Genomic DNA, 57671 nt, shown 5'->3' on the forward strand with positions numbered 1-57671 from the left:
GCGCTTCTGCTATTTTTGCAACGCGCATATTTACGAGTTCCCGATCGTTCAAGTTGACTTCAGCAGGACTTCCAGCGCCTTCAATCACAATTCGATCATAATGATTGGCAAGCTCTTTATAAGCTTCCGTGATAACGTTCAAACCTTCATTAAAAAATTCTTGCCGATACTGAAAAGCAAACATATTACGTAGCGGTTTTCCGTGAACAACAATTTGAGATTCATGATCACGAGTTGGTTTAATTAAAATAGGGTTCATATTGGTTGTTGCTTCTACTCCAGCAGCTTCTGCTTGAATTCCTTGCGCTCTGCCAATTTCTTTTCCATCCATTGTAATGTATGAATTAAGCGCCATATTTTGCGATTTAAACGGTGCAGTTTGATAGCCGTCTTCTTTAAAAATACGGCAAAATGCTGTAGCAATCATGCTTTTTCCAGCGTCTGAGTGCGTTCCTTGAATCATAAGCGGTTTTCCTTTTTTCACTTTTTTCACTCCCTACCACATAAAAAAACCTTAACTGTAAAAGTCAAGGTTTGGTCATGCGCTCATTAACACATTGTCTTGACTTATTTCTCCCACCGAAAAATAAGGGGTTTTTAAAAGCAGGTCTCCTGGCTTATGCTTCATTTTACTTCTGCACCCTTCCTAGTTTGACTAGTGGGTCTTTGCAGGTTCATCCACATTTACAGTAGCGGGGGCTGCACCGGATTTTCACCGATTTCCCTATTATCCTCCTTAGAGGCACTTTTAAAATCATTTATTCTTTATTGTAACGAATTTTATAACCATTCACAATAACGATTTTCTTCTATTATTATATATTACTGTGTTTATACTTATTTGGATCTCGTATGCTATAATAACAATTATTTTCCAAACATCTTATGAAATAGCTAGGAAGGTGCTCACAGTTGCAGAAAAAAATCATTTATATCTTTATTAGTTTGCTTATTCTTTACATAGCAATCATATCTTTTTGTATGTATCAAACCGCTCATCAGCCTGTTCCACAAAACGCAGATTATGTGCTCGTTTTAGGTTCTAAAGTAGACGGAGATCAAATGTCTCCCAGTTTAAAAGAACGAGCAAAAACGGCTTTATTTTATTTAAAGACTCATAAACAGACAAAAGTTATCGTAACGGGCGGAAAAGGATCCGATGAAGAAATTTCTGAAGCAGAAGCAGCCTACCGTTTTCTACGGAAAGAAGGAATTGAAAAGGACCGAATTATAAAGGAGGACCAGTCAACGTCTACTTTTGAGAATTTCACTTTCACTAAAAAGAAAGTTGATATTCAACACAAAAAAGTCGTGCTTGTTAGCAGTGATTTTCATTTATTTCGCGCCTCTATTATTGCCAAACGTCAAGGCTTTGACGTTTATCCTTTAGGCGCAAAGACACCAAATTCAATTAAACTTCAAGCCTACTTTCGTGAGTATGCTGCTATATTAAAAACATGGCTGTTTGATAAATAAATAGAGTAAGTACCTCTACAAATAAAAAACACGGCATGAATTCATGCCGTGTTTTTTATTAATCATCTGTATCGATAACTGCTTTTGGTAAACCTGTGTATTTCGCCCAGTAGAAAATACCGAGTGAAACAAGAGCAATTAAAATTAAGTCAAGCGGGTTGCTTAGCACACCTTGTCCTCCACCAAATGAACCTAGATAAGAGATAACAAGCATAATAATATAATAAGTAACTAGCCACCATGCAGATTTAAGCTGCTGTGCAAATTTTACAACGTCAGTTGGTACATATTTCTTAAATGCTACGTAGATAATAACCATTAGAAGCTGTGATCCTAGCAGCCAAGAAATTGTCGTCCATCCTGACCAATATACGATGTATGAACAGAAAATAAATGAAACAGGAGCAATAACGCTCATGCCTTTTAATTTAAAAGGTTTTTTAAGGTCTTTTGCATTTACTCTGAATGCAGCAGCTGAAATTGGCGCAATCGCATAAGACAGAATAAGTGCCACTGAACATACGTTTACTAGCGCTTCCCAAGAAGGAAATGGCAGTGTCCAGAATACGGACATTCCAAATGATAACCATAGTGACGCACGTGGAATTCCTGTTTTCTTATCTACTTTTGAGAAACGTTTAAATAATGTTCCATTACGAGACCAAGCATAAACTAAACGAGAAGTTGTATTCATGAAGATGTTCCCGTTACCGCCTGGTGATAAAATAGCATCAAAAATAACAAGCGTTACTAACCAGCCAAGGCCTAAAATAAGTGCAATATCTTTAAATGGTAAAGAGAATTGCTCTTGAATTGTTCCCCATCCTCCTGATAGCATATCAGCCGGGATGTTACCAATGAACAATACTTGCAGTGCTGTGTAAATAATCGCTGAAAGTACAATACAGATAATGAGCGCGATTGGAATATTACGCTGCGGGTTTTTAACTTCACTGGCTACAGAAACAATAGGGTGAAGTCCTAGATAAGCAAACATAACGCCACCTGTTGAAATGGCTGCTTGAATACCATTAAAACCAAACGGAGTAAAATCGCCAGTTGTAAAGTTAGCTGATTTAAAGTGATAAGCTAACACGACGATAATTGTAAGAGGAACCGCATATTTGAACACAGATATAATGACATTTGACTTAGCAAATGCTTTTACACTTACGTAGTTAATGATAAAAAATAGCGTTAATAACGCGAACTGAAATAACCAGCCGATTGTAGTAGGCGATTCAGAACCATGTTTAGTTAGACCAGGAAGCCAAAACGCAACATACTGACGTACAGCCGTTACCTCGATGGCAATCAAACTTGTGTAAGCAATAATGGTAATGAATGAAATTAAGTAACCCACTAAATGACCATGTGAGTAAACCGGATAACGGATAATTCCACCGGTACGCGGCAGCGCTGCTCCAAGTTCAGCATACACTAAACCGATAAGTAAAATAATGACTCCGCCAATCAGCCACGAAAAACTTCCGGCTGGACCAGCCTTTGACGCTACGTTACTAACCGCAAATAACCAGGCGGAACCAAAAATAGCTCCCATCCCAATTAACGTTAGGTCAAGTAACGATATTGATTTTTTAAACTTTCCTTGATTTCCTTGATCAGACATAATATCCTCCTTTAAAATTTCCACTCCACATATCTACGCCCTTGCGTCCGATATGGGATTCTTTACATCATCCTCCTCTTACTAAGACCTCACAAGTGGATATGTTAACAAATATTCTCTAAAAAACCAAGTTAAAAACTTTATTTTTTTACAAAACATCATTGAATTGCTTATGTATAGCGCATAAATTCCACAGAAGATTTGAGGACTACTCCCCTTATTTAACCGCATTTTTCTTAGGTTAAACATAAAAGAATATTCAAACTATTTTTCGCAAAAAAAGGGCTGAGACATAACAAAATCAACTGCTAGAAGCAGCTACATACGCAACACCTAGGCTTGCCATACCAATAAAAAAATCCGAACGATTCATCGTTCGGATTTTGCTTTAATTAAAATAATGTTGCCCGTGCCTTTTTTTGCTTATTTAAATACTTTTACACGTTCACTTAGCGGTTGAAATTCTTTTTCTCCCGCTGGCGCCACAGGATTACCAAATGGCATTTGAGCAATCAGCTTCCATGAACTTGGAATATTCCAAGCTGCTTTTACTTCATCGTCAATCAATGGATTGTAATGCTGTAAAGTTGCTCCTAGGCCTTCGAGCTCAAGAGCTGTCCAGATCACATGCTGCAGCATGCCTGATGATTGGTTAGACCAAACCGGGAAATTTTCGCTGTAAGATGCGAACTGCTTTTGCAGCCCTTCAACTACTTCTTGATCTTCAAAGAAAAGAACTGTTCCATAGCCGCTTCCGAATAAGTTCATTTTTTGATCCGTATCTGAAAAATTTTCAGCTGGAACAATTTTACGAAGCGTTTCTCTCGTAATATCCCATACTTTATCATGCTGTTCGCCAAATAAAACGACTACGCGTGCGCTTTGGGAATTAAATGCTGAAGGAGTATGTTTCACCGCAAAGTTAATAATTTCTTCAATTTTTTCTTCTGATATTTTTACATTTTTATCAATTGCATAAATAGAACGTCGGTTTTTAATTGCTTCATAAAAATCTTTTCCAACCTGTTGTTGATCACTTGATTTATCAAATAATTTATCTAAAAAACCCATTTTCCACACTCCTAATAGTTTGTTTTTTTAAGCTTAAATTGCATGTTTATACCCTTCCCCCTGATAAAAGGAGATAAACAAGATATAATGAATTCTTATATCTCTAATTCGAGATATTAAACCAAAAAAATATTAATTGAAATTTAATTACTTTATGTAACTTACTTTACAATGATTATTTTGTTCTGTCAAGCGAAAATTATTATCTTTTTCTTTTCTTGATTATATGAAAAAAGACTGCTAAATACGGCAGTCTTTTTTCGTAGATGCTTAATGTTCATAAATCATCTTTCGCGTCATTCCCCCGTCTACTACGAGGTTAGCTCCTGTTACAAAATCATTTTCGACGTTTGTTAAGTACATACACGCTCTTGAGATATCGGCTGGCGTTCCTACCCGATTAGACGGATGCTGCGTATGATCGATTTCACGAAGGCCATCGTAGTCAGATGTCTCAATCCATCCTGGAGAAATAGCATTTACCGTGATGTTGTCATCACCAAGCGAAATGGCAAGTGCATGAGTTAAAGCAACGATTCCTCCTTTTGTAGCAGCATAGGCTTCTGTATCTGGTTCAGACATTGAAGCTCTTGTAGAAGCTAAGTTTACAATGGAGCCTCCGCTTTCGTTTTTCCTCATCACTTTAGCTGCTTCGCGAGAACATAGAAACACGCTGCGCAGGTTCGTATTGATAATGTCATCCCATTCATCAATGGTTAGCTCATACGGTGATTTCCAGCGGGAAACGCCTGCATTATTAATCAAAATATGTATCGTTCCATACGTACTGAGCGTTTTTTCAACGAGATGTAAAATGTCGCTTTCTTTTCGGACGTCTGTTTTTACAAAAATGGCTTCTCCGCCTTGTCTTTGAATAGCTTCTGCGTGACGCTCGCCTTCGGTTTCGTCCACATCTGCCAATACCACTTTTGCTCCTTGTTTTGCGTATGCGCGTGATACATCTTTTCCTATTCCATTCGCAGCTCCGGTAACAACAACAACTAAATCTTTAAATGACATATCATCTCCTCCTTATACGCTTTATTCACTTTTTTCTTCGTCTTTAAACAAGTGATCCGTGACGAAAAGAGCAAACGTTTCAGCCGTTAACTTGCATCCAGAAGCTTTTGGGTGACCTCCTCCTCCAAGGTGCCCAACAATTTCGGCTAAGTTGATTTCGTCTTTTACTGCACGGAAGCCAATCTTTTGGCGTCCCATGTCCACCATAACGGAAAAGTCGATATCTTCGTTTTCTAGACACAGTGCATTTCCTAGCTCAGACTGATATGTATCTGCAAATACAATGCCTACGTTGTACGCTGTTTTAGCAATTTCAACACTTTCTTTTATGATTTGTTTTTGCTTGTCGTAAATATATTTTTCAATCTTTTTTTCTTCTGCTTCTAGTAAAATTTCGTGTTTGTCCGTAAACGTAAATTCTTGATTTTCAGTATGGTACGATTCACGAAGCGTTTCTAGAATGGTCTCTTTAAATTCTTCATGCGGGATTAGATAATATAGGTGATTGAGGCGCTTTGCTTTCACATTATTTTCATGAAACCAGTCCCACGTATCAAATAAGCGCACAAGTTCTACATATTCATCAAGCAACTCCGTTTTTTGAAGCATGTTGTTGCGCACTAAGTAGTCGTAGAAAAGAGATGTAGCTGCTGTCTTTTTACCGTTTTCGTCTTCTGCAATAACATGAACCCAATCGTATTTCTCAGCTAGTGGAAGAGCAGAGATATGATGGTCAATAAGAGTGATTTTCTGGCCTTTTTTTACCAGTTCATTTAATTTTTCCGCTACTTCATCGTTTACGCTAATATCCGTTATGTATAAAGCTGTGTCTCCATCGTTTTCTTCTTCAATAAAATGCGTCACTGTGTCATTGATGCGGCCAATGCTTACCGTGCTGTAATCAAAGTTGTTGTCGCCAAACGCTAACCGACCCAACAGTGCTGGACTTACCCCGTCTAAATCGTTATGTGAAATTAATTTTATTTTTGTCATCAATCAAAACTCCTTTATTTTCAGTCGCCTTAGTATATGTACCGGCTTGTATATTATAGCAATTTCAACATAAAAATGCTGTTATTTACTTTGAAGAGAAGGAATATCTTCGCAATAAACAAAAGTGAAGTAAACGTTTAGACTTACCTGTATCAAAAGAGAGTGAGACATAACTACATCGATTCAATCAACAGCTAGAAGCAACTACACACATGAAACCTACGCTCACCAATACCAATAAAAAAATCCGAACGAATGTGATTCTCCATCAAGAATCTCGACTCATCGTTCGGATTTTCTTTTAACCAACCTACTTTTGTTTCAGCCTATTTCCACTTACTCTAAATTGCTGTGCTGTTTAAACGCCTGTTCATGATCCGTTTGGTTCAAATTCCCGTATTCTAAGCAAATCGTATCAAACACAACATGAGCACATTGATCAAACAATGAACCAAGCGGCTGAATAGAAGCGGCTTCATTTTCGCTTCGGTATTTGGTTGCAGCGGGAATGTGCATCAGCTCATCAGTATGAGCAGTTAATGGTGATTCTGTACTAGCTGAAATGCCGATAACTGAACATCCTACTTCTTTGGCTTTTTTAGCTACGCTCACCACTTGCTGTGTTTTTCCTGAACCAGATACAGCCACCAATAAGTCACCCGCTGCAATCGAAGGAGTAATGGTCTCTCCTACAACGTATACTGTCGCACCTAAATGCATCAGTCTCATCGCAAATGATTTGCCCATTAACCCAGAGCGACCTTCGCCTATAACAAAAATTCGTTTCGCTTGGTAAAGTGAAAACGCTACTTCTTCTATTTGCGGTTCTTTTATGTGATTCATTACGGCTGTAATTTCATGTAAAATCGTTTGTGTTTTTGTCATTATACGTTCCCCCTGCTCATAAATAAGTCTTGAAATTCAGCAGATGCCTTTGCCACATCCGCACTTTTTGTAATCGCTGATCCAATAATCGCGACGTCCGCTTTCATTTGAAGTAATGATGCTGATGAGGCTGGATTAATTCCTCCTGCTACTGCTATTTGCGCATCTGAATGAAAATACTGCCGCAAATTTATTTGACTCAGCGATTTTCCTTCTTTTTCTTGCTCGTCTTTGCTGATATGATGGCAAAAAATAGCGCTTCTATAAATACTTACTTGCTTTTGCGAGCTGCTTGAAGTGTTTAATAAATCAATCATCATTTTTTTATTCCATTTTTCGCTTACATTTGCACACGTCTCTATCGTGGGTAAAGGTGATACGCCCATTACTGTTGCTATATCTGCTCCTGCTTGATAGCACATGGTAAACTCATACTCTGCGTTATCAATCGTTTTGATATCTGCTACAATCGTCTTGTGCGGAAATGCCTGTTTGATTTTATAAATGCTTTCAATTCCATACTCTTTTATAAGAGATGTACCTACTTCAATCCAATCAACAGAGGGTTCTGCCAGCTTGGCAAGGATAATAGCTTCTTCAATTGTGACGCGATCTAATGCTAATTGTATCTTCATCTTTCTTCTCCTCACTTTCTAATAAACCGGTTTAGTAACAACGTAAAAAAAACGAATATTTTGATGAGCTAAAAAGAGCACGCCATAGGCGCTCTTTTTAACTTAATACGACAACGTTGTTTCTCGAATAATTAATTCACATTCATACTGGTACTCTTCATAAGCTATCTTTTCTTTCAAAATTTGTTTAATAAGTAAATCTGCTGCTTTTGTTCCCATGTCAAAAGCAGGCTGCGAAATCGTCGTAACGGCAGGCGTTGCTACATCTGCGTAAGGAATATTATCATAAACAATTAAAGATAAATCATTGGGGATATTAAATCCGTGTTGCTTAATAAATTTCTGCACTTCAATGAACACTAAATCGTTTCCAGCCAGCAGCGCTGTCGGCGGATTATCGGCTGCAAATAGCTTATCCAGCGCTTTTTGCATGTCCGCTTTTTTGCAGTTAATAATCATGGATTCATTTACAGACATATTGGCTGATATTAACGCTTCTTTGTACCCTTCTACACGTTCAATCCGGGGTGTAATAGTTAAGGGTTCTGTAATAATCGCTATATGCTTATGTCCAAGCTCGAGCAGATGCAAAATAGCCTGTTTTGTGGCTTCTTGGTTGTTCGCCACTACGGATGGAATTTTTCCTTTTACATCATGAATTTTACGGTCCATAATAACAACCGGATATTCTTCTTTGATCATCTGCTCATAAAGAGAAGTATTGGCACCCGTTGGAAATAAAATAAGGCCATCTACTTGCTTTGCTTTTAACATATTAATATATTTCTTTTCTTTATCAGGGTCATCATCTGCGTTGCAAATGATGGCATGTATATCTTGCGAATGGCAATAGTCTTCAATGGCACGAATGACTTCCGTAGAAAATCTGTGCATAATATTGGCAACAATAATCCCAATCATCGACGTTCGCTTTTGTTTTAAGCTCCGTGCTAGATAGTTGGGCTGATAGCCCAGTGTATCAATCGCTTCTTTAATTTTCTTTCGTGTTTCTTCGCCCATATATTCATACCGCTTGTTAATGTATTGTGATACGGTGCTTTTGGAGACATTTGCTGCTTTTGCAACGTCCAGCATAGTAACTTTTTGCATCATGATCCGTCCTTTTCATTCAATCCCTAAAATTATGCTACTCCTAGTGTAAACGAAAAAAACGAAAAAGGAAAAGCCTTCTTGCTAGCAGAAGGCTTTATTTATTAAGCGTACGCAAGCCTAGCTTCTTGAATTTCATGAGTAAAACGTTTCGCTTCTCTTGTTACTTGAAGTAAGTATTCAGGAGTTGGAAGCTGCTTGCCATCTACTAATGTGCTTCCTGCTCCAATAGCAGCTGCTCCAGCTTTAATATAAGCTCCCGCATTTTCAGCCGTAACGCCGCCCGTTGGCATTAATGGAATGTGAGGAAGCGGTCCTGCTATATTTCTAAAATAAGCGGGACCTACTACGCTTGCCGGGAAGACTTTAATCATATCTGCGCCGCATTCATACGCTGTTAGTATTTCAGTAGGTGTAAAAGCGCCCGGAACGCTAATGACTCCGTATCTTTTAGCCGTTTTAATTGTTCGTTCGTTCACCGTAGGGGAAAAAATAAATGACGCTCCTGCCATAATGGCAATTCGTGCTGTTTCTTCGTCTAGAACAGTTCCTGCTCCAATAAACATTGAATCGTCAAATTCATTTTTCAATTCTTTAATAACCTCTACGGCAGCAGGGTTTTCCATTGTGATTTCTAGATTTGTTACTCCGCCTTCTTTTAACGCGTAGGCAAGCGGAATAATTCGCTCAGCGCTTGCTCCTCGAATGACCGCTACAATACCGCTACTTGTAATTTTCTCAATATGCATCTCAATTCTCCTTTTCTATCATTACATTAAGCCGTTGTTTCAACTGGCTTCACACTCTGAACTTCTCTTGGCTTTTTCGTTGCGACAATGGTTAAAACTGCCGCAAGGAATAATGATCCAGCCATAAAGATATAGGAAGCGCCAAACCCTCCTGTTGATCCATTTAAAAATCCTACAATATAAGAACCGGCAAATGAACCAAGTGCCCCCATGCTATTGATTAAAGCCATCGCTCCTCCGGCAACATTACGCGGTAAAATTTCAGGAATAATCGCAAAGAACGGTCCGTACGGAGCATACATCGTTCCTCCGGCGATAACGAGTAAAGTAAAAGAAAGCCAGAAGTTGCTTGTGCCAACTAAATAAGATCCGTAAAAGGCAAGAGCTCCTACTAATAAGAACGGCCATACAAATGCGCTTCGTTTTAAAAACTTATCTGATAGATATGAAACCGTTAACATTAGTACGACTGCTAATACGTAAGGAACGGACGCTAACCACCCTGTCTTCACTATACTCATGTTAGGCGCTGCTTTAATAATAGACGGCAGCCACATAACAAATCCGTAGACGCCAATACTCCATAAAGCATATTGAATGCTTAATAAAATGACAGTACGATTTTTGAAAGCTTCTTTATAGCCTTTAACAGGTTTGATTCCTTCTTGTTCTTTTTGCAGCGCATCGTGTAAATCTGCTTTTTCTTTTTTCGACAGCCAGCCTGCATCTTTTGGCTCGTCGTTTACTAGTTTCCACCATAAAAACGCCCAAATAACAGCTGGAAAACCTTCTAAAATAAACATCCATCTCCAGCCAAATGATTCTAGTAAATATCCAGAAACAATTGACATCCAAAGAACGGTTGCCGGGTTTCCTAAAATTAAGAACGTGTTGGCTCTAGAACGTTCTGCTTTTGTAAACCAGTGGCTTAAAAAAACGAGCATAGCGGGCATGACGGCACTTTCCACTACTCCTAAAGCAAATCGAATAACAAACAAAAATCCGACGTGGCTTACCATACCCGTAGCTGTAGCAAGTGCTCCCCATAAAATCAGAGACCAAAAAATCAGCTTTTTGGCGCTTTTATTTTCAGCATAGTGAGCGCCTGGAATTTGGAAAAAGAAATAACCTAAGAAAAAGAGCGATCCTAATAAAGACGAAATACCTGGCGTAATATGAAGATCTTCTGCCAGCCCTGCCGCTGCTCCAAACCCGTAGTTTGCACGGTCTAAATATGCAAGGCTATACGTAATAAATACGATAGGAATTAACCGAAGCCATCTTTTTTTTGCTAGCTGCTGTTTCATTATCACTTCACTCCTTGTTTTTGGAATTCCATATATTTTTGCAACTGCTGTTCAGTTGGATATCCGTCGTTATCTCCAGGACTTTGTACAGCTAATGACCCAATAGCATTTGCTCTCATGACAGATTGAGTAAGAGAATCATGTTGAAGAAGTCCGCTTAACAGCCCTACTGCAAAGCCGTCTCCTGCACCGACTGTATCCACTATTTGTTTCACTTTAATTCCTTCAACCATTCCTTGCTCTCTTGCTGTCTTAAAGAAGGCTCCTTGTTCACCCAGTTTAATAACGACAAGTTCTACGCCTGCATCTAAATAGTAAGAAGCGATGTCTTCTGGGTTTTCGTAGCCGGTTAAGATTTTTCCTTCTTCAATACCCGGAAGAACGTAGTTTGCTTGTTTAGCAGCTTCGTTGATTGTAAAAATCATTTCTTCCTTCGATGTCCAAAGAGTCGGTCGCAGGTTCGGGTCAAAGGAAACCGTTCTGCCAGCTGCTTTCATCGAGGTAAGCGCGTGTAGAGCAAATTCACGCATGCTTGCTGACACAGCAAGCGGTATTCCTGTCATATGCATGTGTTTTGCCGCTAAAAAATAGTTTCGATTAAAATCGCTTGGGTGCAAGTGACTGGCTGCTGAATTTTTTCGGAAGTAACAAACTTCCGGATCTCCCACTTCCACTTTTGATTTAATTTGAAAACCTGTTGAATGTTCGCTATCTACTAGTACACAATCGGTGTTGACCGACTCCTCTTGTAGCCGTTTCATAATAAACGTACCGAAAGGATCATTGCCTACTTTGCTCACCCACCCTGCGCGCAGACCGAGACGAGCGAGACCAATTGCTACATTTGTTTCTGCTCCGGCTAGCTCTTTTGTATAATGCTTAATCTCATACAGCGGTCCTGGTTGTTCTGCCATGAACATCGCCATTGCTTCTCCGAAGGTAATAACGTCTAATGAATTCATTGCACTTCCTCCTGTTCTGCTGCTTGCACCAATGAAATGAAGCGGGGGATTTGTTCCGGTTCATCGATTGGAAACTCTAAAGCTTTAAAAATCGAATGAGAAAACCCTTTCAAAATATCTTTCCACATTTCATTTGAATCGTTTGATATAGAGGTTGTTACTAGCTTTCCGCTATTTTTTATTACGTGTTTAATATGAATATAGCCTACAAAGGACCTTAGCTTTTTGATTGCTTCCTGGGGTCGTTCCTGTACATAAAGCCAGTTACCAATATCAAACGTCATGGAAACAGGAATTTCGTAAGCGTTATCAAAAAATGCGTGCAAAGATGCTATGTTGCCTCCGTGACTGGTTTGATCGTTTTCTACAAATAGACGTAAAGCTGGAAATGCTTCTAATAGCTGCTGTAAATCTGCCATAGGCGATTGGGGCTGATAAAAACCAAGAGAAACTTTTACCCACTGAGCGCCAAGTGATACGGCTTCTTCAAGAATAGCTTTTAATTCTTGTGTGTTTAACTCTCCATTTTCTCTCCACAGTTCAATTGGAGCCGAATATACTGTAAAAAGCGGATATTTTTTTAATTCTTCGGCAATAAGCTCAATCTCTTGATCTACTTTTTTCATTAACTCTCTTCGAATTTCCACTCCATGTACTTGCTGCTCATGTATTTTCCCAATCATGGTGTGCTGAAAGCCTGTTGTTTCGAATGCATTTAACGGGATAATAATACTATTCATAAATCGACCTACCTTTCTTATTATACTAACTAACCACTTACTAAACCGGTTTAGTAAATCGATTTATCTAAATTATAAGACTATTGAAAGCGCTTTTCAAGCTTTTTTTATAAATTATAAAAAAAAGAAACAACACAGCTTTATGCCGTGTTGTTTCTTAGTGATCATCTGTGCTTTTTACTAGATTGCGATCTTGCTGGTAAATATCATAAATCAAAAAGCTAAAGCCATAGTACAAGACCATGATGACAACTGACTTCGTCATGATAAATAAAGCGCCTAGCCCGATACCAACTAACAGCGTCTGGACACTCAAACGGTCACGCTGAAAAGCTAGCTGTGATAGGAAATAACCAATACCAATTAAAATAGCCAACACCCATGTGTTTTCAATGGCTAATACATAGTGACTATATAAATAAAAGCTAGGAAAATAGACGGTGCTTTCTACGAAGCTGGAAATACCGCTGTATGCAAGCCACCACTTTTGCTCTCTTTCTGTTTTAGGAACGGTTGCCTCAATTGACGTGGGCATCTCCTGTTCCACAAAAACCGTTTCTCCATGATCTTTCATCCATTGAAGCATAATGGAAAGAATAATAAAGCCTGCAAAGATTAAAAGCAGCAAATATTCAATCCATGCTGGATACGGAGCCGTCCGGTGAATCGTATCCAGATATACTCCCTGCAATCCTAACATAGAAATTGGAACCCTATGGTATACCATCACCGCAATATAAAATAGTAAAATTAGCACATAAAAAAAGAACTGTTCTTTGTAGTAGCGAATTTTTTTGCCTTCTGAAGTAATTCGCTTAACAGTCACGCTCTCCAAGTACGGACGAATAATGCTTATGATAATAATAAGACACGTAAATACAATCATATAGTTATGTAATCACCTTTTCAACTTCATTATGTAACATTTTTTCCATCCGCGAGAACAGGTGGTTAACAGCCTCTGTCCTTTCTTATAGTACCAAAAAACTAAACTTTTTGACAATCCTGATTTATCAATTAGGAAGATGAAATAAGCGTAGCTACATTGATGCCGCTAATTGTGACCATAGGAGACCCCCCGCCTGGGTGAGTCGTTCCTCCTACAAAATATAAGTTTTTAACATCTTTTGAGACGTTGCTTGGACGAAGAAAACTATCCATTTTCCGGTTTGAACTCACGCCGTACAAAGCACCTTTAAATGCACCGAACGTTTGTTCAATTTCATATGGAGTAACAATTCGTTCATGTACAAGCGAGGGCTCAATATCTAAACCAAACTGAGAAAGCTTGCGATAGACAACTTTTCTGTAAGCTTTCATTTTTTCTTGATTCTCTTCTTTTACAGCAGGGGCATTCACTAAAATAAATAAATTATCACCCGGAGCTACCGTGTTATCGGTATACGAAGAATTACAAACGTAAATGGTAGGGTCGGTTGGAAGCGTTTTTTGCTGAAATAGTTCATAGAATTCCTGCTTGTAATCCTGAGAAAAGTACACTTGATGATGAATCAGCTGAGAAAAGCGCTTCTTAACTGCTGCCATAATCACATAAGCTGATATGGAAGGCTCAAATTCAGCTGTTTTTTTGTTTTTAAAATGAGGTCTATCCTGCTCTTTTACGAGTGCCGGATAGGCTTTTAGCAAGTCCCCGTTTACAATAACAATATCCGCGTCTATCTTTTCTTCTCCATTCACTTCCACTCCGACAGCCCGTTTATTTTTTATGATTATTTCAGTAACGCTGCAGCTTGTATACAGTTTTCCTCCGGCTTTTTGGAACACATGCCCCAGCCCTTTTGCAATTCTAGTATTTCCTCCTTTTACATAGTACACCCCATCATTCATTTCTAAGTGTCCAATCAGTGAAAACGTAGCGGGTGATGTATAAGGTGAAGATCCGATATAGGTTGCATATCGATTAAATGCATTTCGAATGTTTTCGTTTCGAAAAAAACGCTGATGAAACGTATCTACTGTTTCAAACGGCCTTACTTGCAGCAATGCTTTTAATAATGAAGGGTTTGTGTAATCTTTCCACGATGAAAATGTCCGGTAGAAAAATTGGCTTTTTGCAATGTCGTATATTCTTTTTACTTCTTTTAAATAGGCAGGGTATTGCTCCGCAGCAAAGGGATCGAGAAGTTCAAGCTGCTGAATCATTTTTCTTTCGTCTATAGACATGGAAAATTGTGAGCCGTCGGTGAAAAAATTATTCGTATGATGGGTTAGTTTGACAAGAGGCATATAGTCTTCTGGACGTTCACCCGCTTGCTCAAATAACCACTGAAAAACTTCGGGCATTGTAATGGTATTAGGCCCAAAATCAAAAGAATACTCTCCTAGCTGCACAGGCATCATTTTTCCGCCTACATGCTCGTTTTTTTCCACAATTGTGACATCGAACCCTTTTGTTTGAAGAAGAACTCCTGCAGCTAATCCGCCCAATCCTGCCCCGACTATTAGTACTTTTTTCATTGATAATGCCTTCCTTTCCATTCATATCCCTGCTTTTTTCGTTCACGCTTCATGGAATGATTCATCAGCAGCATCAGCACAATTGCCGACGCGGGCATCGTACAAAACAAAAGCCCTTTTTGCTGAGCCGACCGGTCAATTAAAAACCGCTGAAAAAGCATAATGCAAAAAGGAAGAATCCAAAGCATGTTGCCTGTGAATACTCCTGCTATAAAAAAAGGAAGCGGCAGCACATAGTAACAGGCAAAAAAAACGCTTAGTACCCAAACTGCTTTAGCGGAGCGGCCCAGACCTACAAAGATGTTTTTAGCAAAACCGTTCCATACTTCTTCTGTTGTTTCATACATATAACAGCTAACATGAGAGGTAATATTAGCTAAAATGACGCGATGTTTCTTTTGCTTAAAAAGCTGGGCTAGGTGTACATCTTCTACTAGTGAAGATTTGACGGCTTCATGTCCTCCTACGGCCTCGTAAGCTTCTTTTTTTATAAACATAAAAGCACCGTGAGCCGCTGAAGCTTTGCTCATCTTGTTACGATTAGCTACGACAACCGGTAAATAACTAAAAACAACCACATGCTGAAGAGGAACGACCAATGCTTCTAACCACGTTTTTACGGGAAAACGAGGGAAACCTGTTAAAAGAGCGGCTTTTGTCGCTTGTGCTGTGGCTAAAGTATGTTCTAGCGTACGTTCTTTTAGTTCTACATCTGCATCTACAAACAATAAATAGTCTCCATTTGCAGCTTGCGACAGCTGGTGACAGGCATGAACTTTTCCGACCCAGCCCTCTCTCAGCGCTTTTCCGTCTATGATGGTAAACCTCGGATCAGCGTGAATTGCTTTCAACAGCTGTGTTCGTGTTTGATCTGTGGACTGATCGTCTAGTATGACACATTCTAGATTGCTGTACGTTAATCCTTTAATAGAGGAAATGATTCGCTTTACATTTCGTTCTTCATTTCGCATTGGAATCAAAATAGAAATGAGAGGCTGAGGTGTTTTGGAATCCGGCTCGTATCTTTTTAATTTAGGCATTGCTTGAATATTTACAATGGTTAGAAGCAGCATAAAAATAAATAAAAGCATATAGTAAATCATTATTTCACCTTCGCTTTCCACCACGTTAACCATTCACTAAGCGTCTTTTTTCCTTTTAATAAAACCGTAAATTCCTCATCGTTTTCTTGGATTATTTTCTGTTTTTGATGATCGAGCTGAGCAGTGACTGCACCGCCTAGCGTGTTGGTTATCTCTTCTCTTGCCTTAGCTGAGTCGTAAAAAACAGCTTGCCCTACCCAGATAAAAAGCTCCGGTCGCTGATCATGGCGAAACGTATAATAATACGTAATGGGAATAACTTCAATGTCAGAATGCTTCTTTAGAAGAAAAGCAGGTCCTTCAGAAAAAGTTAACGGTCTTTTTTCAAGATGCTCTTCTTTTCCTTGAGGAAAAATAAGCACCGCTTTTTTCTCTTCTAACAGCTTACTGGCAAACCTTAACGATTCCACCGTATGCTTCGGAGACGCTGCATTTACTGAAAAAGCTCCGATTCGTTGAAAAAAAGGAAAATCCTTCATTCCTTGTTCGGACATCATAGCATATAGATCTGTTTTTAATACCGCGTTATTTAAATAAAATGTCACTAAACCGTCCCACCAGCTGGAATGATTAGCAATTAATAAAATTTTTTTATCTTTTGGGAGCCCTTCTATATGTAAATGAATACGATAAAATTGCTTTTTAAGCTGATATGTGACAAACAATTGAAAAAATCGCTCAAATATTGAGTTTTTCTTCGGGTAAATCATAGGCGAGTCTCCTTTTTATACACAATATAAAGGATAAGAAAAGGAATCATTGTCAGCCATACGACAAGCCACAGGCCATTTACTAATGCTACAATTACAAACATCATGACGACTGCACTATACAAAAACACCATTCTTCTTTCCCATACCGGCTCTTCTTCTTTAGAAACCTTAGCTAAAAAGAAATATACGACCAGCTGAATGAAGAAAGACAATAAAAACCAGCCGGAGAAATTTGATAAAGGAATATTATAATAAAAGCTGTCCCCTTCCCACACCCAATATTGTTTAACAACATAGGCAACGGGATCAATAGCCAAATCCATAATAACAGCAAAAAGCGAACTAATGACTGCATAGGCAATTCCACGGACAATAAACGGCAGTTCCATACGTTTCATAATTCCCAGAGCTAATATTCTGCTTGTGATCACAACCATAAACCAAGCTGAACCAATGGTCAGAGGAACCCCTAAAATTTTGGCGCCAAAATCTTTTTCATAATCGTAGGATCCAAATAAAAATCCATACTTAACACCTAGACTTTCGACATAAATAGATGCGCCTGTCACAAATATTGCAACGAGCAGTGCTCGCCTTACTCCATAAGCTTTAGCTAGATAAATAAGAGAAAGAAGACTGCTCAAGTGTAAAAAAACCGCGTTTGCCCATTCTAACCATAAAGGCAGCAAATCGAAGGAAAGCAAGACGACTCCGCATACGTACCAAACGAGAAAAAAACGATAAATACCATTTGTGATCATCCTCTATCCACCTTCTCTCCAGCTTCTTTTTGTCAAAGTGCTATTATATAAGCTTGTACACATTCTCTCCATTTTCAATGTGCTCTTTTTTATGAGTAGTCCCCGCTCTCTTAAAGTTATGTAAAAACAGCCACTGTTAGTACGTTCCCTAAATAAGAGACTTTATTACTTATTTATAAACAAAAATAAAATAAACGTCCATTAAAATCTACTGATGTATAGATTGTAATGACGTTTATTTTTTCTTATGTATATACACTTCTAATAGCTTTTTGACAATGAGTCCGACAACAAGTCCGGGTATAACAGACAGCATAGGAAGCCAAATTGGTCCTATAAAAACACCGCTGATGGTTGTTACTGAGGAATACATAATGCCTACTGTAACAAAATAAGCACAGGAGACAAAAGGAATAAATGTAAATCTCGATGCTCCGTTTTCTGCTTCTTTAACAGCATCCCAAATTGCAAAAAAATACAAACATGGATAAAACATTAACCACTGCATGTTCATTACCTCTAGGGACTGCCTTGTTTCTCCTAAAAAGCTTAAGCGAATGCCTTCATTAAAATTTGCGCCCATATTAATGAGAAATTCAAGTACAATAAACAAAATTCCTTTTATATGTTTTTTGTTTAGTAATTGGCCAAAGCCCGGTAACGCAATGCTCCATAAAAGAGCTTCTAGTCTAGTCACGTTCTGTCCTAACATTTTGACGTATAAAAGAACTCCACAGCATGATATCAGTAGAAATTTTGTCCATAGTTATCAACCTCACAATAATTTACTCATAGTTTTTGTAAATGTAAAATTTTTATACTACATCTCCTTTAATATTTGTAACTTATTGTAAATTGATAAATAGCTTAGCTATTCGACCAGACATTTTCGTTTAGAATTTTCTGTTTATTAAAACAAAAGCGTACGATATACTAGTTTTATACGTACGAAAGGATGAGAAAGCTGACATGGAAACAAGTTTTTTTTCAATTTTAATACTAGGGTTTTTTTTAGGAATCAAGCATGCTCTAGAACCAGATCATATTATCGCTGTATCAACCATTGCTTCAAAAAGTAAAAAGCTGTGGCGCTCTTCGCTTGCAGGAGTATACTGGGGGATTGGTCATACGCTTACGCTGTTTATTTTTGGCATGATTTTAATGGTGTTAAAAAGCAGTATTTCTGAACGTATGAGCATGTCACTTGAATTTTTAGTGGGCATTATGCTCGTTTACCTCGGTTTCACATCTTTTCTGTCTTACAAAAAACAAGTACATACGCATCACGAAAAAACGTCTTACTTAAAGTCATTGGGCATCGGCTTTGTTCATGGACTGGCCGGAAGCGCAGCGATGGTTGTATTAACGATGAGCACCGTTACTCACGTATGGCAAGGTGCTCTGTACATTATCATTTTTGGAATCGGCACTTGTCTTGGCATGCTGTTATTTACAACGGTTATTGGAATTCCATTCGTTACAACTAAAAAGCAAGTCACGTTAAACCGCTGCTTAATGCAGGTAACAGGCGCTGTCAGCATTATATTTGGCCTTTATTATATGTATAATTTAGGTGTAAGCGACGGATTGTTTAGCCTGTGGTTCTAAAAGCGAATGAGACATAACGAAAACAATTCAATCTAAAGATGAACAAGCAGGATAAATGATCTGAACTGCTTGTTCCACAGCTGTTGATTTCTGTGCAAGACGTCACTTTGTCCTCTAATCAACGGCTAGAAGGAACTACATACAGGAAACCTACGTTCACCCTACCAATAAAAAAATCCGAACGAATTTGATTCTCCATTAAGAATCCAGCTCGTTCGGATTTTCTTTCAACTACAATACTTTTGTCCCAGCCTCTTTAATACTTACGCAAAAGTGATACTTCAGCTTTTAGTAAATGCTGTCGGAACAATCCGTATACTTTAGCGATTATGTCTTCAACTTCTTGTGTACTAGCAGCTAATATTCGAATAGTACATCCGGGGACCGGAAGTGCGGAAGCTCCTACTTTACAGCCTGCCTCTTCGCACAGCTGATGTACTTTTGCTATAAATGCGTCGTCGGCATTTGGGTGAACAATGATAATCGATCCAAAATGAGTATACCCTTCCATTTTCATCATGCCGCGCAAATGGCTTTCTGGCTTCAAGTATAAGTGATCGTATACCTTCAGCTGCTCGTTTACATACAGTTTAAGCTTGGAACGCATAGAGGTATATTGAAACAGCTGCCCGTCCGGTGACCACCCCGGAGTTATGCTGTCACACATAAACAAAGCAGCGTTTTGTGCCATATGAACCGTTATTTCTTGGACAAATGCAGCATTTTCATACAAAATAAGCGGGTCTGGTATATATTCCATGATGGCTTGTTCTTCAAGGGTTATACACGTTTCTTGTAAAACAGCTTCGTTCGGTGTTTTGTATACCTTTGTCGCAGATTGAGTAGTAGCCGTCAGTTGGGCATTTTTCTCTACCGTTATCATCGTTTTATATTTGTCTCCACTTACGTATCCCCCACCTACGTGAAGCATATAAACAAAAGGTGATTCAGGAGTCATGTAAATAGGTCTTGCAACTTTGAAAGCACCGTAATGGTACGTATCTTTAATAACGGTTCGCTCGCTGTTTCTTTCTGCCCGAAGCTCTAAATAACCCGTGTAGCTCATGATTCAAGGCCGATTAAAAATGCCTCTTTTTTAATCCACTCTATCACTTGGTCGAGCCCTTTATCTTCTTTTAAATTGGTGAAAACAAAAGGCTTGTTCCCTCTCGCTTGAATTGTATCTTTTTCCATTACTTCTAAACTAGCTCCTACATACGGGGCTAAATCTGTTTTGTTGATAATGAATAAATCAGATTTAATCATTCCTTGACCGCCTTTACGCGGGATTTTTTCCCCTTGTGCTACGTCGATGATATAAATCGAAAAATCAACGAGCTCTGGGCTAAACGTTGCGGCTAAATTATCTCCTCCGCTTTCTACAAAAATAAGTTCAACATCGGGGTGACGTTCCACTAACTCATCGATCGCAGCAAAATTCATAGATGCATCTTCTCGAATAGCCGTATGGGGGCAGCCTCCTGTTTCTACTCCTACGATACGATTTTTCGGTAAAATACTGTTTTTTACTAGAAATTGCGCGTCTTCTTTTGTATAAATATCGTTTGTAACGACCGCCATGCTTAGCTGTCCTTCTAGTGCACGCGTTAATCGTTCTACTAACATTGTTTTCCCTGCACCAACAGGTCCACCAATTCCAATTTTAATTGCCTTCATTTTTTACGCCTTCATCGTTAGAAGGCCTTCCCTCCTTTTTTATGACATGAACAATCGAACATGCAATTGTTCATGCTGCATTTGAGCAATTTCTAACCCTGGTGTCACGGCACCAAATTCCTCTTGATCTGCTTGTAAAATATGCTGAAGTGCGTGCTGCAGCAGCGGCTGAAAAAGAACGAGCGTTTTTTGTCCATCGGTTTGACCGATCGGTATGCCGCGAACAGCATTTTGAATTAACGAAGAAATACTAGCGTACAAGTGGCTTAAAATTGCCTCTTCTTTTGTGATATTTAACTGCAGGCTGGCTAACGCAAATACAACAGCAGGATGTCCATACGCCTTCTTTGCTTTTACCTCACTCATATACTTTTCTAAATAAGAGCCTTGAAATAACTCTAAGCAAAGTTTTAACATGCGCTGGCCCACGCGTCTTGTCCCTTCTCTTGTTTCTTTTGACAAAGCAAGAGCGTATAATTCATGATCCACTCTCATAATTTCGTTAAACTGGTCATGAGCCCCATACTCATAAGCCAGTCTGCATGCTAAGCCGTCCGTATACGTAAGCTGAACATCAAGGTATGTACGAAGCGCTTCTTGAAAGGTTTCTGTGTTGTAAATTTGATCTCGCTGAATATACGTTTCAAAGCCAAACGAATGTGAAAATGCACCGGATGGAAAATTTGAATCACATAGTTGAATCAGCGAAAGCAATGAATTAGTCATGACTGTGTCCGATATGCTTAAAAGCTTGTTTTACTTTTCTTTTTTCGCGCTTATAGGGAATATCAAGCTGCTGAAGCAATTCTTCGACTAAATAATCGTACTGTACGAGCATGTCTCCACCTTCAAACTGTGCCGGCAAATGTCGGTTGCCAAGCTGATGAGCAATTTCTCCCATTTGCTGAATATCAATCGGCTGAATGGTCAAAATATCGTCTGCCAGCACCTGCACAACAATCATATTGCTTTCATCCATAAACAGCACGTCACCATCAGTGAGCTCGCGATTTTCTTTTAGACGAATTCCTAGTTCCTTACCGTGATCTGTTACAACGCGCTGAACGCGTTTTACTAAGTGATCACTTTCGATATATACCTTTTCTATATGCGGAGACCGTTTTTCTAATGTTGCCATATTTCCGATAATTTTTTCGATTACCATTTCTTTCACCTCAAAATAAAAAGTATCGCTGCGCCATAGGCACAACTTCTGCTGCTTCACATGTAATCATTTGTCCATCTACTTTTACTTCGTACGTTTGGGGATCAACTTCAATTTTAGGCATTTCCCCGTTTAACTTCATATCTGTTTTTTTTAATTGACGAATATTTTTGACCGGTTTAAGCAGCTTTTGCAACCCCAGTTTCTCGCCCACTTTGTTCTCGTACGCTGCTTTTGACACAAACGTAAGAGACGTTTTAGCTCTCGCTTTTCCATAAGAAGCAAACATCGGACGGTATAAAATCGGCTGTGGAGTTGGAATTGAAGCGTTAGGATCTCCCATTAAGCTGTGTGCAATCAAACCACCTTTTACAATCAAGTCAGGCTTTATTCCAAAAAAAGCTGGCTCCCATAGAACTAAGTCAGCCATTTTCCCTGTTTCTACTGATCCTACGTATTCGGAAATTCCATGAGCAATAGCTGGATTAATCGTATATTTAGCTACATAGCGTTTGACACGTGCGTTATCGCCAGCTTCGCTGTCACCATCAAGTTTCCCTCTCTGCTTTTTCATTTTGTCAGCTGTTTGCCACGTTCTTGTAATCACTTCTCCTACACGTCCCATTGCTTGGGAATCTGAAGAAATCATACTGAATACACCTAAATCGTGTAAAATATCTTCAGCTGCAATCGTTTCTTTGCGAATGCGAGAATCAGCAAAAGCGATGTCTTCTGGTACAGAGGGATCAAGATGATGACATACCATAAGCATATCTAAATGTTCTTCAAGCGTGTTGACAGTATAGGGTCTTGTTGGATTAGTTGATGATGGAAGCACGTTTGGAAAGCTTGCCATTTCCATAATATCAGGTGCATGTCCGCCTCCAGCTCCTTCAGTATGATAGGTATGAATGACTCGATCGCCAATCGCTGCAATCGTATCTTCGACAAAGCCGCCTTCATTTAAAGTATCTGTATGAATCGCAATTTGAACATCGTACTCGTCTGCTACCTGTAAGCTTGTGTCAATGGCAGATGCCGTGGTTCCCCAGTCTTCATGAAGCTTTAGTCCAATCGCTCCTGCTTCAATTTGCTCAATTAAAGGCTCTTTCGCACTTGCATTCCCTTTTCCTAAAAAGCCAATATTCATTGGAAATGCTTCAGCGGCTTCAAGCATTCTTTCAATATGCCACGCTCCGGGTGTACAAGTGGTAGCTTTTGTTCCTGTGGCCGGTCCCGTTCCTCCTCCAATCATTGTTGTAACTCCAGAGGCAAGAGCAGTTTCAATTTGCTGCGGACAAATGAAATGAATATGTGCATCAATACCGCCGGCGGTTACAATTTTCCCTTCAGCTGCAATCACTTCTGTACTCGCACCAATGATGATGTCTACTTCATCCATCAGCAGGGGATTGCCCGCTTTTCCGATGGTTTGAATGAGTCCATCTTTTATTTCAATATCTGCTTTATATATGCCTGTATAATCAACAATAATTGCATTTGTCAACACTAAGTCCGCTGCTTCGCTTCGTGTTGCAAGAGGATGCTGCCCCATTCCGTCACGAATGACTTTTCCTCCGCCGAACTTTACTTCATCTCCGTACGTGGTGAAATCTTTTTCAATTTCAATAAATAGCTCTGTGTCTGCTAAACGAACAGCATCTCCAACGGTTGGTCCAAACATATCTGCATACTGACGTCGCGACATTTGAAAACTCATCTTATACATCTTCCTTTCTATCAGAAAGCGATCTGTTTGTTTTATTGTTAAGACCGTAGATTTCTCTTGTTCCGGAGAAAGCAACGAGATCCACCTCTTTTGCATCACCTGGTTCAAAACGAACGGCTGTGCCGGCCGGAATATTTAAATGATAGCCAAGCGAAGCTTCGCGTGGGAACTCGAGCGCAGCATTCACTTCAAAAAAATGAAAGTGTGACCCTACTTGAACAGGTCGATCGCCTCTGTTGATTACAGTCACGCTAATTGATTTCTTTCCGTTATTGCATGTGATTGGGTCTTTTTTCAAGAAATATTCTCCTGGAATCATATCTTCCCCTCCTCTTAACGAATTGGATCGTGCACAGTGACGAGCTTGGTTCCGTCTGGAAAGGTAGCTTCCACTTGAATATCATGAATCATTTCCGGAATACCTTCCATTACATCTTCTCGTTTTAAAATCTTGGTCCCTTCTCGCATTAGTTGTGCTACCGTCTTGCCATCACGAGCTCCTTCCATAATTTCATATGTAATAATAGCTACTGCCTCGGGATAGTTAAGTTTTAATCCTCTTGTCTGACGGCGTCTTGCTAAATCTGCAGCTACGACAATCATTAATTTTTCTTGTTCTCTCGACGTAAGTTTCAATGAAAGCGTCCTTTCTACTAATCTATTTTCTTATTAACATCAAATGTGATATTTTCTAACACAAATGCATAACTAATTATAGTAAATTTTCTGACAAAAAACAAAGAATTTATCTCTTCCGATAAAAAAAGATGAGCATGTTTGCTCACCTTTTACTCTTCTGAAATCGCTTGTGTTTTCCATTTCTGCAGGTGTTTCCAGCCCAAACCTTCAGCTAGCTGACGTTTTGCATAGTCTACTCCTTTTTCAATAGAAGCTTCATAGCCAAATAGATAATAGCGCAAGCCAGCGTTTAATACTACTTGATTATAGACGTAAGTCAGTTCGGAAGAAGATTCACCCTCCAGAATGCGCGTCACATATTCCGCTTGTTTTTCAACACTTATTTTCTTTTCGAAGTGCTCTTCTTCCACAAACAGTCCGTATTCTTTTGGATTGACAATAAACGACTCCATCTCTCCTTCTGAGATCGTAAAAACAAAGCTGCTTCTATGTACAGGTACATCTTCTGATCCTTCTATCCCTTGTACCACGTATACGTGTTTGAAAGGCAGAGAAGCAAAAATAGGCACAATCTTATTAATGGCTGTACGGTGAAAAGCACCCATCATTAAAGAAGAAGCATTCGATAAGTTTAGTAGTTTTTCAACCGTATTAATAAGTGTCCTTACACCAATTTCATGACGAACTTGTTTGATGCGGCTAAGAGGATAAGAGATTGTTTCGGCATTTACAAAGCCAATTTTTAACGTTTCAAACGCATGACCGATGTCTTCAATCGTTTGAGCTTGAGGGATCTGTAATGAATGAAGTACGTCTTCAATCGTTGTTCCAAACTTTGGAGGAAGCGCTTCTGTACAGTGTAAAAAAGCTGGCACACCTCTTTCAGCTAATAAAATTGATACAGGAATGGTCGCAAAAAATGAATTCCTCCCTGCATAAGGGCTTGCAAAATCAATTGATTTATCTTTTAACGGCTGAGACAGCGGTATTTCTTTTGTTTTTTCACGAAAAGCATGAACGAATCCCAATAGTTCATCTGCATTTTCAGTTTTAATACGTTCCGCGATAAAAAAAGCAGCGATCTGAGCATCCGTAGCTTGTCCAGAAGCGATTAAGCGAGCTGCTTCTTTTGCTTGTTCATACGTTAAGTCAGTTGATCCCCTTTTTCCGCGCGCTATTTCTTTGATAAATTGCTGCATATCGTACACTTCCTTTTTAACTGAATATTTGTACATTGTATCACACATTTTCTTTGTTCCTTAGATTATCTTCTACCAGGTACGCAAACTGCTAAAAAATATGAAATTAAAGGAAAAGTACTAGTTCTTTTATAACCTAATATAGTATAATCTATCTGCTATACTATTATTTGGATATTTGGGGGACTTTACAAATGAAAAAAGAAAAACTACTTGTACCATTTATAGCAGCATCCGTTTTAGTAGGAGCATCGGTGACAACGCCTGTTTTTAGTCACTCTGCTTATGCTGCTTCTTCTGTCAGCGTTTATCAAAAAGACGTTAATTCGCTAGCAGATTATTACGCGCCATTTTATAAAACCGTAGAAAAAAAGCTAAAAGAAATTGAAGGAATAAAAGATGACGAAAAAGCGTTAGCCGCATATGATCAGCTTGCGGATCAAATTGACCAGTTTCTAACAAAGACTGATAAAAATTACGCGATGAATCATCTTAATTCAGAAGCTGATCAGCTTCAAGGGTATTTATATGACAGTTTAATTGCTCTTTACAATTACATTGTGGATCTTGAAGACTATGCGTATGGAGATGTAAGTGACGCGGAATTTAATAAGATCTCTGCAAATTTTGAAAAAGAAATCAACGCATACAATACGCAATTTCAGCAAAAAGCGAAGAGCTATAAAACGAAGCTAAAAGTAACGTTTAACGCAAATATGAGTTATTTGCTTGATGAAGATATTCAACCTTCACCAACAGCTCCATCTACACCCGCTGATAGCAATGGCACCTACACGGTGAAAAAAGGAGACACGCTTACAGCAGTCGCTAAAAAGTACGGCATGACGGTAGCTGAATTAAAAAAATTAAACAATTTAAAAACAGATGCGCTAAAAGTTGGACAAGTGCTGAAAGTGAAAAGTGCAAGCGCACCTTCGCCGGCTCCAGCATCTCAAACTTCTGTTAGTGCAAAACAGCAGCAAATTGTATCGTATGCTAAAACGCTAATTGGAAAGCCATATAAATATGGAGGCACGACACCAAAAGGTTTTGATGTATCAGGGTACACACAGTATGTATATAAAAACGCGGGTTCAAATATTTCTATCCCCCGTACAGTAGCAGATCAGTATAAAAGCGGCACGGACGTAAAGCAAAACAGCCTGCAGGCTGGAGATTTAGTTTTCTTTAAAAACGGCAAATCCGTTTCAGTCGTAGGAATTTACCTAGACAAACAAGAATTCATTTATGTCAGCAGCAAAGGCGTTAAAACGCAATCACTTTCAACAGCGTACTGGAAAAACAGCTATGCGGGCGCAAAGCGTATTATAAAGTAAAAAGAGGTGCCTCATGGCACCTCTTTTGCTTTACTAGCTATGTATTTCTATACTAGACTAGCAATTTTATAAAAAGCTTCTTAGTTCATAACCGTGATTTTAACAGATTTTCTTCCGAACTGTTGAGCATCACCTTCAGAAGGAACGAATACATCAATTCGATTGCCTTTAATTGCTCCACCTGTATCGGCAGCTACAGCTTCACCATAGCCTTCTACATAAACTTTCGAACCTAACGGAATAACACTAGGGTCAACAGCGATTACTTTTTGGTTTGGATTTGCTTTTAAATCCACTCCTGTAGCAGTTGTACCGCTACATCCAGCACAATTAGCCGTATAGGCAGTTGCTTCAACTGTCATTGATTTGCCGCTGGCTTGTTGTGACGATTCAGCAGGTTGTTGTTGTTCTTTTTGAGCTTGTTCAGCTTGAGCTTGCTGCTGTTCTTTTTGAGCTTGTTCAGCTTGAGCTTGCTGCTGCTCTTTTTGAGCCTGTTCAGCTTGAGCTTGCTGCTGCTCTTTTTGAGCCTGTTCAGCTTGAGCTTGCTGCTGTTCTTCTTGAGTTTGTTCAGCCGGCGCTTGAGCTTGCTGAGCTTCTGGAGCAGCTTGGGCTACTGAAGGACTTGATTGCTGAGCTTGGCCGTTTGGAGACTGAATTTTTAATTGTTCGCCAGGATAAATTAAATCTGACGTCAGTCCGTTCCATTCTTTAATTTGATCTACCGTCACGCCGTATTGCTGACTGATGGACCATAATGTGTTTCCTTGCTGAACTTTGTGTGTCATTTCTTTTATAGTAGCTACGTTTAATTCTTGATTTGGATAAATAATATTAGATGTTAAGTTATTTGCATCTTTTAGCTCGTCTACGCTCACGCTGTGCTTTTGAGCGACTTTCCATAACGTATCACCTTTTTCTACGTGATACGTTCCGCTTGTAGAAGCAGAAGCTGCACCTACAAATCCTGCTGAAAGGATTGCTGTTGTTCCTAGAGTAAATATAAATTTTTTCATTACGAATACCTCCTTATTTACTCAATGATTGAATGATATCATCCTCACATTTCACAGCCGTTACAGAGCCATGCTACTTTTATTACAAAACTTAACAAAACAGAACGTTTAATCGTAATATTTCTGATAATTTGGGTATATGATGAAATGTTTCTACTTTTTACTGCTTTTTATTGTTCTTTTTCCTAAAATAGCCGGATTTCTTTATCATTGCTGGGGGATATCTCTTCTTTTTTTATTGATTATTTAACGTGTAATTTAAGTTTTTTCATAACAAAAAAGAGGTTGAGACATAACAAAATGAAGCTAAGTTAAAGACGAACAACTCGTATACATGAGCTGAACTGTTTATGGCACCGCCGTTGATTTCCGTGCCAGACTTCGCTTTCCTCCGCTTTTCCAGCAGGAGCCTTCGACTTGCCCTCCGATCAACTGCTAGAAGGAACTACATAAATGAAACCTATGTTCACCATAACAAAAAAAGCGAACCGCTCATCAAAAATTTTGATGAGCGGTTCGCTTTTCAATTCGGCTAAACTACTTTTGTCCCAGCTTTTTTATTTCTTGTTAAATCCTTGCTTTTCAACGAATTCTTTCATATACATACGCTTAGGATTGGAAAGCATTTCAGCCATTTGACCAGTCCATGTGTCTTGGCGTTTGCCATTTGTTCTTTCGTTGTAATAAGCAGAAATTTCTTCGTTATACGCTGTTAATTCTTTTTTCGTCTGCTCATCATTCGGCTCATATGTTTCTTCATGATACACATGTTTAAATGGTAAGCGCGGCTTTTTATCCGTAATACCCGCTGGATGCCCAACCGTTAGACCAAATAACGGGATTACATGATGAGGCAGTTTTAACACTTTGCTTACTTCTTCTAATTCGTTACGCAAACCGCCAATGTAACAAGCTCCAAGACCCATTGATTCAGCAGCAAGCGTTGCATTTTGTGCAGCAAGGGCAACGTCAATAATAGCTACCATAAACTGCTCTGTGCTTTCGAGCGCTGTCGATAAATCTTTTTTCTCCATTTCCGCAATGACATCATGACGATGAAAGTCAGCGCAAAATACAAAGAAGTGTCCATTTGTTTCTACGTAAGGCTGATTTCCTGCTAATTGAGCAAGCTTTCGCTTCGTTTCTTTATCTTTTACTCCAATAATGGAATACGCTTGAATATAGCTTGATGTGGAAGCTGCCTGTGCGCTTTCTACAATCGTCTGAATTTGCTCTTCGGACAATGGTTTGTCTTCATATTTGCGAATAGAACGATGATTTAAAATCGTTTCAATAACTGAGTTCATATTATAATCTCCTTTTACTTCATTTAACCTTCTACAGATGTTATCTCTACAGTTAGTTTATCGAATGTAAAAAGAAATAACCAATGTTCTGCTTAAAATTGATTTTGACTTGTCTCATATCGATACAGCTTAAAATGATCTGCAAGTACGCGGTCTACTTTTACTTCTAAGCTGTCTACATATTCGTCCATTCGTTTTATCAAACGGTTTCGTTTTACATCATTTTCTAAAATGTTCTTAAGCTGCTGTTCAAAGGCTTCAGCATCATTAAGCGGTATCAGCAGCTCTTTTTCTTTTAGATATTCAATGTTAATTTGTTCTTGACCAGGAAGAGATGAGTGAATAAAAATAGGTAGTCTCTTGTGAAGGGCTTCGCTAATTGTCACTCCCCCCGCTTTTGTGACAATGGCATCTGCTCCCTCATATAAATCATTCATTTTCTCTCTCGATTTTACATACGAGACCGCTTTAATTCTCGGGTGGTTTAATTTTATTAGTTCTTGATACAACTTTTTGTTTTTTCCGCACAGCACATAATACATATACGTACAGTTTTGCGGAAGCTGCTGAAGCATTTTGCGTACATTTCCAAGGCCGGAATTCCCTCCGGCAATCAGTATATGTTTCTGTGGCATGAGATGGTCAATCCGTCTTTTTAAAAACGCTTTATGAACCGGAATGCCCGTTACATAAATAGAAGACTCTTTTACACCGTGAACGTTTTGTAAAAACGCTTTTGTATCCTGATCAGGTACGCAGTGAAGTTCAATTCCATTTTTACCCCATACGTCGCTTACTAAGAAGTCGGTGTATACGTTTATAATAGGAAGATCAATGATTCCTTTTTCTTTTAACCCGCTTAATACACAGGAAGGAAAGCTGTGTGTACAAACAATGACATCCGGCTGCTCTGCATCAATTAATTTCTTCATATGGTATTCGATAATCGGCCACTTTTTCACAACAAAGTCATCCATCGTATGGTCGTTTTTTTTGTATACATGACCGTAATAAAATTTTTCAAACTGCTTTGGAAAAACAGAAATCCATTTCATGTATATCGATGAAATCATTTGTTCAAGCGGTTTACTCCAATAGCTTAAACAATCAATTTTTTGACAAATAACGTGCGAAAAACGCTCCATGATGGCATCCATAACGGCGTCTGCTACTTGGTGGTGACCAGATGGCATCTGAAAAAGCGGTAGAAATAAAACCTTCCTCATTGACCATCCCTCCTCTCAAGACGTTTTCGGTTTCTTTTTCTTTTTATAAGCAAGTAAATCACAAAAAAAGCTACAGCTCCCATAATGATATACGAAATATGAATCCGATCTCCTACGTAGTAACCTAGAATGAGAAAAGAAAGGACCCATACTAGACTGCCTACTACCGATAACAACAAATAAAGCAAAAAGGGATAGCGACTTATTCCCGCCATATATGGACTAATTTGACGCAGGCCTGGAATATATAAACCGAATAAAATAGTCCATATTCCATATTTATGGTAGCTGCCGCTTGCCGCTTCAATTTTCTCTTTGCTTAACCCTACGTATTTTCCGTATTTATCAAAAAACGGGGTTCCCGCATATCTTCCTAGCCCGTAAGCAGTAAGCATTCCAGTTATAACACCTAAAAAAGCAAAAAGAGATGATTCGTATAAGTTCAGCTGATGTTTGGCAATAAACATGCCTAATAATATTAAAAATGATTCTTCAGGCGCTGGAATTCCAACAATCCCGCAAAAAAGTACAAGTAAAATAACAATATAACCATAGGAATGTATATACTGAGAAATAATTGTTAAGTCCACTGCTCGCTCCTCTATTTACGATTGATCCATCAATTGCTGCATGGTTATACTTTCGTACCCTTGCTGTTTTAAATAAGGTAAAAATTCTTCTAGTGCTGCAATCGTCATTTCAGGTGCTTTTTCATCTGCTCCAGGGGTATCGCCATTATCGTGTAAAACAAAAATGGCTCCATCTTCTACTTTACGCATTAGTTTTTGAACTAATGCCGTTTTCGTTGTTTTTAATGTCCAATCCTGAAAGATTCCTGTCCAAATCACAAGGTGATATGGCTTGGCCATTGATAAACTGCTCATATTTAAATGTCCCCACGGCGGACGATAAAAAAGCGGCTTTTGATTTGTTGCTTTCTCTATAACCTGTGCACATTGATGAATTTGTCTTTTTAATTGCCAAGGTGTTTGCGTCCATGCACTCACATGACGATGATGATGTATAGCTACTTCATGTCCTTCATCGATCATCCTGTTTAAAATAGACGGGTGTTTTTCTCCTAGTTCTCCCACAATAAAAAAAGTAGCTTTCATTTCATGCAGTTGGAACAAGTCCAAAATTTTTGGTGTATAAACAGGATGAGGTCCATCGTCAAATGTTATAGCTATTTTATGCTTTTTTGCCCCTTTTATTATGACTGATGAATGATAGCGACGGTAAAGGGTTTGCGAAATAATGGTATATACACATATAACCATTAGAACGAAAAGTAAAACAATAAAAAAACGAGTCATATGCTTTTAACCATCCTTTTGAATTTAAATCCTGCATTTATTATAACGGTTTACTCAGACTTTGGTTTCATTTTTTTGTGATAGAAGCCAGGAATTTTAAAATAATTTGATACTTTACCTAAAAATAGCTATTCTGCAAGGATATACCGGAAATAAAATGATATCATAAAATTTCCCTTCATTCAGTAAAAAAAGTACTTTTTACCATTTATATCTATCTTTTGTACGATAACTTTCATTATTTTTTAAAAATAAAAAAACTTCCCGCACGAATGCGGAAAGTTTTTAAATTAAAATTTTGATTGATACCATTTTTCAGCTGCTTCAATTTCTGTTCGTGTTAACTGATGGCCAAATGATTCCCAATGCACCTGTACGTCCGCTCCGGCTTTTTCTAAAAGCGCAGAAAGTTCTTCTGTTTCTGATGCTGGGCAAATAGGGTCGTTTGTGCCTGCACCAATAAAGATAGAAGCGTCGGTCTTAGGCACTTCAATTCCTCTTCTTGGAACCATCGGATGAAGAAGAGCCGCCCCTTTTAAAGAATTCTCATAATGAAATAGCAAACTTCCTGCAATATTGGCACCATTTGAGTAGCCCACAGCTACGATGTTGTGTCGGTCGAATGAATATGTTTCAGCCGCTTCATCTAAAAATTGATGAAGTTCTTTTGTGCGTTCAATTAAATCTTCTATATCAAATATTCCTTCTTGTAAACGTCTAAAGAAACGGGGCATTCCGTTTTCTAGTACATTTCCTCTTACAGATAATACGGAGCAAGAGGAATCAATCATATCTGCCACAGGGAGCAGATCTTGTTCTGTACCTCCTGTACCATGCAACAGCAATAAAGTCGGTTTCGTCTCGTCCGTTCCTTTTTTAAAAATATGTTTCACGTATATCCACTCCTTTTAAATATCTCGAATTAAAGATAATTTTATTATAAGAACTTTCGAAGCATTTGTAAAGGAACTACTGTCAAAGAAATACCTGTATGTTTTGCTGGCAGTATCACATAATACTGAATAACTTCATATGGCCATTGCTCATATGCAGCTAGGTATTTAATTCGTTTGACTTACAGCGTGGAAAGAAATATTCCACTTTTAGCTAAGTGCTCCCGTCAAAAGGTGGATAATGATTAAAACTCGCCCGTCCTCCTTCGTATAAAAAGTGCCCTAGTCTGATAAATTAGTTAATTTTTGCTTTATTTCATTACTTTCAACAGATATCAGCATTTATACCCGAACGTACTAAATCTTATTTCTTATACGTGTTATAACAACTTTTTTCTATGAGAAACAGAACGTAAAATACCAGCTTGTTTTTTCATAAAGGGGAACAAAGCCCCGAATGGTGCTTTATACGACTTTATTTGACAAACACAAATTTATGGGTAAACTAAGTTCAGATGATTGTATTTCACTTCGTTTCAGTTTAATAAAAAAACGAAGCATCTGCGAGTAAGCAAAAAAAACTGCGTAAAGAGCTATTTATGTCAATCATCTTATACCCTAAAAACTTACCTGCACTTGAATAATAGCCTTTATTAAACTTAGCGCGTCAGCTTGTGAACGTTAATACTTTATCACCCATCTCCCTGTTAAAAGGTTGAATGGGTTAACAAACTTCAGCATTCTTTACATAACGACCTTGTAAAGACGAAGAATGTAGCTATGTGTGAACATGGAATTATTACTTAGTGGAGTGAACCAACATGAGGAAATTTATTTTAGCCTTTTTAGTCGTTGTTTTAATTGTAATGCTAGGAGTTACCTATGTATTAAAGCAATTTCAGCAAACGGCTGATTTATCTTACTCGAAACTGCAGTCGGTTCAAAGTACGGTAGTCTATGACAAAAATGACCGTAAGATTGACGAATTGTATAAAACCGTTCCCCGTCAAAATGTTTCGAGCAATGAAATTCCCGATTATGTAAAAATGGCGTTTGTGGCAACGGAAGACCGTCGCTTTTACAAGCATTTTGGGATTGATTTACAAGGTATTGGCCGCGCCCTTTTTAAGAACATTGTAACAATGAGTAAAGCTGAAGGCGCAAGTACCATTACACAGCAGTTAGCAAGAAATCTTTACTTATCTAGTGATAAGACCATTAAACGTAAAGTAGATGAAATGTTTCTATCACTAGGCTTAGAAAGACAATTTACAAAAGATCAAATTTTGGAATTATATTTAAATCAAATTTATTTCGGAAGCGGTGTATATGGTATTGGTGCAGCTTCTCAGATTTATTTTAATAAGCCTGTATCAGATTTAACCGTAGGCGAAGCTGCGCTTTTAGCAGGACTGCCAAAAGCGCCGAGTACGTATTCACCAAGCAATAGTACAGAAAAAGCGACAGCCCGACGAAACGTTGTATTGAAGCTGATGCATGATCAAAACGTTATTAGCGATACTCAGTATCAGCAAGCGTTAAATGAACGTGTAGTCGAGCCTAGTATTCCGGTTAAAAAACCGAACTCAAATCAAGCATTTATTGATTATGTAATTAAAGAAGCTGCTCAACAATATGGCGTATCTGCTGATGACCTTTATAAGGGTGGTTATGCCATTTATACAGATTTAGATCCTAATTTACAGGAATCGATTAATAACTCTGTAGCAAATCATACGTTCCGAGATGATGCCATCAACAGCAAAGTAGAGGTTGGGATTTCAGCTGTCAACCCTAAAACAGGTGGGATTTCAGCGATGTATGGAGGACGCAGCTATGAGCGAAACGGCTTAAACCGTGCTACAAGCGGCTATCAGCTTGGTTCAGCTATTAAGCCTTTAGCCGTATATGGTCCAGCCTTAGAAACTGGAGATTATACACCAACTTCACTCTTAAGTGACGAACGACAAGACTTTGGCGGTGGATATAGCCCTAAAAACGCAGAAGGTGAATATCAAAAGCATGTGACAATGCGTGAAGCACTTACTCGTTCACTTAACGTTCCAGCTGTTTGGCTTTTAAAACAAATTGGTATTGATACAAGCGCAAAATTCATGGAAAAAGCTGGACTTCCTCTTGAAGATGACGATAAGTCAAAATTAGGGCTTGCTCTTGGAGGAACGACCACAACGTTCTCTCCCCTTCAGTTAGCACAAGGATATACAACTTTTGCTAACAAAGGCGTCATGACTAAGCCGTACGCCATTCGAAAAATTGAGATGCGCGACGGTGAAGTGAAAAAGCCAGACATTCAGACAGAGCGAGTAATGAGTGAAGAAAATGCGGATACAATGACATCCATGCTGCAAGATGTGATTGAAAAAAGCTATGGAACAGGTGTTAACGCTCGTTCTTCACGAGATGCTGCAGGTAAAACTGGTACAACCAACGATGTCAAAGATGCTTGGTTTGTCGGGTATACCGATGATGCAGTCGTTTCTATCCACGCTGGCTTTGATAATGCTAATTCTACGCAAACAACGAAATATTTATCAGGCGGCGGCGGACAAGACCCTGCTACACTGTTTAGCTCAATTATGAATAACTGGTAACCAAAAAACCTCCAACTTCACTGTTGGAGGTTTTTTTAAGATAAATGCGTTTTATGCTTAAGTGAAAAAAAGGAAACGTTGATGACTTTGCAAATCGTTACATAATGCAGAACGGTTAAGACAACCACGCCACAGTTCATCCCGATAATAATTCCCTGCATGCCAATATTTGTTTGTGATCCTAAGAAAAACATCAGGGAAAAAGATACAATATGAGACCAAATCGTATGATAAAAAGCATCTTTTACATAGCCAAGGCCAATTAAATAAGCTTGAAGCGGGACGGCAAAGAAGTGAAAAAGAAAATACGGCCATAAAGCCTTTAGATAGTACACGGCCTCTGTAGAATGAAAAAACAAGTTAGTAAGCGGCTCAGCAAAGAAATACATCGCCACTATAGACGGAATCCCATATAAAAATGTCATTTGCATACTTTGAGTCAAAAGTCTTTGAAGCTGTTCTTCCCGATTTTTCGCATGAGCTTCAGATACAGCAGGTATTAGTGCTACTAAAAGAGAATGAGCAAAGAAAGCCGGAAAAAAGCCGATCGACATCGCTACCCCTGTTAGCATACCAAAATGCTGCGTGGCTCCGGTTAAAGTCATGCCCGATAAAACGAGCGCGTGTTTGATTAAAAACGGCTGAACAGCATTACATACCGCATTAAATAAACGCAGTCCCGTGGTCGGAAGTGAGACGCCTAACAGCTTTTTCCGAATCTCACTTGGAGAAAGCAAAGGTCTGTGCCCTCTTGATAAAACACTTAACTGAGTAACATACGTGATAAAAAAATAAAGTAAAATAACAGCTTCGGTTCCAATTAGCGTACAAATCGCAATAAACAGCGACATTTTAACATCTGTGAAAGCAAACATTTGAAAAACAACAAATAAAATCGTTAGCTGAAAGGCTTTGCGGATAAAATTAGACACAGCAATAGTCGTCATATTATTTTTACCCGTAAAATATCCACGAAGCACTGCTGAAAATGAAACAACCGGAATGAAACATAGTACAACCCATTTTAAGTAAGGATGATAGTGACTAAAAAATGGAAAGGCTGCTAATACGGCCAGTGTAATAAAAAAGATTCCCAAGCTCACAGCAGTCGCAAAAATGGTGGCATGCTTCATCATATGCTGATGTTCTTTGCGATGATGTTCAGCAAGAAATTTAGAAATAGAAATAGGCAGTTCTAAGTTAGCTACGGTGGCAATAAGAAAAATGATAGGAAGAACGGTCATGTACATGCCCATGCCTTCCCTTCCTAATTCTCTAGCAAGTACCATATTTACAAGAAATTCAATTAACTCTCCCGCAAAGGCAGCACCAGCTAAAATAAACGTTCCTTTCAAAAAAGTGTTCATCTCGTTATCTCCTCTATTTCCCGTCCTTTTTCATCACTACCTTTTCTCTCTATGTATATGACAAGCTCGATACGAATTATTTGTCTAATTGTATTTTTCGGTGTACAAGTTCTCGTATAATGTTCAACCTATGTGAAAAAAAACCGTTATATACCTTTTTTACATAGGAAATTCATTCATTTCTTATATTTTGGCTCTCAAAACTTACATAGAGAAAACAGGAGACCCAATGAGCCTGCTGATTGCTAACGGGAATAGAGCATGTTGTTTTAATGTAATAAATTCACATATTAGTTAAGCGTCTTTATTCATTATTTCCTGTGGATGCACTTCTTTTTTTGATACCGAGGCGTTTTTGCCTAGTACAACCGAAAAGACAACAATTATTGCTATAGCAAGAGTAAAAAGTGTAATTGATTCGCCTAGAAATAGAGCTGCAAACAGAATCATTAAAAATGGCTGTAAATATTGAACCTGACTAACTCTGGCTATTCCCCCCATCGCCATCCCGCTGTACCAAGCAACGTATGCTAAAAATTGACTCACTACTGAGAGATAAATCAAACTAACCCACGCTTGTAAAGGCGCATGAAGCATCTCAGCTGTAATGCTTAGTCCTACTGGAATCATAAAAAATGGCGCACCGATGATAATGGCCCAAGCAATCACTTGCCAGCTGCCTAATTCTCTTGCCAACACTCCTCCTTCTGCGTAGCTCAGTCCAAGTATCAGCACCGCTGCTAGTAAAGCTGCATCGGCAAACTGCAGTTGACCAAATCCGAGGTGAAGAGCATACACGATAACAGCTGCAGAACCAATCATGCTTGATATCCAGAATTTGAAAGAAGGACGTTCACCCCCTCTAAACATCGCAAAACCGGCTGTGGCTAATGGTAAAAGAGCGAGTTCAACCGCTCCGTGAGAAACAGGCAATGATTTCATTGCCCAGGAAGTGAGCAGAGGAAACCCTAAAACTGCGCCTAAAGCCACTATCAGCAGACTTTTAAATTGGCGAAGAGAAGGAATTTTTTCTTTTCGTACAATCAATATCACAGCTACTAAAATAGCAGCTACAGCTGTTCTTCCTAAACCGGCGACTGTCGTTCCAAAATACTCGACTGCAATGCTTGTAGAAGGAAGGGTTAAGCTAAAACAGATAACACCTACTACCCCGAGCAATAAGCCCATTTTCTCTCTCGTTTCTTTTTGCATCTTACCCTACCCCTGTCTTTTTATTTTTCAGAACTGTACCATTTTTCTAAAAAAAGTTCTGATATAATTAAAAGGATAGCGCAGGACAACTAGTAAAATAAATCATTCTTTTACCTATCTGTACGGGTACAAATTAAAGGAGTAGGACCTATGAGTTTGAAATATCTGAAAATCATGGAAGAAATTAAGCTTGGCCTAGCAAATGGATCGCTTACTGCAGGTGGTAAACTCCCTTCTGTTCGCCGACTCTCCCACCATTTTTCGTGCAGCAAGAATACCGTTATCAAAGCGTACAGCGAACTAGAAAAAGAGCATTTAATTTATTCTATTCCTAAAAGCGGCTACTACGTTGTGGGAGAATTTCAACATAAGACGAATAAAAATGAAGTGATTGATTTCTTGTCTGCTGGTCCAGATAAAAACGTTATGCCTTATCTTGAATTTCAGCATTGTATAAACCAAGCAATTGAACACTACAAAGAAGAGCTTTTTACATACTCTGACCAACAAGGCTCTTACTCATTGCGGGCACAGTTAGTGAAACACTTGCAGAATTTACAGGTGTTCACTCGAGCTGAAAGGTTAGTTGTTGTATCCGGGTCGCAGCAAGCTCTTCACTTATTAGTTTCTATCCCGTTTCCAAATGGAAAAAATAATATTTTGATTGAACAGCCCACTTATTTCGGGTTTATCGAGTCTCTCACGCTGCACCAAACTACTACTTTTGGGATCGAGCTATCGATGGAAGGAATTGATCTTGATCATTTGGAGTACATTTTTCGAAACAATGATATAAAATTTTTCTATATTATTCCGAGATTTCACAATCCTCTTGGGCATTGCTATACAAATGTTGAGAAGAAAAAAATCGTGGAGCTAGCCGAAAAATACGATGTATATATAGTGGAAGATGACTTTTTGGGCGACCTTGATCCCGATGTAAAATCAGATCCTTTATTTTCTTTCAACCCTTCTGGACGAGTCATTTACATTAAAAGCTTTTCGAAAATCTTTCTTCCAGGGTTACGTATTGCTGCTGTCGTGCTTCCTTCGTTAATGAATAGCAATTTTTTACGATATAAATTCAGTTCAGATTTTAATAGTTCAGCGCTTTCCCAAGGTGCTCTTGAAATTTATTTAAAAAGCGGCATGTTTACTAGTCATCTTAAAAAGATAAAAGAGGTATACCATACCAAAATGCAAACTCTTGTAGAAGCATGTGATTCACTGCTACCCGCTCATACACATTTTTCTAAACCAACTTCAGGATTCTATTTATCCATTAGTTTGCCTGAGCATGTGAAAGCAAAACAGATCGTTCAAATGCTAAACGAGCAGCACATATATGTTGATGATGCCTCTAGATTTTTTTTACCAGAATATAAAAGAGACACTCTTCTCCGATTAAGCATCTCACAAGTAAATACGAATACGATCAAACGAGGAATTGAACAGCTGGCTCAGTGCATTACTTTAATTGATGATAGAAAACATCATCCTATTCCAAATAACCTTTTCCCCTTGTAGAATGGGAATTCAATGGACATACTAAACGAAAAGAAGCCAAGGAATTAGCATCCTTGACTTCTTTTATTTAACCGTAACGGTTATAAGAGGCATGTTATGCGTCCCTTTTGCAGAAACATGTGATTGCACGGTATATGTGCCAGGCTCAGAGAAAGATGTTTGTATTTCATATACACCTTCTCCTATTTGTTTAGGTTTTAACATCTTCCCTTTCCCTTCGCCATCTTTTTTCTCTATTTCAAATTCAATCATTTCAACATCATCATTTTTTACTTTTTCATCTCCATATGTAACTTCGGCTTTGTAGATACCGCTTTCATTTTTCTGTAACGCCTCTGGGCCTTGAAGATTTACGTCCAACGGTTTTGGCTGCTCAGCATTTGTGCTTTGAGCAGGTTCCTGACCACAGGCCGTTAAAAGTAAACAAAGACTGATTATAAATATACTTATTCTTTTTTTCATGTATTCATCTCCTTTTTAAACCTTTTGTTTAAATATAACGCGTATTGCAAAGAAAAAAATGAATTTTTCTAAAAAAGAAGTATTTTTAAAGATTTTTTAAGAAAAAAAGTTCATACTGATACTAACTAGTTTTTTCCAAGGAGGAAGAAAATGAATTCAGTTAAATCTCCAGCTAAAAAATCATGGCTACAGACATTAATTAAAAATAAAAGTGAGCGTAAAAAAGTGATCTTTATCTTTACTATCTCTTTTTTGCTAGTTGTAGCAGGGCTTATTTACATCCCTATTTATAAACATTCCCTTCCACTCGATTCTAAAATATATGAAGGAAATTTTAAAGAGCTCGGTTCAATTGCACGAATTGGTTTCTTTGCAGCTTTAGCCATTTATCCTATTTTTTTATTATTGAAATGGAAACCGTTATCCCACATAAAAAAAGGAAATTTTGAGTTAAAACCGCTTATCCAATTTTTAGCCAAGTATGTTCGTCAGTGGCACGTTCCCATTGCTCTTATATCAACGGCCTTGATTATTTTACATGGTTATATGGCTTTAATAAAAGGATTTCAAGCAAATTTTACGTACTTTTCAGGAATTATTACCATGGCTGTTCTAGCTTGTTTACTCGTGATGGGCGTGAAGCGCTACAAGCGTACAGATAAAAAGTGGCATCTTAAATTTGCTATCTCTTTTTTGGTTTTGTTTATGATTCACGCTACCTTTTCATAACTTGCCATTGTTTAAAGTTTTTTTATATAGGGTACAGTTCACAATGAATACATGATATGTATCACTATACGTTTTACATCATTTAGGAGGTATAAACATGGCAAGAGTGTTAGCTGTATTATCAAGCGGATACGAAGAGAAAGATTATCACACAGGTTGGTGGGCAGAAGAATTATTTGCTCCGCTGCAAAAGCTTGAGGACGCAGGGCACACCGTTGATTTAGCCTCACCTTTTGGAGGTAAGCCGGAAGTAGACGTTCGAAGTATTTCAGAAGACTTTGATCCAGACGGAACGTATAAGAAATTATATGAATCAGGAAGAGCGGATCAGACAATGAAACTTGAAGAAGTAGATGCTGAGAACTATGACGTTATTTTAGTAGTAGGCGGCCACGGCGCTATGTTTGACTTAGCAAAAAATGTGGACTTGCATGCACTTATGAACAAAGTGTACGACAACGGAGGTATTTTAGCAGCTGAGTGTCACGGACCTTCTGTTTTTGCTTTCTTGAAAGGATCCGATGATGAACTGTTAATTAAAGGACTAGACGTAACTGGTTATCCTGATGAAATTGAACCGGAAGAAGTACTTCCCTTTTTACCATACAGTTTAGAACAAGAACTTCGTGAAGTGGCTAACTACATCCCTGAGATGGATAAAGAAGCATATGCTGTTTGGGCAAATGATCAAATTGTCACAAGCCGAGATCCTTTTTCTTCTGAGTTAATGGGTGATGAATTAGTTAAAAAGCTAAATAAATAAACTAAAAAAAGACTGCTTAAAAGCAGTCTTTTTTGTTTGTTCTATAGGGATGTTTGAAACTGCTGCTCTACCAAACGCCGGTAAAAAGAATGAGAGGCTAACAGCTCTTTATGCGTTCCGCTTCCTGTAACCTGCCCTTCTTCTATTACAACAATTTGGTCCGCATTAATGACCGTAGATAGACGATGTGCAATGACGAGTGATGTGCGTTCTTTCATTACCGTTTCCAATGACTCTTGCACAAGCTTTTCTGATTCGGAGTCCAAGCTAGCTGTCGCTTCGTCCAGTAGTAAAAACTGGGGATTGCGTAACAGCGCTCGGGCAATTGCAATACGCTGTCGCTGTCCTCCTGAGAGATTGATACCTCTTTCTCCAATCATTGTTTCATATTGATCTTCAAAGGACTGAATGAAATGATGAGCATTCGCTAACTTCGCTGCTTCTTCTATTTCTTCATCCGTCACATGCCGCTCTAATCCGTAAATGAGATTTTCTCGAATTGTTCCTGCTAAAATCGGAGAATCCTGCTGAACATAGCTAAACAGGTGACGCCACGAACGTAAGTTGACGTTTTGACTGTCTGTTCCATCCAAGAATATGCGCCCCGATGAAGGCTCATAAAAGCGTTCGATAAGCGAAAAAACAGTAGATTTTCCAGCTCCGCTAGGTCCAACAAAAGCGGTAACTTCTCCTTTTTTAGCAGAAAATGAAACTTCCTGCAATACTGGTTTATCTTCATATTGAAAAGCAACTTTATCGAACCTTAAACTCCCTACCTGTTCAAGCACTTCTCCATTTTCATAGTTCTCTTCTTTCTCAGCTAATATATCAAAGATTCTTTCTGAAGCTCCTTTAGTTTGCTGAAAGCTCGTAACAAATCGGGTAAGTGAACCAACCGGAACCATAATTTGAAAAAGGTAAAGAACAAAAGCCACCAGCTCTCCTGCAGTGATAAATCCCTCACTCACCCGGTATGCACCAAACCCGACGATGGCAATCATAACAGCGGTCATCACTGTGCTAATAACCGGTGTTATGATTGCTTCAATTTTAGCTCTCTTTACACCGAAGAGGTAGAGTGACTGAAACGATTGTAAGCCGGAATCAACTTCTTTTTTCTCTGAACCGGATACTTTAATCAAGCGGATTTCACTCAGCATTTGAGCTAAAAAAGCTGTAAGCTTGGACATTTTATCCTGCTGCTCACGTGAAATTTTATGTATTTTTCGCGCTAGCGGCATAACCAGTACAAACATAACGGGAATAACCGCTAATAAAATGAGCGTCATGGGTACATCAAGCGTAAATAAAATAACAATGGCAACGATAATAGATAAAATATTTTTAACAAAGTCAATCATTTCTGTTGACAATAAATTCATCACAATGGTTGTATCATTTGTAATGCGGCTTACCATTTCACCGGAACGGTTTTGGTCGTAAAATGAAACCGGAAGCTTTATGAGCTTGTTCCACACTTTATGTCTGAGTTCTTTTACAACACCTTGCCCTACTTGAGCAAGGAGATAAAGAGATACTGCGCTTGTCACCATTTGAGCAGCAAATAAACCAAGGAGCCCTGCTATAAGCTGCGGTGAGACGCCTACTGCAATTTTCTCCATCACTTCTTTAATGACAAGAGGGATAGAAAGCGACGCTCCGGTATTAATTAAGGCCAGTATGAACGAAATGATTAGCTTTCCTGTCGGAGGGTTCGTTAGCAACCATAATTTTTTAAATGAAAAATGAATTCCTTTTTGCGTATTCATCTTAGTTCCTTTCTAATTCTTTTAATAGGTGGTATACACACTTTAGGCAGACACCACACACTTTACCTTCAAAGTTCTATCTTATTTTACACCATTTCCTTTCTCAACCTGAACTTCTAAGCTTTTACCTATTTTTCAAACTCGTCTATACGAAAATGACAAGCTGGTCATATACTATAGTACACTGAATTCTTTTACTAGATGAGAGGTTGAATAAGGATGTCTGTTTATATTAAATCTATTTCTATTGGAACAATTTCTGGCGGGATCGTTATTTTTGGAAACGCAGGAAATATATCGCCTCCAAGCGGCTCTACGTCCGGCTCTGGTTCTAGCTCTAGCTCTGGTTCTAGCTCTAGCTCTGGTTCTAGCTCTAGCTCTGGTTCTAATTCCCAAATGCCGATGTCTCCTTCTCCGGGAAAAGACCCGAGAAATAGTACAGCTTTTAATGGCTAATAAAAAAACAGTGAGATATTTCTCACTGTTTTTAGACTTGAATACTTGTCATCATCGCAATATAAAAAGCAAAAACAAACAAACCCGCACTTAATACGCTAAGCCATACTGTCTTTTTGTAAAAACAAATAAGTAAATACATAAAAAACAGCAGTGCGACAAATAAGAATAGGATTCCCACAATCGTTACGTGAAACGTTAGAGGGAGCGTCACTTGTTTCCCATAGATAAACGGAAGAATCGATGAATCCATTGCCATATGACTTGTATTAGTTGGCGGCGATTGCGTTACCATGATAGCTGTAAATAAAAAAATGATAAGCAAAATAATGCTTTCTGCTCGAATCCACATCACGGGCTTATATTCTGGATGTTTTATCGTTTTTTTCATAAGAAAGCCATTGATGACGGCAAATGCAAGCAGCGGAATAATCGTAATATGCTTTAGTAAAAGAGACTGCCCGTAATCTGTAGCCCATGAATTTACATAGTTGGACAGACCCATGATAATGACCATCGAAATGAACCCACTTAACGAAAGAAGCACAAAACAAGCGATTGCAAAAGGAGTAAACCAGCTTAAGAAACTTTTCCAATTGGAGGTTTCGTTTGAAAAAGCGGCAACAATCAGAACCACCCCTCCCCACAGTCCAACTGCTAAAATATGAAGAGAATGAGAAAGCATGCCGCTAAGCGCAGAAGCGGATGCTGCGTGACTTGCGTAGGCGATTCCTCCCACTAAGGCTACAGTCAGTAATGTATACATATGAGGGTGGCTCTCTATTGAAACAGCAACCATACATAAAATAGCAATCAGCACAACAAAGATCCAGGCGTGTCCCGTTCTTGTTTCCAATAATACAAGACGAACTGTTTCACCTAACCCTCTTATTTTTGAAAAAGATAAAATAATCTCAAGCGAATTTCCAACCGAAAAAATAGCGACAGCCGCTGCACTTGCAAGTAGCCATCGCTTTGATAATAAAATTGTTGGCTTTTTTGTAAGAGGTACATATTGCAGTACGGCAAATCCTAATAATAAGGAAAGACCTACGTATGTGAACCACTCAAAAACAGGCAACAAAATACTCATCTTTTTAAGCCTTTTTCTTTCTGAAGATTAAGAGTAATGCTCCAACCACCACTACAATAGCAATAATCATGATAACAAAAAACGATGAAGAATCATTGTTCTCTGTTTTTTCATCATTTGCTACTGCACTTTTTTGGTGCTGTTCGGATTGCGTGGCATCTTGCTTTTTTTCACTATCTTTTCCGGCTGCTTGAGTATTCTCTTCTTTCGCTTCATCTTTCACATCTACTTTAAAAGCAATCGAATCTTTCATTACATGACCATCTTCCCCTACAATTTCCCAGTCCACTGTGTAAGATCCGTTTTCAAGAGGCTGATCGAGAGAAGCTATTAAATCATGACCCTCTACTTTTTGCGATGCAAGTGAAATGTTTTGTCCATCCTTTGTAACGGTTACAGTACTGATTTTCTCGATATGTGTTTCAAAGGTTAATTTAATTTCTTTTAGAGGAGCTGTAACAATTGCACCATTTTCAGGCACGGTTGTTTGCACATGTGTATGAGCGAAACTAACTGTCGGAACAGCTAAAAAGCATGCTAAAAGTAAACCTATTATTTTTTTCATATTTATGACTCCCTATCTCTTTTTTCTTTTTTCATCATATCCAAAAATGTTTTTATGTAGACGTTTCCGAACACGATCTATTTTCCTAGTAAGTGTACTCCTTTTTTACTCAGTCTCACAATAACTATTACCAATTCGTTATAAAATGTTCACAAATCCTAGGAAAGATGCCACTGTAATTTTTTTGAATATGCTTTCAGGCTATCCTTGAATATAGTAAAATAGTTAAATAAGATGGCTGACTTTTTTCTAGCTTAAAATCCCATACAGAAAGGATAGAAACAATGAAAAAGTATACATGCCCTTGCTGTGGTTATCAATCGTTAGACAGTGATGGTGACTATGATATTTGTGAGATATGTTTTTGGGAAGACGATCCGTACCAAAAGCTGAATGCCAACGAATTAGGAGCCAACTCTATTTCTTTAATAGAAGCTCAGGAAAATTTTATAGTTTATGGAGCGTGTAATAAAGAAAGTTTACAGCACGTGAGAAAGCCTTCTGTTCAAGATGTAAAAGATTTTAACTGGAAACCTATTATAAGTCACGAATAGCAAAACTAGTTTATAAAAAAAGAATGCTTGCGAAAGCATTCTTTTTTTGATTCAGTAAGAAGTGGAAACGAATGTAGAAAGCACATTTGTAAACCTATAAAAAGTTTGAGTTTTAGAAGAAGCTCTTCCTTTTGAAGCGAATGAATGAAACATAGCACTTCGCAGCGGTTGGCTAATCTCTAATTGAATACTTTTCCCGGTACGATTTTTATTTGCAATATTTTTAGGGTTAATGCCTGCAATCTCATCGTGTCCTTTTGTAATCAGTTCCGCCGGAAATCCATTTTGATTTAATAATTGTGTTAATTTTTTTGCGCGCTCCCGGTCAGTCCCGCCCACAAAAATATGTTTTTCGTTCCCAGAATAACCGTGAAGAGATAAAACATTATCATACTTGCTTACCATTTTACGCGCTGTGGGCTCATCAAAATGAGTGCTTGTGAGGTGCAGGTCTCGTGACCCTTTCGACTTTAACGATTCGAATAGGTAAAGAGCATTTTGTTTGCTAAGCTCTTTGGCAATTTCGCTTGTCCCCCCTTCAATTCCTCCACCGTGTGGAGCAAAGATAAGGACAGAGCTTTTCGTTTCTTTAGTCGTCACTTTATAGCTAGCTGAAGACTCGTGCTGTGAGAGTTGCTTGAAATTTTGATATTTATCAGTTGATGCACTAGATGTGTCTTGAAAAGGTGAAATAAATAAAGCGAATAGACAGATACATAAGGTAGAGAAACTTACTAAACGATAACTTTTCAATTTGTACTCCTGCTTTCCATTGTGTAATAAGACCTAAAACATTAGAATGTAAAAAAATCCAAAAATAATATTATAGTAGTCTTATTTACTTATCGTTACAAATTATAGTTTATTAAATAGTTCTTAATACCTATTTATGTTATTTAAAAAAACTTCAGCGCATATTCACTGAAGTTTTTTTACTTTTTTTGTTTTTATTTATTTAAAGCAAGCGCCAAACTAATTTTATCCAGCCAAAGAAGGCGATCCATAAAGGTATGCTCAAAGATGTTCCCCACGCTAAACCAATTAAGAAGTTTCCTCTTTCAATCATACAAACCACTCCTTATGAACATTGTAGGTGAACAAGTACAATTCTATACCTTCACTATAACAGAAAGCGCTTTCATTTAATAGTAACTTACACGTTTTTAGTGCTATATTCATACAGAAAACCGGATTTTAAGTAGATAAAGGGCGATATATAAGAAAATGAATAATTACAAGATGTAAAAGTATAATACTCTACTTAAAAAAAAGAAACCTTCTTTGAAGGCTTCTTTTCTAGGTGTTTTTTATTGTTCGCCGCTGCGCTGCAAGCGATTCTCAATAAATAGGCGTTCAACAAATTTATTTAGCTGGGCTTGATACAAACGGCGCTCATCTAGCGTTTTTGCGTCTTGTATTTGCTGCTTAAAGCGTTTGATTTGCTGTCTTTGTTCAACCGTTACATGATGAGAAAGAAGCATAGGTCCCCCTCCATTTCACTAACGTTTGAATTAAGTAAACCAAGGTTTACCAAAACAAACAACAAACCTGTTAGCTTCTCTTACATAAATTTTTTACTCAGCCTCTTTAGCCCCAACTAATGCCAAACCTGGACCATACGGCGTTGTATGAACATCTAACATTAATTCATTTGTATAAGGCACAATAGAAGCTTCCATTGCTACTTGCACTCCGTCGACTTCATACATTTCATCATTTTCAAAAGGCTTTTCAAAAGCTAACCCAATATTAGGGATTTCACAGCTAATTCCTTTGAAATACAAGCGAATTCCTGTTATCTCCTGCTCTTCAAGTATATTGTTAATTAATTGTTTTGCTTCTGGTGTAATATGCATAACTAACCCTTCTTCCTTTCCATACTCTTGCTCTATCCTATCATATCTTTAAAGTTTTTAAAGAGAATAACTGCAATTTAAAAGCATTCTGATTATCATTTAATAATTATTATAAATAAGTATTGATTTTAATTTGATATTTGATATAATATAAACATAAGATAACAACAACTCATTAGGAGGCTATTAACTATGAATTTAGAAAACGTATTGAACCAACAAATTGCCGATTTTAACGTATTGTATACGAAGCTACATCGCTTTCACTGGTATGTAAAAGGGCCTCAATTTTTTACGCTTCATGAAAAATTTGAAGAATTCTATAATGAGACGGCGGACTATATAGATGAATATGCAGAACGATTACTAGCCATTGGAGGAAGCCCAATTGCTACAATGAAGCAATTTTTACAAGCAGCTACTCTTTCTGAAGATGGAAACGAGCAAACGAGTGAAGAAATGGTAGAAACCTTAATTAATGATTATATGCTACTTGTTAAAAACTTAAAAAATGCAGTTGAAAAAGCTGAAGCAGCAAACGATCACGTAACAGCTGACTTATTCATTGGAACAATCGGCAACATTGAAAAACATATTTGGATGCTAAAAGCTGCTTTACCTGTAAAAACATCCGTAAACGCATAAAAAGAGCCTAACAGGCTCTTTTTTACGTTTGTTGATTTACTTTTTTTTGTCTTTGCAGCCACATAAAAAAAGACATATCATCGTGAATGTCATCTTCTAGCACAGCTTTATAGACATGATCACTCGTATAATAGCGATTATATCCGCTTTGCTGTTTGAAAAATAAAATGCATTCCCGCTTCTTTTCAGTGAGAAGTGATTTTAATAACTCTTGTTTCTCAACTTTGTCCTTCACGATATTTTCTGGAAGCACGGAAATATCAAGCTTCCACTCTTCTCCCTTCTGAATCATATACACGCTCCACTGATGCTTATCTTTTTCATTAGCAAATATCATCTTATAAGGGTTAAAACGTTTTGTAAGCTGATACCCCATGTGAAAAATAGATTCTTCATCCATTTCATCATTTCCTACGTAAAAATTAAGGGTGCGATTTGTCATGACATTTAATGCAAAACTCTCCCCTGAGAGAGGACAACCATATTCTCTTAACAGATTCAATAAATGATTGGATACCACCAGTTGATGCGCTTCATGTTTTAATTCACTTGAGTATGACAGCAGCTCATTCATGTTTTTTGATTCCCCTATCTATAGATCGTGAATTGTTATTGATATTCGCTTTTTTTTTATAAAACCCTTTCACTTTTACTCTTTAATTAAATAACTAGTTGTAAATCAAGTTATGTAGAGCAACATTTTATGAATAAATCAAGTTTGAGTATAAAACCTGAAGAAGTTTAAAGACTATAGTCGATACCGATTTTAAGGAGGACTTAGTATGAATAATCACGAACTTCCTACAAACATGCAAACTGGAGCTATCCCCCCTCAATTGAACCATGGAGGGCATGAACTATTTGACGTTCATGAAACACTTGCCGGTTCGATTAATGTAATGGATCAGTTTATGATGTTTAGGCAATATGTAAAAGAACAAGAGCTGCTTGATATCATTGATCGGCAATATCAGTTTATTTTAAATGAATATAATTTAATCGTAGAAGCTTTTTCTACTGGTCAAAAGCCGGCCGGTTCTACACATGTGTATAACATGAAGCAGTCTAATGCCTTTGTTTATGGCTTAAAGCCTTCGCAGCCTAAAAAGCCGAATCAGTCCGTGGAGGAAATTAATGAAAAAGGCATATCAGGTCATATGCTAGGTCTAGTCAAGTCTCAAGCATCTCTTTTAACCATGACCGCTTTAGAAATAACAAATCCTGTTGTTCGCCGAATATTCGGAGACAGCGTTCCTAATTGGATTGAAATGGCTTATGAAATTTCTCTTTATCAAAATAAACACCATTATTATCAAGTACCGCAGCTTGCAAAAGAAGATATGCAGCAAATGATCACAAGTTTTGCAAAAGCCACTGCCTCTCCTCAGATGCCTAATAACCATAACCTGCATTAATTAAAAAGAGGCTGGGGCAAACGTATTTTAAGTAAAGGAAGATCCGAATGATTCACCGTTCGGATCTTTTCATTAGTATGGTGAATATAGGAGTATGGTGAATATAGGTTATGTTTAGAGCTGTTGATTGGAGGGAAAGGCGAAGACTCCTGCGGGAAAAGCGGAATAGATGAGACCCCACAGGAGCGCAAGCGACGAGGAGGCTCATCGGCCGCCCGCGGAAAGCAACAGCCTTTCACGGAAATCACCAGCAGTGTAACCAAACGACCCATACTAGATCATTTACTCGATTTATTCGTCTTTAGATTGTACTGATTTTGTTATATCTCAATCTCGCTTTGTGTGTATATTTCAGAAAATGACAAAAAACTATGCATTTTGAATTATTTTCTGAATATTTGTAGTATTTTGATTAATTATGTATTATAATAAATTTAACCAATAGAAAGGAGTGAGAGATGCATCATATATATTCGGATTACAGTTAAAGGAGGTGTCATAACAAGCTCACAATACGTTTGCTAAAAGTCAGTTGAACTGTAGAACCGATATGTGATAGACCATGATGGTAAAGTTAAGGTTAATTCCCCTAAATGAACATGTAACATAATAAACTGCTTCTTATTCTTTTCAAAGATAGAAGCAGTTTTTTTATGTGCGTTTTTCTTTTCCGGATTTAATACATGTTTTCTCCACTTTGGCTAACACTTAAGATATACATTTACGTACAAGGTGGTGACTTTAATGATCGCCGTAAAATTACTATTAGTCGCAGTTTTAATTGCATTGACTGCTTTTTTTGTAGCGACAGAATTCGCTATTGTAAAAGTAAGAAGTTCAAAAATCAATCAGCTTCTAGAAGAAGGAAATAAAAAAGCCGTCTCTGCCAAACATGTTATTACGCATCTAGATGAATATCTATCCGCTTGTCAGCTTGGTATCACCATCACGGCTCTCGGGCTTGGTTGGCTTGGTGAACCGACGCTAGATCGGCTGCTTCACCCTCTTTTTATTACCTTCCATACAAATGAGCCGCTTGCTGGTATTTTATCTTTTGTTATCGCATTTGTTGTTATTACTTTTTTACATGTTGTCCTGGGAGAATTAGCTCCTAAAACGTTTGCTATTCAAATGGCTGAACAAATTACGCTGAACTTTGCAAAACCGATTATCGTGTTTTACAAACTTATGTATCCGTTCATTAAAATATTAAATGGATCAGCTCGTATGTTGACTAAGATTTTTGGCATAACGATGATTTCAGAAAATGAAGCTGCTCATAGTGAAGAAGAGCTGCGCATTTTGTTATCTGAGAGCTTCGAAGGCGGTGAAATCAATCAATCCGAATATCGATATATGAGCAAAATTTTTGATTTTGACGACCGTTTAGCTAAAGAAGTAATGGTCCCTCGTACGGAAATTGTGAGTGCTTCCAAAGACGACGTCGTAGAGGTTTTTTTGCAAATCGCAAATGTCGAAAAATATACGCGCTATCCAATTGTTGAAGATGGGGATAAAGATAAAGTAATCGGTCTCGTTAATATTAAAGAAATTTATAATGATATTGTATTCAACGAAAAAGACGGCACCAATACGTTAGAGTCATACGTCAAGCCTATTTTTAAAGTAATTGAAACCGTACCCATTCATGACTTGCTTGTAAAGATGCAAAAAGAACGTATTCAAATGGCTATTCTTTTTGATGAGTATGGCGGAACCGCTGGGCTTGTTACAGTAGAAGATATTATTGAAGAAATTGTGGGAGAAATTCGAGATGAGTTTGATACGGACGAAATTCCTTATGTACAAAAAATTAAAGACGACCATTATATTCTTGACGGAAAAATGCTCATTAGCCAAGTAAATGATTTACTCGGTACGGATATTAGCGACGAAGAAGTAGATACCATTGCCGGGTGGGTGTTAACCGAAAAGTTTGATGTGACCAAAAATGATATCATTCAGCATGAGCAATTTTACTTTAAAGTTCTGATTATAGAGGATTTTCACATTAAGTATATAGAAGTAAAAAAAAGAAAGAAGAAAGAAAAAAAGGATGATCATCATTAATCATCCTTTTTATTTATTCAAAATCCCTTTTACCAATCGTCTCCTCCATCAAAAAAATCTCCATCCAACAGATCCTCCCCGGCTTCTTCAATATCTTCTCCAATTTCACCAAGAGCCGAGTCTTCAAACATATCATCCATCAAATTCTCAATGAGCAGCCCGCCTAACATACCGGCTGCAAAGCCTCCCATTGCTCCTCCTAAACCGCTCATACGTGGGTGGTGTGAATGCTGATCATAGTGAGAAGGCTTATAATACTCATAGTCTCGAGGATTTTCCATCATCTCTTCCATCGCTTCTTCCAGCAAGCGAGCGATAGTGGATGGATGGCTTAGTTCATCATTTGTAAAAAAGAGTTCGTTTTTTATTTCCCTCTCTCGGCCGAAAGAAGGCAAATCTAGCTCCAATAACGCGCGAATACCTTCTCGTTCAATAGCTACCTCAAACTCAACCTCATTTACATACCCCTTTAAGAAGTCTGTAGGAAAAAATGCAAATTCTTGTTTGTATCCGTTAAATTTTCCTGAATGATGTTTTTCTCTAAACCCAAGCGCTTCAAAGCCTTCTACTAGCTGATATAAGCTTTTTGGAGCTTTAATGCGCACAGGGTCCCGGTCTGTTGAGTCTACTCCCCCTTCAATATCTAAGTGTGTCTTAAAGAAATAGCTGACGTTGCTCGCAGAGATTGGAAGCTCCAAAGGTAAATGATATGTAAATGGAATTTCTTTTTTCTCGCCTTCATTAATTGTAAATGAAGAAGCTGCGCGCAGGCTTTCCACACGATGTGTATGCATTTGACCGCTTTTCATTTGAACTTCAAGCCAAAATTCAACATCAATTAAATTAATATGTTGCTGAACGTTTCCACCTTGGATGATAATAGCTCCTTCAATTACATGACCGAGCGTATAGGCCGTTTCATTTAGTCGTAAATCTACTTTGGCAGCTCCAACTCCAATTTTAGCAAACATTTTTTTAAACATTTTTTTTCCTCCTCCAAAATGCTCTTACTATATATACGAAGTATACCGTTTATAAGTTTCAACTTACAAAAAAAGAACTCAATTTCTTGAGTTCTTTCTGCTAAATCAACGCTTCATTTTAATTCAATTATTTATTAAATTAAAACACCCAGCCCCAACAGCAGCGACGTCTTTTACAACCGCTGTGATTACCGCCATGACAACCACCGTGACCTCCGCCATAGTTACCGCCGTGACCTCCGCCGTGGTTGCCGCCATGACAACCGCCGTGATTACCGCCATGACTGCCGCCGTGACCTCCGCCGTGGTTGCCGCCATGACAACCGCCGTGATTACCGCCATGACTGCCGCCGTGACCTCCGCCATGGTTGCCACCATGATCTCCGCCATGGTTACCGTCGTGACCTCCGCCATGGTTGCCACCATGATGGCATTTTTTATGTCCAGAACGATGATCATCATCATGTTTAGGACAATGATCGTTATGCTTATAATCGTTATGACAGCATTTTCCTTCATGGCTACTTCTTGGATCATAGCCAGAAGTTTTGTAATAATACTGATTAGAACACCAGCAACAGTTCTTTTTGTTGTTGTAACTCACATAAACCATCCTTATCTATAAATAAGATTTATATAGGCAATTTTATACCTATATATAAATAGATTATGTAAACTAGTACAAGGAAGTGCATTGCTGTGGGCCATGACCTAAGCCTGTTTTTAGGAGTATGTACGGGGGAGATAAGACAAGAAAAAAAGCCATCTAGAGATGGCTTTTTTTATATTTGATTTTTCACTTTACTTGCGCTTTCTGCATAAAACTCGAGAATTTCTCTTCTTCTCACAATTCCAATAAATACACCTTGATCATCCGTTACAGGAACAAAATTTTGGTCAATTGCTTTTGAAAGGATGTTTTGAACTTCATCATATATAGCAACTGGGTTATAATCTTGATAGCGGTCAATCTCTGTTAATTTAATATTTTCCGTATCTTGAAAGCGATAGTCTCCTAGGCTTTTTAACTTCCAAAGAAGATCTCCTTCAGTAAGAACGCCCACATATTTACCATCATCGTCAACTAGCGGAACTGTAGAATAGCGATGATACTCCATTTTTTCAAGAGCCTGTCTTAATGTGGATTGAATATTTAGTGTTACAACATCACTTTTTGGTACTAAGAAAAATGCAATATTCATTTTTTAATCTCCTTTTCCTTACCCGCTCATCTTACAATTTCTATTTATTTTTTCAGTTTTCGGCTTATTTTAATGTTTTAATCATACAAAATGCAGCTCGCAGTTATCTTACATTTACAACTATAAGCTGTCAATCCTAAGCTATGTAATTTTGACTTCTTATTTTCTTTATTACAGTACCCGTTTTCTAAATAATCAAATCCTAATTTTTAGAAAAACACGTCTAGTTAAAATAATGGTTCCTGCAGCTGCTTCTTTATACTAATAAGGGCCGGAAGAGCTACTTTCAGCTCTTCTTCTCTGCGATAAGAACGCAACTGAACCTCATTATATGCTCTGTTTATACTTTTTGACTCATGAAAAAGTCCCACATGATTCGACTAGCGTTGGGGCCTTTAGGGTCTGTATAGCTGCCCGCTGAGTTCCCTCCTGACCATGCATGCCCCATTCCATTGATAATATATTTATCAATAGCCAATTCTCCCTTGCTGCTTTCGTAGCGATATGTTGTATAATCCCGTCCAAAGAGAATTTTTTCTTCTCTCGTTTTAACCGGGCTATCTTGAATCCATCCATCTATTCTTCCGTTATAAGCAAGATTATTCGTTGTAATCCACTGGTGAACCACTTGATCTGCATTGGCTACATTTACCGTAGAATCAGCGTTACCATGAAATACAATGAGCGGCAGTGGCTTTGCCCGTTTTCCCATTTGCTGATAAGCAATTCTTCCTTGTTTAACGGGGGAAGGGCCTTTACTGGCCATGACAGAATACGCATTAAATACGTTAAGAGCCGCCTGATATTCGATACCTGCTGACACACCTATTCCAGCAAACAGTTCTGGATACGTTACCCCCATAACGATGCTCATTGCTCCTCCTGCTGACAGACCGGCAATAAACACTTTATTTTTCTGAATAAAGTGCATGTTTTGGACTTTTTTTACAATCCCTGCAATAATAGCTGGCTCGCCAAACCCTCTAATTTGATGAAGAGGTTCAAACCAGTTCCAGCATTTATTCATATTTGAGTTAGAAGACTGCTGTGGATATACGACAATAAATTCTTTTTCGTCGGCGAGCTCGTTCATTTGCGTGCCTATTGCAAAATCATCTGCATTTTGTGTACACCCATGCAGCATAACCATTAGTGGGTAAGATTTTAAAATATGATAGGATTTAGGTAAATAGACCTTGAATTTTTTCCCTTTATGAGTATATGTTTTAAATGATTCAGATGACGCTTCTTGTTGTTCACTTGAAGACACAAGCGTTGACGTATTTATAACATTAGGTAGTGAACCCAACATGGTACCCCTCCTCTTTTTGTCAACGTTTTCATTTTTCTTCCCAATTACGTCCTGTATTACAATACTACATATTATTTCGTTTTTTTGCACGTTCTACATACTCTGAGAGTACAACTTGTTTTGGTTTTAAGCCGTTTTTATCTTCTTAAAATTTGGGATTTTTTTGCTATATATATACTTTATTACTATATATGAAAATTGTCACTATAATCATGAAAAAAGGACAAACATGCCGTTTGCCCTTTTATTTGGACCTTGATATTTAAATACCTTTTGCCGAATTAAGCCTCTATACTTTTATTATATGATGCTCCCTATCATTTATATGAATTTATTGCTCTTCATGTTTAAAACTGGAATCTTTTTTGTAGCAGTTAAAGTTTGAGGACATTCTCAAAATATATTTTATTTGCTAAAATCCGTTCATCGTTTGGACGAAATTTACGTGCTGCCTCGTTATGTTCATACCCTTCTTTTTGTTCACCAATTTTATCGTAGCAAACGGCAAGCTGCAGATGTGGAAGCCATGTTGAAAAAGAGGAATCTTGAAGAGCGAATGTTTTCATTCCGTTTTCATCTAATGCAGCTTTGTACCAATAAATAGCTCCATGAAAATTTTGTTTATTCATCAGTAAAAAGCCCAAACGGCAGCATGTCTCGGGCTTAGGAACTCCATAACTAAGGGCGTGTAGCACCCACTGCAGCTCCTGATCTTCTAATCCGAAATGATGGTAGCAGTCAGCAAGCTTATGACAAGCCTGAATATTATCTTCTACCCACCCTTTCCCTGTTTTTATAAATTTTGTATAATACTCAATTGCCTTTTCAAAGCGATGGTGATCAACCAGCTCATTAGCAAAATAAAATAAGTCTCTTGGAGTAAAAATGTGACCTTGAGCCTCCATAGTCTCATATATTCGAATATTGCGTTCCTGATCATGGCTAAGAGGTAGATGAGATACAGAAATGTTACTGTCATATAAATGCCCCCCTACTTCTAGATATTCATGCACGAAGCCAAACCATTTAAAGCCTCGTTCCCTTTTTACAAGGCGGTATCTACGCAGACTAGAAGTAACATGCTGATTTTCGTCAAAGGCCAGATTATACTGCATAGATACAGCATCTACACTTGAGTCTAACGTTTGTTTAAGATTTAAAAGCAGCTCTTGATCAGATTCCAGCAGGACATCATCTGCATCTAACCATAAAATATATTCTTTTGTTGCTTGTTGAAAAGCAAAGTTTCGCGCTGCAGAAAAATCATCAATCCAAGTAAAATTGAACACACGATCGGTAAATTGAGTAACTATTTCTTTTGTACGGTCAGTTGAGCCTGTATCTACGATATTGATTTCGTCCACAATACCTTTTACGGATTCGAGGCATCTTCTTATAACTCCTTCTTCGTTTTTAACAATTATACAAAGGCTAATCGTAATCATTCTTTTCCCTCCTTTTGCTTAAGTAGATGCTATTAGAGTAGATTCCTTTATTTTGCATACATTTTTTAGAAAACTATGGCAAAAATAAGACTTATCATATGGAGGTGAATAAATTGGCAAATATCCCAAAGGATACTGAGCCCTACTGGCGCGATCATTTAAAGTTTCCGACATACCCATCTCTTTCAGAAAATCGAAAAGTTGATGTTGTAGTAGTAGGAGGCGGTATTAGCGGTATTACAACAGCTTATTTATTACAAAAAGAAGGACTGAACGTGGCGTTAATTGAAGCTGATAATATTTTAAATGGTACAACCGGCCACACAACAGCAAAGATTACAGCTCAGCATGACGTTATCTACGATGAGCTGCTTTCACACATTGGCGAAGAAAAAACGCTGCTGTATTATAAAGCAAACGAACAAGCTCTGCAGTTTATGAAAAACTTAATTCAAACGGAAAACATTGACTGTGATTTTTCAGTACAAGATGCTTACTTATACGGAGAAACGCTGGAGTTTGATCATCGAGTTCGTAAAGAATTTCGAGCCTATCAGCGATTACATATTCCATGTGAATTTGCAACAGAGCTTCCTTTTAATTTTGATATTAGGGCAGCAGCTATTATGAAAGATCAAGCTCAGTTTCATCCGTTAAAATACTTGCTTCATTTAGTAAAAAAATTCACAGAAAGCGGCGGATTGATTTTTGAAAACACCGTAGCAACGGATGTAGAAGAAAGCACGTCGCCTACCGTCGTCACAAGAGACGGACATCGAATTTCTTGCAAATATGTAGTGGCGTGTTCACACTTTCCATTTTATGATGGAGCGGGCTTTTACTATACGCGCATGTATGCCAAACGTTCGTATGTGTTAGCAGCAAAAGTTGA

The 57671-nt window shown here is 38.1% G+C and carries 61 protein-coding genes and 1 riboswitch (2 of these 62 running past the window's edge); of the genes, 14 read left to right on the forward strand and 47 right to left on the reverse strand.

The features are described from left to right. Positions 1–493, reverse strand: partial view of a cobyric acid synthase gene (locus MMB68_RS06930; RefSeq protein WP_221784794.1) — the 5' portion only. The gene continues 1034 nt to the left of window position 1, outside the view; 493 of the gene's 1527 nt are visible here — the first part of the coding sequence; its start codon is at positions 491–493; its stop codon lies beyond the left edge, outside the window. Between the two features lie 92 nt (positions 494–585). Continuing rightward, positions 586–765, reverse strand: a riboswitch (cobalamin riboswitch). Positions 766–912: 147 nt separating this feature from the next. On the opposite strand from MMB68_RS06930, the gene MMB68_RS06935 reads away from it, so the two are divergent. Then, complete coding sequence (locus tag MMB68_RS06935; protein ID WP_221784793.1) at positions 913–1476, forward strand: YdcF family protein; 564 nt, start codon at positions 913–915, stop codon at positions 1474–1476. A gap of 58 nt (positions 1477–1534) precedes the next feature. Here the strand turns inward: MMB68_RS06935 and MMB68_RS06940 are convergent, their stop codons facing one another. The 17 genes from MMB68_RS06940 to MMB68_RS07020 all read right to left on the reverse strand — a co-directional run bounded on the left by MMB68_RS06940 (position 1535) and on the right by MMB68_RS07020 (position 18330). Further along, positions 1535–3106, reverse strand: coding sequence for an APC family permease (locus MMB68_RS06940; protein ID WP_221784792.1), 1572 nt, complete (start codon positions 3104–3106; stop codon positions 1535–1537). Positions 3107–3529: 423 nt separating this feature from the next. Beyond that, on the reverse strand, positions 3530–4177 hold the full coding sequence (locus MMB68_RS06945) for a nitroreductase family protein (RefSeq protein ID WP_221780278.1): 648 nt from the start codon (positions 4175–4177) through the stop codon (positions 3530–3532). Positions 4178–4447: 270 nt separating this feature from the next. Further along, the gene (locus MMB68_RS06950; protein WP_221784791.1) at positions 4448–5197 is read right to left on the reverse strand and encodes a glucose 1-dehydrogenase; all 750 of its coding nucleotides are present in this window, start codon (positions 5195–5197) and stop codon (positions 4448–4450) included. A 21-nt stretch (positions 5198–5218) separates the two neighbouring features. After that, a complete protein-coding gene (locus MMB68_RS06955) occupies positions 5219–6190 on the reverse strand; it encodes a DHH family phosphoesterase (protein ID WP_221784790.1) in 972 nt (323 codons plus the stop codon). A 336-nt stretch (positions 6191–6526) separates the two neighbouring features. Then, positions 6527–7075 carry a 6-phospho-3-hexuloisomerase gene (hxlB, locus tag MMB68_RS06960; protein ID WP_221784789.1) on the reverse strand — a complete coding sequence of 183 codons (549 nt, stop codon included), beginning with the start codon at positions 7073–7075 and terminating at the stop codon, positions 6527–6529. Further along, positions 7075–7710 carry a 3-hexulose-6-phosphate synthase gene (gene hxlA, locus MMB68_RS06965; RefSeq protein WP_221784788.1) on the reverse strand — a complete coding sequence of 212 codons (636 nt, stop codon included), beginning with the start codon at positions 7708–7710 and terminating at the stop codon, positions 7075–7077. The genes hxlB and hxlA overlap by 1 nt, the downstream gene beginning before the upstream one ends. Before the next feature lie 102 nt (positions 7711–7812). Further along, entirely contained in the window at positions 7813–8823 is a 1011-nt protein-coding gene (locus MMB68_RS06970; protein ID WP_221784787.1) for a LacI family DNA-binding transcriptional regulator, read from the reverse strand. A gap of 101 nt (positions 8824–8924) precedes the next feature. Beyond that, positions 8925–9569, reverse strand: coding sequence for a bifunctional 4-hydroxy-2-oxoglutarate aldolase/2-dehydro-3-deoxy-phosphogluconate aldolase (locus MMB68_RS06975; protein ID WP_221784786.1), 645 nt, complete (start codon positions 9567–9569; stop codon positions 8925–8927). Positions 9570–9595: 26 nt separating this feature from the next. Further along, entirely contained in the window at positions 9596–10876 is a 1281-nt protein-coding gene (locus MMB68_RS06980) for an MFS transporter (RefSeq protein WP_013083743.1), read from the reverse strand. A gap of 2 nt (positions 10877–10878) precedes the next feature. Continuing rightward, positions 10879–11838, reverse strand: a complete 960-nt coding sequence (locus MMB68_RS06985; protein ID WP_155010033.1) for a sugar kinase — start codon at positions 11836–11838, stop codon at positions 10879–10881. Next, positions 11835–12578: a sugar phosphate isomerase/epimerase family protein gene (locus MMB68_RS06990; RefSeq protein WP_221784784.1), complete on the reverse strand. Its 744-nt coding sequence runs from the start codon at positions 12576–12578 to the stop codon at positions 11835–11837. The genes MMB68_RS06985 and MMB68_RS06990 overlap by 4 nt, the downstream gene beginning before the upstream one ends. 157 nt (positions 12579–12735) lie before the next feature. Further along, entirely contained in the window at positions 12736–13464 is a 729-nt protein-coding gene (locus MMB68_RS06995; RefSeq protein WP_221784783.1) for a hypothetical protein, read from the reverse strand. Between the two features lie 131 nt (positions 13465–13595). Continuing rightward, a complete protein-coding gene (locus tag MMB68_RS07000) occupies positions 13596–15056 on the reverse strand; it encodes a phytoene desaturase family protein (RefSeq protein WP_221784782.1) in 1461 nt (486 codons plus the stop codon). Further along, positions 15053–16159 (reverse strand): glycosyltransferase family 2 protein, encoded by a 1107-nt coding sequence (locus MMB68_RS07005; RefSeq protein ID WP_221785108.1) that lies wholly within the window; start codon positions 16157–16159, stop codon positions 15053–15055. Before MMB68_RS07005 ends, MMB68_RS07000 begins: the two co-directional genes overlap by 4 nt. After that, positions 16159–16869: a lysophospholipid acyltransferase family protein gene (locus tag MMB68_RS07010; RefSeq protein WP_221784781.1), complete on the reverse strand. Its 711-nt coding sequence runs from the start codon at positions 16867–16869 to the stop codon at positions 16159–16161. The genes MMB68_RS07005 and MMB68_RS07010 overlap by 1 nt, the downstream gene beginning before the upstream one ends. Then, positions 16866–17633 carry a carotenoid biosynthesis protein gene (locus tag MMB68_RS07015; RefSeq protein ID WP_221784780.1) on the reverse strand — a complete coding sequence of 256 codons (768 nt, stop codon included), beginning with the start codon at positions 17631–17633 and terminating at the stop codon, positions 16866–16868. The genes MMB68_RS07010 and MMB68_RS07015 overlap by 4 nt, the downstream gene beginning before the upstream one ends. Positions 17634–17868: 235 nt before the next feature. After that, the gene (locus MMB68_RS07020) at positions 17869–18330 is read right to left on the reverse strand and encodes a hypothetical protein (protein WP_269871565.1); all 462 of its coding nucleotides are present in this window, start codon (positions 18328–18330) and stop codon (positions 17869–17871) included. Between the two features lie 272 nt (positions 18331–18602). Between MMB68_RS07020 and MMB68_RS07025 the strand changes: the two genes are divergently transcribed. Further along, complete coding sequence (locus MMB68_RS07025; protein ID WP_028409110.1) at positions 18603–19241, forward strand: HoxN/HupN/NixA family nickel/cobalt transporter; 639 nt, start codon at positions 18603–18605, stop codon at positions 19239–19241. 256 nt (positions 19242–19497) lie between these two features. Here the strand turns inward: MMB68_RS07025 and MMB68_RS07030 are convergent, their stop codons facing one another. From MMB68_RS07030 to MMB68_RS07065, 8 genes are all read right to left on the reverse strand, one after another. Then, positions 19498–20307, reverse strand: coding sequence for an urease accessory protein UreD (locus MMB68_RS07030; protein WP_269871567.1), 810 nt, complete (start codon positions 20305–20307; stop codon positions 19498–19500). Further along, positions 20304–20918: an urease accessory protein UreG gene (ureG, locus tag MMB68_RS07035; RefSeq protein WP_277548473.1), complete on the reverse strand. Its 615-nt coding sequence runs from the start codon at positions 20916–20918 to the stop codon at positions 20304–20306. Before ureG ends, MMB68_RS07030 begins: the two co-directional genes overlap by 4 nt. A 39-nt stretch (positions 20919–20957) precedes the next feature. After that, positions 20958–21644 carry an urease accessory protein UreF gene (locus MMB68_RS07040; protein WP_277548474.1) on the reverse strand — a complete coding sequence of 229 codons (687 nt, stop codon included), beginning with the start codon at positions 21642–21644 and terminating at the stop codon, positions 20958–20960. Further along, positions 21637–22083 carry an urease accessory protein UreE gene (ureE, locus tag MMB68_RS07045; RefSeq protein WP_269871570.1) on the reverse strand — a complete coding sequence of 149 codons (447 nt, stop codon included), beginning with the start codon at positions 22081–22083 and terminating at the stop codon, positions 21637–21639. The genes MMB68_RS07040 and ureE overlap by 8 nt, the downstream gene beginning before the upstream one ends. 10 nt (positions 22084–22093) lie before the next feature. Beyond that, positions 22094–23803: an urease subunit alpha gene (ureC, locus tag MMB68_RS07050; RefSeq protein WP_269871571.1), complete on the reverse strand. Its 1710-nt coding sequence runs from the start codon at positions 23801–23803 to the stop codon at positions 22094–22096. A gap of 1 nt (position 23804) precedes the next feature. After that, positions 23805–24131: an urease subunit beta gene (locus tag MMB68_RS07055; RefSeq protein ID WP_013083758.1), complete on the reverse strand. Its 327-nt coding sequence runs from the start codon at positions 24129–24131 to the stop codon at positions 23805–23807. A gap of 14 nt (positions 24132–24145) precedes the next feature. Continuing rightward, positions 24146–24448, reverse strand: coding sequence for an urease subunit gamma (locus MMB68_RS07060; RefSeq protein WP_013057659.1), 303 nt, complete (start codon positions 24446–24448; stop codon positions 24146–24148). A gap of 152 nt (positions 24449–24600) precedes the next feature. After that, positions 24601–25650: an anthranilate phosphoribosyltransferase gene (locus MMB68_RS07065; protein WP_116514011.1), complete on the reverse strand. Its 1050-nt coding sequence runs from the start codon at positions 25648–25650 to the stop codon at positions 24601–24603. A 194-nt stretch (positions 25651–25844) separates the two neighbouring features. Between MMB68_RS07065 and MMB68_RS07070 the strand changes: the two genes are divergently transcribed. Continuing rightward, entirely contained in the window at positions 25845–26987 is a 1143-nt protein-coding gene (locus MMB68_RS07070; protein WP_277548476.1) for a C40 family peptidase, read from the forward strand. 80 nt (positions 26988–27067) lie between these two features. On the opposite strand, the gene MMB68_RS07075 is transcribed toward MMB68_RS07070, so the two are convergent. The 6 genes from MMB68_RS07075 to MMB68_RS07100 all read right to left on the reverse strand — a co-directional run bounded on the left by MMB68_RS07075 (position 27068) and on the right by MMB68_RS07100 (position 32742). After that, positions 27068–28000: a 3D domain-containing protein gene (locus tag MMB68_RS07075; RefSeq protein WP_277548477.1), complete on the reverse strand. Its 933-nt coding sequence runs from the start codon at positions 27998–28000 to the stop codon at positions 27068–27070. A 557-nt stretch (positions 28001–28557) separates the two neighbouring features. Beyond that, positions 28558–29307: an oxygen-insensitive NADPH nitroreductase gene (nfsA, locus tag MMB68_RS07080; RefSeq protein ID WP_153254509.1), complete on the reverse strand. Its 750-nt coding sequence runs from the start codon at positions 29305–29307 to the stop codon at positions 28558–28560. Positions 29308–29399: 92 nt separating this feature from the next. Then, positions 29400–30533: an MGDG synthase family glycosyltransferase gene (locus tag MMB68_RS07085; protein WP_013057664.1), complete on the reverse strand. Its 1134-nt coding sequence runs from the start codon at positions 30531–30533 to the stop codon at positions 29400–29402. Then, positions 30530–31123 (reverse strand): DedA family protein, encoded by a 594-nt coding sequence (locus tag MMB68_RS07090; protein ID WP_221784771.1) that lies wholly within the window; start codon positions 31121–31123, stop codon positions 30530–30532. The genes MMB68_RS07085 and MMB68_RS07090 overlap by 4 nt, the downstream gene beginning before the upstream one ends. 15 nt (positions 31124–31138) lie before the next feature. Next, a complete protein-coding gene (locus MMB68_RS07095) occupies positions 31139–31849 on the reverse strand; it encodes a polysaccharide deacetylase family protein (protein WP_221784770.1) in 711 nt (236 codons plus the stop codon). A 290-nt stretch (positions 31850–32139) separates the two neighbouring features. After that, the gene (locus MMB68_RS07100) at positions 32140–32742 is read right to left on the reverse strand and encodes an alpha/beta hydrolase (RefSeq protein ID WP_221784769.1); all 603 of its coding nucleotides are present in this window, start codon (positions 32740–32742) and stop codon (positions 32140–32142) included. An 821-nt stretch (positions 32743–33563) separates the two neighbouring features. Between MMB68_RS07100 and MMB68_RS07105 the strand changes: the two genes are divergently transcribed. Continuing rightward, positions 33564–35354 carry a transglycosylase domain-containing protein gene (locus MMB68_RS07105; RefSeq protein WP_028412808.1) on the forward strand — a complete coding sequence of 597 codons (1791 nt, stop codon included), beginning with the start codon at positions 33564–33566 and terminating at the stop codon, positions 35352–35354. Between the two features lie 35 nt (positions 35355–35389). On the opposite strand, the gene MMB68_RS07110 is transcribed toward MMB68_RS07105, so the two are convergent. After that, positions 35390–36721, reverse strand: coding sequence for a polysaccharide biosynthesis protein (locus MMB68_RS07110; protein WP_277548478.1), 1332 nt, complete (start codon positions 36719–36721; stop codon positions 35390–35392). Between the two features lie 294 nt (positions 36722–37015). Continuing rightward, positions 37016–37933, reverse strand: coding sequence for a DMT family transporter (locus MMB68_RS07115; RefSeq protein WP_269872023.1), 918 nt, complete (start codon positions 37931–37933; stop codon positions 37016–37018). A gap of 150 nt (positions 37934–38083) precedes the next feature. Between MMB68_RS07115 and MMB68_RS07120 the strand changes: the two genes are divergently transcribed. Beyond that, the gene (locus MMB68_RS07120; protein ID WP_277548479.1) at positions 38084–39460 is read left to right on the forward strand and encodes an aminotransferase-like domain-containing protein; all 1377 of its coding nucleotides are present in this window, start codon (positions 38084–38086) and stop codon (positions 39458–39460) included. 63 nt (positions 39461–39523) lie between these two features. Here MMB68_RS07120 and MMB68_RS07125 read toward each other — a convergent pair whose 3' ends face one another. Continuing rightward, positions 39524–39922 (reverse strand): FixH family protein, encoded by a 399-nt coding sequence (locus tag MMB68_RS07125; RefSeq protein ID WP_221784766.1) that lies wholly within the window; start codon positions 39920–39922, stop codon positions 39524–39526. Between the two features lie 150 nt (positions 39923–40072). Here MMB68_RS07125 and MMB68_RS07130 point away from each other — a divergent pair, with 150 nt between their 5' ends. Together MMB68_RS07130 and MMB68_RS07135 are read left to right on the forward strand one after the other, a co-directional pair. Next, positions 40073–40651, forward strand: a complete 579-nt coding sequence (locus MMB68_RS07130; RefSeq protein WP_221784765.1) for a hypothetical protein — start codon at positions 40073–40075, stop codon at positions 40649–40651. Positions 40652–40748: 97 nt separating this feature from the next. Beyond that, complete coding sequence (locus MMB68_RS07135) at positions 40749–41414, forward strand: type 1 glutamine amidotransferase domain-containing protein (protein ID WP_221813391.1); 666 nt, start codon at positions 40749–40751, stop codon at positions 41412–41414. A 41-nt stretch (positions 41415–41455) separates the two neighbouring features. On the opposite strand, the gene MMB68_RS07140 is transcribed toward MMB68_RS07135, so the two are convergent. Beyond that, positions 41456–43183: an ABC transporter ATP-binding protein gene (locus MMB68_RS07140; protein WP_269872021.1), complete on the reverse strand. Its 1728-nt coding sequence runs from the start codon at positions 43181–43183 to the stop codon at positions 41456–41458. Positions 43184–43402: 219 nt separating this feature from the next. Between MMB68_RS07140 and MMB68_RS07145 the strand changes: the two genes are divergently transcribed. Beyond that, positions 43403–43639, forward strand: coding sequence for a hypothetical protein (locus tag MMB68_RS07145; protein ID WP_277548480.1), 237 nt, complete (start codon positions 43403–43405; stop codon positions 43637–43639). A 31-nt stretch (positions 43640–43670) separates the two neighbouring features. Here the strand turns inward: MMB68_RS07145 and MMB68_RS07150 are convergent, their stop codons facing one another. Then, complete coding sequence (locus MMB68_RS07150) at positions 43671–44732, reverse strand: copper resistance D family protein (RefSeq protein ID WP_277548481.1); 1062 nt, start codon at positions 44730–44732, stop codon at positions 43671–43673. Between the two features lie 4 nt (positions 44733–44736). Next, a complete protein-coding gene (locus MMB68_RS07155; protein ID WP_277548482.1) occupies positions 44737–45297 on the reverse strand; it encodes a copper resistance CopC family protein in 561 nt (186 codons plus the stop codon). A gap of 284 nt (positions 45298–45581) precedes the next feature. On the opposite strand from MMB68_RS07155, the gene MMB68_RS07160 reads away from it, so the two are divergent. Then, positions 45582–45851, forward strand: coding sequence for a CPCC family cysteine-rich protein (locus MMB68_RS07160; protein ID WP_013057680.1), 270 nt, complete (start codon positions 45582–45584; stop codon positions 45849–45851). Positions 45852–45902: 51 nt separating this feature from the next. On the opposite strand, the gene MMB68_RS07165 is transcribed toward MMB68_RS07160, so the two are convergent. The 3 genes from MMB68_RS07165 to MMB68_RS07175 form a co-directional block, all read right to left on the reverse strand. Then, positions 45903–46604 (reverse strand): poly-gamma-glutamate hydrolase family protein, encoded by a 702-nt coding sequence (locus tag MMB68_RS07165; protein ID WP_277548484.1) that lies wholly within the window; start codon positions 46602–46604, stop codon positions 45903–45905. Positions 46605–47158: 554 nt separating this feature from the next. Then, on the reverse strand, positions 47159–47332 hold the full coding sequence (locus MMB68_RS07170) for a hypothetical protein (RefSeq protein WP_013057683.1): 174 nt from the start codon (positions 47330–47332) through the stop codon (positions 47159–47161). A gap of 93 nt (positions 47333–47425) precedes the next feature. Then, positions 47426–47707, reverse strand: a complete 282-nt coding sequence (locus tag MMB68_RS07175; protein WP_277548485.1) for a Fe-S cluster assembly protein HesB — start codon at positions 47705–47707, stop codon at positions 47426–47428. A 192-nt stretch (positions 47708–47899) separates the two neighbouring features. Between MMB68_RS07175 and MMB68_RS07180 the strand changes: the two genes are divergently transcribed. Then, positions 47900–48352 (forward strand): Dps family protein, encoded by a 453-nt coding sequence (locus tag MMB68_RS07180; RefSeq protein WP_221784760.1) that lies wholly within the window; start codon positions 47900–47902, stop codon positions 48350–48352. Positions 48353–48374: 22 nt separating this feature from the next. Here the strand turns inward: MMB68_RS07180 and MMB68_RS07185 are convergent, their stop codons facing one another. Next, positions 48375–48926: a hypothetical protein gene (locus MMB68_RS07185; RefSeq protein ID WP_221784759.1), complete on the reverse strand. Its 552-nt coding sequence runs from the start codon at positions 48924–48926 to the stop codon at positions 48375–48377. A 208-nt stretch (positions 48927–49134) separates the two neighbouring features. Between MMB68_RS07185 and MMB68_RS07190 the strand changes: the two genes are divergently transcribed. The 3 genes from MMB68_RS07190 (at position 49135) to MMB68_RS07200 (ending at position 51837) form a co-directional block, all read left to right on the forward strand. After that, positions 49135–49767: a spore coat protein gene (locus MMB68_RS07190; protein ID WP_221784758.1), complete on the forward strand. Its 633-nt coding sequence runs from the start codon at positions 49135–49137 to the stop codon at positions 49765–49767. Positions 49768–49890: 123 nt separating this feature from the next. Beyond that, positions 49891–50082 carry a hypothetical protein gene (locus MMB68_RS07195; protein ID WP_221813402.1) on the forward strand — a complete coding sequence of 64 codons (192 nt, stop codon included), beginning with the start codon at positions 49891–49893 and terminating at the stop codon, positions 50080–50082. A 429-nt stretch (positions 50083–50511) separates the two neighbouring features. Next, a complete protein-coding gene (locus tag MMB68_RS07200) occupies positions 50512–51837 on the forward strand; it encodes a hemolysin family protein (protein ID WP_153254422.1) in 1326 nt (441 codons plus the stop codon). A 29-nt stretch (positions 51838–51866) separates the two neighbouring features. On the opposite strand, the gene MMB68_RS07205 is transcribed toward MMB68_RS07200, so the two are convergent. From MMB68_RS07205 to MMB68_RS07225, 5 genes are all read right to left on the reverse strand, one after another. Next, a complete protein-coding gene (locus MMB68_RS07205) occupies positions 51867–52820 on the reverse strand; it encodes a sporulation protein (RefSeq protein ID WP_277548487.1) in 954 nt (317 codons plus the stop codon). Between the two features lie 123 nt (positions 52821–52943). Further along, positions 52944–53339 (reverse strand): hypothetical protein, encoded by a 396-nt coding sequence (locus MMB68_RS07210; RefSeq protein ID WP_277548489.1) that lies wholly within the window; start codon positions 53337–53339, stop codon positions 52944–52946. 263 nt (positions 53340–53602) lie between these two features. After that, entirely contained in the window at positions 53603–54022 is a 420-nt protein-coding gene (locus MMB68_RS07215) for a CBS domain-containing protein (RefSeq protein ID WP_013057690.1), read from the reverse strand. Between the two features lie 340 nt (positions 54023–54362). Next, entirely contained in the window at positions 54363–55334 is a 972-nt protein-coding gene (locus MMB68_RS07220; RefSeq protein WP_016764703.1) for an extracellular catalytic domain type 1 short-chain-length polyhydroxyalkanoate depolymerase, read from the reverse strand. A 374-nt stretch (positions 55335–55708) separates the two neighbouring features. Then, positions 55709–56779, reverse strand: a complete 1071-nt coding sequence (locus tag MMB68_RS07225; RefSeq protein WP_221812727.1) for a glycosyltransferase — start codon at positions 56777–56779, stop codon at positions 55709–55711. Between the two features lie 113 nt (positions 56780–56892). Here MMB68_RS07225 and MMB68_RS07230 point away from each other — a divergent pair, with 113 nt between their 5' ends. Continuing rightward, positions 56893–57671, forward strand: the 5' portion of a protein-coding gene (locus tag MMB68_RS07230) for an FAD-dependent oxidoreductase (RefSeq protein ID WP_081085270.1). 766 nt of this gene lie beyond the right edge of the window; the window shows 779 of its 1545 coding nt (coding positions 1–779); it begins with the start codon at positions 56893–56895; its stop codon lies beyond the right edge, outside the window.

The organism is Priestia sp. Y58 (assembly GCF_029522095.1).
Lineage (GTDB): Bacteria > Bacillota > Bacilli > Bacillales > Bacillaceae_H > Priestia > Priestia megaterium_E.

Coding starts and splice junctions, on each gene's coding strand:
- MMB68_RS07145 (WP_277548480.1), top strand. CDS start 43,403: ATGTCTGTTTATATTAAATCTATTTCTATTGGAACAATTTCTGGCGGG.
- MMB68_RS07030 (WP_269871567.1), bottom strand. CDS start 20,307: ATGAGCTACACGGGTTATTTAGAGCTTCGGGCAGAAAGAAACAGCGAG.
- MMB68_RS07120 (WP_277548479.1), top strand. CDS start 38,084: ATGAGTTTGAAATATCTGAAAATCATGGAAGAAATTAAGCTTGGCCTA.
- MMB68_RS07185 (WP_221784759.1), bottom strand. CDS start 48,926: ATGAATGAGCTGCTGTCATACTCAAGTGAATTAAAACATGAAGCGCAT.
- MMB68_RS07025 (WP_028409110.1), top strand. CDS start 18,603: ATGGAAACAAGTTTTTTTTCAATTTTAATACTAGGGTTTTTTTTAGGA.
- MMB68_RS07075 (WP_277548477.1), bottom strand. CDS start 28,000: ATGAAAAAATTTATATTTACTCTAGGAACAACAGCAATCCTTTCAGCA.
- MMB68_RS06990 (WP_221784784.1), bottom strand. CDS start 12,578: ATGAATAGTATTATTATCCCGTTAAATGCATTCGAAACAACAGGCTTT.
- MMB68_RS07215 (WP_013057690.1), bottom strand. CDS start 54,022: ATGAATATTGCATTTTTCTTAGTACCAAAAAGTGATGTTGTAACACTA.
- MMB68_RS07010 (WP_221784781.1), bottom strand. CDS start 16,869: ATGATTTACCCGAAGAAAAACTCAATATTTGAGCGATTTTTTCAATTG.
- ureG (WP_277548473.1), bottom strand. CDS start 20,918: ATGAAGGCAATTAAAATTGGAATTGGTGGACCTGTTGGTGCAGGGAAA.
- ureE (WP_269871570.1), bottom strand. CDS start 22,083: ATGGTAATCGAAAAAATTATCGGAAATATGGCAACATTAGAAAAACGG.
- MMB68_RS07130 (WP_221784765.1), top strand. CDS start 40,073: ATGAATTCAGTTAAATCTCCAGCTAAAAAATCATGGCTACAGACATTA.
- MMB68_RS07160 (WP_013057680.1), top strand. CDS start 45,582: ATGAAAAAGTATACATGCCCTTGCTGTGGTTATCAATCGTTAGACAGT.
- MMB68_RS07070 (WP_277548476.1), top strand. CDS start 25,845: ATGAAAAAAGAAAAACTACTTGTACCATTTATAGCAGCATCCGTTTTA.
- MMB68_RS06955 (WP_221784790.1), bottom strand. CDS start 6,190: ATGACAAAAATAAAATTAATTTCACATAACGATTTAGACGGGGTAAGT.
- MMB68_RS07190 (WP_221784758.1), top strand. CDS start 49,135: ATGAATAATCACGAACTTCCTACAAACATGCAAACTGGAGCTATCCCC.
- MMB68_RS07095 (WP_221784770.1), bottom strand. CDS start 31,849: ATGACTCGTTTTTTTATTGTTTTACTTTTCGTTCTAATGGTTATATGT.
- MMB68_RS06950 (WP_221784791.1), bottom strand. CDS start 5,197: ATGTCATTTAAAGATTTAGTTGTTGTTGTTACCGGAGCTGCGAATGGA.
- MMB68_RS06945 (WP_221780278.1), bottom strand. CDS start 4,177: ATGGGTTTTTTAGATAAATTATTTGATAAATCAAGTGATCAACAACAG.
- MMB68_RS06985 (WP_155010033.1), bottom strand. CDS start 11,838: ATGAATTCATTAGACGTTATTACCTTCGGAGAAGCAATGGCGATGTTC.
- MMB68_RS07085 (WP_013057664.1), bottom strand. CDS start 30,533: ATGAGGAAGGTTTTATTTCTACCGCTTTTTCAGATGCCATCTGGTCAC.
- MMB68_RS06975 (WP_221784786.1), bottom strand. CDS start 9,569: ATGCATATTGAGAAAATTACAAGTAGCGGTATTGTAGCGGTCATTCGA.
- MMB68_RS07205 (WP_277548487.1), bottom strand. CDS start 52,820: ATGTTTAAAAAAATGTTTGCTAAAATTGGAGTTGGAGCTGCCAAAGTA.
- MMB68_RS07140 (WP_269872021.1), bottom strand. CDS start 43,183: ATGAATACGCAAAAAGGAATTCATTTTTCATTTAAAAAATTATGGTTG.
- MMB68_RS07225 (WP_221812727.1), bottom strand. CDS start 56,779: ATGATTACGATTAGCCTTTGTATAATTGTTAAAAACGAAGAAGGAGTT.
- ureC (WP_269871571.1), bottom strand. CDS start 23,803: ATGAGTTTTCAAATGTCGCGACGTCAGTATGCAGATATGTTTGGACCA.
- MMB68_RS07170 (WP_013057683.1), bottom strand. CDS start 47,332: ATGCTTCTTTCTCATCATGTAACGGTTGAACAAAGACAGCAAATCAAA.
- MMB68_RS06970 (WP_221784787.1), bottom strand. CDS start 8,823: ATGATGCAAAAAGTTACTATGCTGGACGTTGCAAAAGCAGCAAATGTC.
- MMB68_RS07200 (WP_153254422.1), top strand. CDS start 50,512: ATGATCGCCGTAAAATTACTATTAGTCGCAGTTTTAATTGCATTGACT.
- MMB68_RS07055 (WP_013083758.1), bottom strand. CDS start 24,131: ATGATTCCAGGAGAATATTTCTTGAAAAAAGACCCAATCACATGCAAT.
- MMB68_RS07150 (WP_277548481.1), bottom strand. CDS start 44,732: ATGAGTATTTTGTTGCCTGTTTTTGAGTGGTTCACATACGTAGGTCTT.
- MMB68_RS07155 (WP_277548482.1), bottom strand. CDS start 45,297: ATGAAAAAAATAATAGGTTTACTTTTAGCATGCTTTTTAGCTGTTCCG.
- MMB68_RS07105 (WP_028412808.1), top strand. CDS start 33,564: ATGAGGAAATTTATTTTAGCCTTTTTAGTCGTTGTTTTAATTGTAATG.
- MMB68_RS07040 (WP_277548474.1), bottom strand. CDS start 21,644: ATGACTAATTCATTGCTTTCGCTGATTCAACTATGTGATTCAAATTTT.
- MMB68_RS07065 (WP_116514011.1), bottom strand. CDS start 25,650: ATGCAGCAATTTATCAAAGAAATAGCGCGCGGAAAAAGGGGATCAACT.
- MMB68_RS07135 (WP_221813391.1), top strand. CDS start 40,749: ATGGCAAGAGTGTTAGCTGTATTATCAAGCGGATACGAAGAGAAAGAT.
- hxlB (WP_221784789.1), bottom strand. CDS start 7,075: ATGACAAAAACACAAACGATTTTACATGAAATTACAGCCGTAATGAAT.
- MMB68_RS07110 (WP_277548478.1), bottom strand. CDS start 36,721: ATGAACACTTTTTTGAAAGGAACGTTTATTTTAGCTGGTGCTGCCTTT.
- MMB68_RS07175 (WP_277548485.1), bottom strand. CDS start 47,707: ATGCATATTACACCAGAAGCAAAACAATTAATTAACAATATACTTGAA.
- hxlA (WP_221784788.1), bottom strand. CDS start 7,710: ATGAAGATACAATTAGCATTAGATCGCGTCACAATTGAAGAAGCTATT.
- MMB68_RS07015 (WP_221784780.1), bottom strand. CDS start 17,633: ATGATCACAAATGGTATTTATCGTTTTTTTCTCGTTTGGTACGTATGC.
- MMB68_RS07000 (WP_221784782.1), bottom strand. CDS start 15,056: ATGAAAAAAGTACTAATAGTCGGGGCAGGATTGGGCGGATTAGCTGCA.
- MMB68_RS07125 (WP_221784766.1), bottom strand. CDS start 39,922: ATGAAAAAAAGAATAAGTATATTTATAATCAGTCTTTGTTTACTTTTA.
- MMB68_RS07220 (WP_016764703.1), bottom strand. CDS start 55,334: ATGTTGGGTTCACTACCTAATGTTATAAATACGTCAACGCTTGTGTCT.
- nfsA (WP_153254509.1), bottom strand. CDS start 29,307: ATGAACTCAGTTATTGAAACGATTTTAAATCATCGTTCTATTCGCAAA.
- MMB68_RS06995 (WP_221784783.1), bottom strand. CDS start 13,464: ATGATTGTATTTACGTGTCTTATTATTATCATAAGCATTATTCGTCCG.
- MMB68_RS07210 (WP_277548489.1), bottom strand. CDS start 53,339: ATGAAGGAAAATGCTGTCATAACGATTATAAGCATAACGATCATTGTC.
- MMB68_RS06940 (WP_221784792.1), bottom strand. CDS start 3,106: ATGTCTGATCAAGGAAATCAAGGAAAGTTTAAAAAATCAATATCGTTA.
- MMB68_RS07180 (WP_221784760.1), top strand. CDS start 47,900: ATGAATTTAGAAAACGTATTGAACCAACAAATTGCCGATTTTAACGTA.
- MMB68_RS07005 (WP_221785108.1), bottom strand. CDS start 16,159: ATGATTTACTATATGCTTTTATTTATTTTTATGCTGCTTCTAACCATT.
- MMB68_RS07115 (WP_269872023.1), bottom strand. CDS start 37,933: ATGCAAAAAGAAACGAGAGAGAAAATGGGCTTATTGCTCGGGGTAGTA.
- MMB68_RS06980 (WP_013083743.1), bottom strand. CDS start 10,876: ATGAAACAGCAGCTAGCAAAAAAAAGATGGCTTCGGTTAATTCCTATC.